The 48,023-nt window shown below is 53.8% G+C and carries 42 protein-coding genes (1 of these 42 cut by a window edge); 14 read left to right on the top strand and 28 right to left on the bottom strand.

What is annotated here, in order from left to right; all coding sequences use genetic code 11:
* Nucleotides 1–117 precede the first annotated feature (117 nt).
* Nucleotides 118–684, bottom strand: a complete 567-nt coding sequence (gene gmhB / locus IAE27_RS07375) for a D-glycero-beta-D-manno-heptose 1,7-bisphosphate 7-phosphatase (RefSeq protein ID WP_004107881.1) — start codon at nucleotides 682–684, stop codon at nucleotides 118–120.
* A 188-nt stretch (nucleotides 685–872) separates the two neighbouring features.
* On the opposite strand from gmhB, the gene metN reads away from it, so the two are divergent.
* From metN to IAE27_RS07340, 7 genes are all read left to right on the top strand, one after another.
* Nucleotides 873–1,904 carry a methionine ABC transporter ATP-binding protein MetN gene (metN, locus tag IAE27_RS07370; RefSeq protein WP_004107883.1) on the top strand — a complete coding sequence of 344 codons (1,032 nt, stop codon included), beginning with the start codon at nucleotides 873–875 and terminating at the stop codon, nucleotides 1,902–1,904.
* On the top strand, nucleotides 1,897–2,550 hold the full coding sequence (locus tag IAE27_RS07365) for a methionine ABC transporter permease MetI (RefSeq protein WP_004098792.1): 654 nt from the start codon (nucleotides 1,897–1,899) through the stop codon (nucleotides 2,548–2,550). Before metN ends, IAE27_RS07365 begins: the two co-directional genes overlap by 8 nt.
* Before the next feature lie 39 nt (nucleotides 2,551–2,589).
* Entirely contained in the window at nucleotides 2,590–3,405 is an 816-nt protein-coding gene (gene metQ / locus IAE27_RS07360; RefSeq protein WP_004107886.1) for a methionine ABC transporter substrate-binding lipoprotein MetQ, read from the top strand.
* A gap of 107 nt (nucleotides 3,406–3,512) precedes the next feature.
* Nucleotides 3,513–3,920 (top strand): Rcs stress response system protein RcsF, encoded by a 408-nt coding sequence (rcsF, locus tag IAE27_RS07355; RefSeq protein ID WP_004110735.1) that lies wholly within the window; start codon nucleotides 3,513–3,515, stop codon nucleotides 3,918–3,920.
* Nucleotides 3,917–4,624 carry a tRNA (N6-threonylcarbamoyladenosine(37)-N6)-methyltransferase TrmO gene (gene tsaA / locus IAE27_RS07350; protein ID WP_070555898.1) on the top strand — a complete coding sequence of 236 codons (708 nt, stop codon included), beginning with the start codon at nucleotides 3,917–3,919 and terminating at the stop codon, nucleotides 4,622–4,624. The genes rcsF and tsaA overlap by 4 nt, the downstream gene beginning before the upstream one ends.
* 110 nt (nucleotides 4,625–4,734) lie before the next feature.
* Nucleotides 4,735–6,453, top strand: a complete 1,719-nt coding sequence (gene proS, locus IAE27_RS07345) for a proline--tRNA ligase (RefSeq protein WP_070555896.1) — start codon at nucleotides 4,735–4,737, stop codon at nucleotides 6,451–6,453.
* A 51-nt stretch (nucleotides 6,454–6,504) separates the two neighbouring features.
* Nucleotides 6,505–7,326, top strand: a complete 822-nt coding sequence (locus IAE27_RS07340; RefSeq protein WP_154022183.1) for a YaeF family permuted papain-like enzyme — start codon at nucleotides 6,505–6,507, stop codon at nucleotides 7,324–7,326.
* Here the strand turns inward: IAE27_RS07340 and nlpE are convergent, their stop codons facing one another.
* From nlpE to IAE27_RS07325, 3 genes are read right to left on the bottom strand one after another with little or no spacing between them, the layout of a single operon-like run.
* Nucleotides 7,327–8,049 carry an envelope stress response activation lipoprotein NlpE gene (nlpE, locus tag IAE27_RS07335; RefSeq protein WP_200092184.1) on the bottom strand — a complete coding sequence of 241 codons (723 nt, stop codon included), beginning with the start codon at nucleotides 8,047–8,049 and terminating at the stop codon, nucleotides 7,327–7,329.
* 20 nt (nucleotides 8,050–8,069) lie between these two features.
* Complete coding sequence (arfB, locus tag IAE27_RS07330; protein WP_004107898.1) at nucleotides 8,070–8,483, bottom strand: alternative ribosome rescue aminoacyl-tRNA hydrolase ArfB; 414 nt, start codon at nucleotides 8,481–8,483, stop codon at nucleotides 8,070–8,072.
* The gene (locus IAE27_RS07325) at nucleotides 8,480–9,025 is read right to left on the bottom strand and encodes a YaeQ family protein (RefSeq protein ID WP_070555890.1); all 546 of its coding nucleotides are present in this window, start codon (nucleotides 9,023–9,025) and stop codon (nucleotides 8,480–8,482) included. The genes arfB and IAE27_RS07325 overlap by 4 nt, the downstream gene beginning before the upstream one ends.
* A gap of 196 nt (nucleotides 9,026–9,221) precedes the next feature.
* Here IAE27_RS07325 and IAE27_RS07320 point away from each other — a divergent pair, with 196 nt between their 5' ends.
* Together IAE27_RS07320 and rof are read left to right on the top strand one after the other, a co-directional pair.
* The gene (locus IAE27_RS07320; protein WP_004107902.1) at nucleotides 9,222–9,422 is read left to right on the top strand and encodes a YaeP family protein; all 201 of its coding nucleotides are present in this window, start codon (nucleotides 9,222–9,224) and stop codon (nucleotides 9,420–9,422) included.
* Nucleotides 9,409–9,669 carry a Rho-binding antiterminator gene (gene rof / locus IAE27_RS07315; protein ID WP_004107903.1) on the top strand — a complete coding sequence of 87 codons (261 nt, stop codon included), beginning with the start codon at nucleotides 9,409–9,411 and terminating at the stop codon, nucleotides 9,667–9,669. Before IAE27_RS07320 ends, rof begins: the two co-directional genes overlap by 14 nt.
* 15 nt (nucleotides 9,670–9,684) lie before the next feature.
* Here rof and tilS read toward each other — a convergent pair whose 3' ends face one another.
* The 21 genes from tilS to rpsB all read right to left on the bottom strand — a co-directional run bounded on the left by tilS (nucleotide 9,685) and on the right by rpsB (nucleotide 35,386).
* Complete coding sequence (gene tilS / locus IAE27_RS07310) at nucleotides 9,685–10,992, bottom strand: tRNA lysidine(34) synthetase TilS (RefSeq protein WP_162556145.1); 1,308 nt, start codon at nucleotides 10,990–10,992, stop codon at nucleotides 9,685–9,687.
* Between the two features lie 63 nt (nucleotides 10,993–11,055).
* Entirely contained in the window at nucleotides 11,056–11,445 is a 390-nt protein-coding gene (locus IAE27_RS07305; RefSeq protein WP_004107908.1) for a VOC family protein, read from the bottom strand.
* 62 nt (nucleotides 11,446–11,507) lie between these two features.
* On the bottom strand, nucleotides 11,508–13,646 hold the full coding sequence (locus tag IAE27_RS07300; protein ID WP_154022184.1) for a lysine decarboxylase LdcC: 2,139 nt from the start codon (nucleotides 13,644–13,646) through the stop codon (nucleotides 11,508–11,510).
* Nucleotides 13,647–13,722: 76 nt separating this feature from the next.
* Nucleotides 13,723–15,513: a chitinase gene (locus IAE27_RS07295; protein ID WP_135800282.1), complete on the bottom strand. Its 1,791-nt coding sequence runs from the start codon at nucleotides 15,511–15,513 to the stop codon at nucleotides 13,723–13,725.
* Nucleotides 15,514–15,703: 190 nt separating this feature from the next.
* The gene (accA, locus tag IAE27_RS07290) at nucleotides 15,704–16,663 is read right to left on the bottom strand and encodes an acetyl-CoA carboxylase carboxyl transferase subunit alpha (protein ID WP_004107912.1); all 960 of its coding nucleotides are present in this window, start codon (nucleotides 16,661–16,663) and stop codon (nucleotides 15,704–15,706) included.
* Nucleotides 16,664–16,675: 12 nt separating this feature from the next.
* Complete coding sequence (gene dnaE, locus IAE27_RS07285; protein WP_016807405.1) at nucleotides 16,676–20,158, bottom strand: DNA polymerase III subunit alpha; 3,483 nt, start codon at nucleotides 20,156–20,158, stop codon at nucleotides 16,676–16,678.
* Nucleotides 20,159–20,196: 38 nt separating this feature from the next.
* Entirely contained in the window at nucleotides 20,197–20,793 is a 597-nt protein-coding gene (gene rnhB, locus IAE27_RS07280) for a ribonuclease HII (RefSeq protein ID WP_004107914.1), read from the bottom strand.
* Nucleotides 20,790–21,938: a lipid-A-disaccharide synthase gene (gene lpxB, locus IAE27_RS07275; RefSeq protein WP_070555886.1), complete on the bottom strand. Its 1,149-nt coding sequence runs from the start codon at nucleotides 21,936–21,938 to the stop codon at nucleotides 20,790–20,792. Before lpxB ends, rnhB begins: the two co-directional genes overlap by 4 nt.
* Complete coding sequence (lpxA, locus tag IAE27_RS07270) at nucleotides 21,938–22,726, bottom strand: acyl-ACP--UDP-N-acetylglucosamine O-acyltransferase (protein WP_070555884.1); 789 nt, start codon at nucleotides 22,724–22,726, stop codon at nucleotides 21,938–21,940. Before lpxA ends, lpxB begins: the two co-directional genes overlap by 1 nt.
* Before the next feature lie 3 nt (nucleotides 22,727–22,729).
* A complete protein-coding gene (gene fabZ, locus IAE27_RS07265; RefSeq protein WP_004098761.1) occupies nucleotides 22,730–23,185 on the bottom strand; it encodes a 3-hydroxyacyl-ACP dehydratase FabZ in 456 nt (151 codons plus the stop codon).
* Nucleotides 23,186–23,287: 102 nt separating this feature from the next.
* Complete coding sequence (lpxD, locus tag IAE27_RS07260) at nucleotides 23,288–24,313, bottom strand: UDP-3-O-(3-hydroxymyristoyl)glucosamine N-acyltransferase (RefSeq protein ID WP_004107927.1); 1,026 nt, start codon at nucleotides 24,311–24,313, stop codon at nucleotides 23,288–23,290.
* Between the two features lie 3 nt (nucleotides 24,314–24,316).
* Nucleotides 24,317–24,802, bottom strand: a complete 486-nt coding sequence (gene skp / locus IAE27_RS07255; RefSeq protein ID WP_004098757.1) for a molecular chaperone Skp — start codon at nucleotides 24,800–24,802, stop codon at nucleotides 24,317–24,319.
* 130 nt (nucleotides 24,803–24,932) lie between these two features.
* A complete protein-coding gene (gene bamA / locus IAE27_RS07250; RefSeq protein WP_032728922.1) occupies nucleotides 24,933–27,362 on the bottom strand; it encodes an outer membrane protein assembly factor BamA in 2,430 nt (809 codons plus the stop codon).
* Nucleotides 27,363–27,393: 31 nt separating this feature from the next.
* Nucleotides 27,394–28,746, bottom strand: coding sequence for a sigma E protease regulator RseP (gene rseP / locus IAE27_RS07245; protein ID WP_004107932.1), 1,353 nt, complete (start codon nucleotides 28,744–28,746; stop codon nucleotides 27,394–27,396).
* Nucleotides 28,747–28,757: 11 nt separating this feature from the next.
* Nucleotides 28,758–29,615: a phosphatidate cytidylyltransferase gene (gene cdsA, locus IAE27_RS07240; RefSeq protein WP_004107933.1), complete on the bottom strand. Its 858-nt coding sequence runs from the start codon at nucleotides 29,613–29,615 to the stop codon at nucleotides 28,758–28,760.
* 12 nt (nucleotides 29,616–29,627) lie between these two features.
* Nucleotides 29,628–30,386: a (2E,6E)-farnesyl-diphosphate-specific ditrans,polycis-undecaprenyl-diphosphate synthase gene (ispU, locus tag IAE27_RS07235; protein WP_004107935.1), complete on the bottom strand. Its 759-nt coding sequence runs from the start codon at nucleotides 30,384–30,386 to the stop codon at nucleotides 29,628–29,630.
* 242 nt (nucleotides 30,387–30,628) lie between these two features.
* Nucleotides 30,629–31,828 (bottom strand): 1-deoxy-D-xylulose-5-phosphate reductoisomerase, encoded by a 1,200-nt coding sequence (gene ispC, locus IAE27_RS07230; RefSeq protein WP_105889725.1) that lies wholly within the window; start codon nucleotides 31,826–31,828, stop codon nucleotides 30,629–30,631.
* Nucleotides 31,829–32,053: 225 nt separating this feature from the next.
* The gene (frr, locus tag IAE27_RS07225; RefSeq protein WP_004107940.1) at nucleotides 32,054–32,611 is read right to left on the bottom strand and encodes a ribosome recycling factor; all 558 of its coding nucleotides are present in this window, start codon (nucleotides 32,609–32,611) and stop codon (nucleotides 32,054–32,056) included.
* Nucleotides 32,612–32,817: 206 nt separating this feature from the next.
* Complete coding sequence (pyrH, locus tag IAE27_RS07220; protein ID WP_004098747.1) at nucleotides 32,818–33,543, bottom strand: UMP kinase; 726 nt, start codon at nucleotides 33,541–33,543, stop codon at nucleotides 32,818–32,820.
* Between the two features lie 146 nt (nucleotides 33,544–33,689).
* Complete coding sequence (tsf, locus tag IAE27_RS07215) at nucleotides 33,690–34,541, bottom strand: translation elongation factor Ts (RefSeq protein WP_004098746.1); 852 nt, start codon at nucleotides 34,539–34,541, stop codon at nucleotides 33,690–33,692.
* A gap of 119 nt (nucleotides 34,542–34,660) precedes the next feature.
* Entirely contained in the window at nucleotides 34,661–35,386 is a 726-nt protein-coding gene (rpsB, locus tag IAE27_RS07210) for a 30S ribosomal protein S2 (RefSeq protein ID WP_003856207.1), read from the bottom strand.
* 323 nt (nucleotides 35,387–35,709) lie between these two features.
* On the opposite strand from rpsB, the gene map reads away from it, so the two are divergent.
* The 5 genes from map to IAE27_RS07185 all read left to right on the top strand — a co-directional run bounded on the left by map (nucleotide 35,710) and on the right by IAE27_RS07185 (nucleotide 43,880).
* Nucleotides 35,710–36,504: a type I methionyl aminopeptidase gene (map, locus tag IAE27_RS07205; protein WP_004107944.1), complete on the top strand. Its 795-nt coding sequence runs from the start codon at nucleotides 35,710–35,712 to the stop codon at nucleotides 36,502–36,504.
* A gap of 192 nt (nucleotides 36,505–36,696) precedes the next feature.
* Entirely contained in the window at nucleotides 36,697–39,360 is a 2,664-nt protein-coding gene (gene glnD, locus IAE27_RS07200; RefSeq protein ID WP_017144947.1) for a bifunctional uridylyltransferase/uridylyl-removing protein GlnD, read from the top strand.
* Nucleotides 39,361–39,393: 33 nt separating this feature from the next.
* A complete protein-coding gene (gene dapD / locus IAE27_RS07195) occupies nucleotides 39,394–40,218 on the top strand; it encodes a 2,3,4,5-tetrahydropyridine-2,6-dicarboxylate N-succinyltransferase (protein WP_004107948.1) in 825 nt (274 codons plus the stop codon).
* A gap of 107 nt (nucleotides 40,219–40,325) precedes the next feature.
* The gene (locus IAE27_RS07190; RefSeq protein WP_004098742.1) at nucleotides 40,326–40,715 is read left to right on the top strand and encodes a DUF3461 family protein; all 390 of its coding nucleotides are present in this window, start codon (nucleotides 40,326–40,328) and stop codon (nucleotides 40,713–40,715) included.
* Between the two features lie 186 nt (nucleotides 40,716–40,901).
* The gene (locus IAE27_RS07185; RefSeq protein ID WP_200092181.1) at nucleotides 40,902–43,880 is read left to right on the top strand and encodes a putative mucin/carbohydrate-binding domain-containing protein; all 2,979 of its coding nucleotides are present in this window, start codon (nucleotides 40,902–40,904) and stop codon (nucleotides 43,878–43,880) included.
* Nucleotides 43,881–43,917: 37 nt separating this feature from the next.
* Here the strand turns inward: IAE27_RS07185 and cdaR are convergent, their stop codons facing one another.
* From cdaR to dgt, 3 genes are all read right to left on the bottom strand, one after another.
* Nucleotides 43,918–45,075 (bottom strand): DNA-binding transcriptional regulator CdaR, encoded by a 1,158-nt coding sequence (gene cdaR / locus IAE27_RS07180; protein WP_004098741.1) that lies wholly within the window; start codon nucleotides 45,073–45,075, stop codon nucleotides 43,918–43,920.
* A 190-nt stretch (nucleotides 45,076–45,265) separates the two neighbouring features.
* Entirely contained in the window at nucleotides 45,266–46,705 is a 1,440-nt protein-coding gene (gene degP, locus IAE27_RS07175) for a serine endoprotease DegP (RefSeq protein WP_004107952.1), read from the bottom strand.
* Nucleotides 46,706–46,839: 134 nt separating this feature from the next.
* A protein-coding gene (dgt, locus tag IAE27_RS07170) for a dGTPase (RefSeq protein WP_070555878.1) crosses the window boundary here: on the bottom strand, nucleotides 46,840–48,023 show its 3' portion. It continues 331 nt past the right edge of the window; 1,184 of the gene's 1,515 nt are visible here — the last part of the coding sequence; the start codon falls outside the window, past its right edge; it ends in the stop codon at nucleotides 46,840–46,842.

Here is a 48,023-nt window from a genome sequence, read left to right as displayed (position 1 = left end):
TGTGTGAAGTGATTCACATCTGCCGTGTCAGTGGGAGCGCATTATAGGGAGTTATTTGGCGGTGACAAGCGGTAAAATGCATTTTTATTTCAACCGCTCATCTTTTATACACAACGCCTATTTCTGCCGCTTTTTAATCGCATCCGGCAGGTCTGCCAGGCTGTTTAGCACCCAATCGGCAGCACTTTCCGCTTCTGGAGTGACGGGTTTACCGGTGCGTACCAATACTTTCGTGCCAACTTCCGCCGCTAAGGCCGCCTGCATATCTTCAATTTTATCGCCCACCATATATGACGCCGCCATATCAATGTGCAGGTAGTCGCGCGCCGAGATGAGCATTCCCGGATGCGGTTTACGGCAGTCGCAGGTCTGGCGAAACTCTTCAACGGTTCCCTGCGGATGGTGAGGACAATAATAGATGCCATCCAGGTCAACGCCGCGATCGGCCAGCGACCAGTCCATCCACTCCGTCAGCGTTTCAAACTGCTCTTCAGTAAACTTGCCGCGGGCGATACCGGACTGGTTGGTCACCAGCACCAGCGCATAGCCCATCTCCTTTAATTGACGCATCGCGTCAATGACGCCATCGATAAATTCAAAATTGTCGATTTCATGGACGTATCCGTGATCGACATTAATCGTGCCATCACGGTCAAGAAAAATTGCGGGTACTGACATTGCCACCGGTTTGCTCCTGATAAAGGCTAATTCGCCTAGTATCGCATGTTTCCGGACGCAAGAAAGTGCTCATTATACAGAGTCAGATTGATTTAGACGTCTGGATGCCTTAACATCCATTTCATTGACAGGCATCGCCTGGACACGGCAGAAGAAAATGCCACGGCAAACGGCTAAATGATAATAAATAACTGATGATTAAACTTTCGAATATCACCAAAGTGTTCCAGCAGGGGAACCGCAGCATACAAGCGCTGAACGATGTCAGCCTGCATGTTCCTGCCGGACAAATTTATGGCGTCATCGGCGCTTCCGGCGCGGGTAAAAGTACGTTAATCCGCTGCGTTAACCTGCTTGAACGTCCAACGCAGGGCAGCGTCCAGGTCGACGGCCAGGAGCTGACGGCGCTTTCAGAAAAAGAGCTGACTCGCGCTCGCCGCCAGATTGGCATGATTTTCCAGCACTTTAACCTGCTTGCCTCACGTACCGTGTTCGGTAACGTGGCGTTGCCTCTGGAGCTCGACAATACCTCTAAAGATGAAATCAAGCGTCGGGTGACCGAGCTGCTGGATCTCGTCGGTCTGGGAGATAAACACGATAGCTATCCGGCGAATCTCTCCGGCGGGCAAAAGCAGCGCGTGGCCATCGCCCGTGCGCTGGCGAGCAATCCAAAAGTCCTGCTCTGCGACGAAGCCACCAGCGCGCTGGACCCGGCCACTACGCGTTCGATTCTGGAACTGCTGAAGGATATCAACCGTCGCCTGGGCCTGACGATTTTGCTAATTACCCACGAAATGGACGTCGTTAAACGCATCTGTGATTGCGTTGCCGTTATCAGCAACGGCCAGCTTATTGAGCAGGATACGGTGAGCGAGGTGTTCTCTCATCCCAAAACGCCTCTGGCGCAGCAGTTTATCCAGTCAACGCTGCACCTTGATATCCCGGATGATTATCAGGCCCGCCTTAAACCTGAGGCTCTTGCCGATAGCGTGCCTATGCTGCGCATGGAGTTTACCGGTCATTCCGTAGATGCCCCGCTGCTTTCGGAGACTGCCCGTCGTTTTAATGTGAATAACAATATTATTAGCGCGCAGATGGATTACGCGGGCGGCGTCAAGTTCGGCATCATGCTGACCGAGATGCACGGCTCGCAGGAAGATACCCAGGCCGCGATCGCCTGGTTGCAGGAACATCATGTAAAAGTAGAGGTACTGGGATATGTCTGAACCAATGATCTGGCTGCTGGTTCGCGGCGTATGGGAAACGCTGGCCATGACGTTTGTCTCCGGCTTCTTCGGTTTTGTTCTTGGCCTGCCGGTCGGCGTGCTGCTGTACGTCACCCGTCCCGGGCAAATTGTCGCTAATGCGAAGCTCTACCGCACGCTTTCGGCGGTGGTGAACATTTTCCGTTCGATTCCTTTTATTATCCTGCTGGTGTGGATGATCCCATTCACTCGCGTGATTGTTGGCACGTCGATTGGCCTGCAGGCTGCCATTGTCCCGCTGACGGTTGGCGCCGCGCCGTTTATCGCCCGCATGGTGGAAAACGCCCTGCTGGAGATCCCAACCGGCCTTATCGAAGCATCCCGCGCGATGGGCGCAACGCCGATGCAGATCGTGCGTAAGGTTCTTCTGCCGGAAGCGCTTCCGGGTCTGGTGAATGCGGCAACGATTACCCTTATCACGCTGGTTGGCTATTCCGCCATGGGCGGTGCCGTCGGTGCCGGCGGCCTGGGACAGATTGGCTATCAGTACGGTTATATCGGCTACAATGCAACGGTAATGAATACCGTGCTGGTATTGCTGGTTATTCTGGTTTATTTAATTCAATTCTCTGGCGATCGTATCGTCCGGGCTGTGACTCACAAATAACATCACACACAATACAGAATCTTACAGGAAGGAAATAACATGGCCTTTAATTTCAAAACCTTTGCGGCAGTCGGCGCGTTAATCGGTTCTTTGGCGCTGGTGGGTTGCGGTCAGGACGAAAAGGATCCAAACCACATCAAAGTCGGCGTGATCGTCGGCGCGGAACAGCAGGTTGCTGAGGTTGCGCAGAAAGTAGCAAAAGATAAATACGGCCTCGATGTTGAACTGGTTACCTTCAACGATTACGTGCTGCCTAACGAAGCGCTGAGCAAAGGCGATATTGACGTTAATGCCTTCCAGCATAAACCGTATCTGGACCAGCAGATTAAAGACCGCGGCTACAAGCTGGTTTCCGTCGGCAACTCGTTTGTCTATCCCATTGCCGGTTACTCGAAAAAAATCAAATCGCTGGATGAGCTGCAGCCGGGCTCGCAGGTCGCCATTCCTAACGATCCAACCAACCTTGGCCGATCTCTGCTGCTGCTGCAGCAGGTTGGTCTGATCAAACTGAAAGAAGGCGTTGGTCTGCTGCCAACCTCACTGGATATTATTGAAAACCCGAAAAACCTGAAAATTGTTGAGCTGGAAGCCCCGCAGCTGCCGCGCTCTCTGGATGATGCGCAGATCGCACTGGCGGTTATTAATACCACCTACGCCAGCCAGATTGGCCTGACCCCGGCAAAAGACGGTATTTTTGTCGAAGGTAAAGAGTCTCCGTACGTGAACCTGATTGTCGCTCGCGAAGACAACAAAGATGCGGAAAATGTTAAGAAATTTGTTCAGGCTTACCAGAGTGACGAAGTTTACGAAGCAGCCAACAAAATCTTTAACGGCGGCGCAGTGAAAGGCTGGTAATCTATTCTCAGCGTAATATCATTCAGGACGGGCTTATGCCCGTCTTGTCATTTATGCAAGCACCTGATTCAATAGCGCCCTGTTTTATTATTTATTGAGGAAATACTATGCGTGCTTTACCGGTCTGTTTGTTAGCACTCATGTTAAGCGGTTGTTCCATGCTAAGCAGATCGCCAGTCGAACCTGTGCAAAGTACGGTCACTCAGCCAGCCAAATCGGAACCGGCCAAACCGAAAGCGACGCGCCCGGCCCCGGTAAGAATCTATACCGATGCAACAGAGTTGGTGGGTAAACCTTTCCGCGAACTGGGTGAAGTCACCGGTGAATCATGTCAGGCCTCTAATCAAGACTCTCCGCCCAATATCCCGACGGCTCGCAAACGTATGCAGATTAATGCGGCAAAAATGAAAGCCAACGCTGTGCTGCTGCACCGCTGCGAAGTGACCAGCGGAACCCCGGGCTGCTACCGCCAGGCCGTTTGCCTGGGATCAGCGCTTAACGTTACGGCGCAATGAGTGCTTTTCAGTTTGCGCAGATAGGCGTTATTCGCTCGCCCTATAAAGAAAAATTTGCCGTTCCCCGCCAGCCCGGGCTGGTTAAAAACGGCGGCGGCGAATTACACCTTTTGCCTCCCTATAACCAGGCCGATGCCGTACGCGGCCTGGAAAATTTCAGCCATCTGTGGGTCCTGTTTGTGTTTCATCAGACCATGGAAGGCGGCTGGCGTCCTACCGTCCGCCCTCCCCGCCTCGGCGGTAACGCGCGAATGGGCGTATTCGCTACCCGTTCGACCTTTCGTCCTAATCCAATCGGTATGTCTCTGGTCGAGCTAAAAGGTATTCGCTGCCAGAAAGAACACGTCGTGCTTGAGTTAGGCAGCCTGGACCTGGTAGATGGAACGCCGGTCGTGGATATCAAACCTTACCTGCCCTTTGCCGAAGCACTGCCGGATGCCAGCGCAAGCTATGCTCAGGAGGCTCCAGGGGAGGAAGTAGCGGTGAGTTTCACGCCGGATACAGAAGCGCAAATTTTAACGCTGGAGCGACGCTATCCTCGTCTTAAGTCGTTTATTAGCGAAGTTCTGGCGCAGGATCCGCGACCGGCATACCGCAAAGAAGAGGAGCCGGGAAAAACCTACGCCGTCTGGCTGCTGGATTTTAACGTGCGCTGGCGGGTGATTTCGTCCGGTTTTGAAGTCTTTTCTCTCGAAGCACGCTAATTTTATTCTCCTCTCTTTTGGCATCTTTGCCACACTGGTAAACTAAACCACTTTTTTGTGTCAGGCTGGCCTCCAGCCTGTATCGATCGTCCAAATGGAACCGTAACAACATGCGTACTAGCCAATACCTGCTCTCCACTCTGAAGGAGACACCTGCCGACGCCGAGGTTATCAGCCACCAGCTGATGCTGCGCGCCGGGATGATCCGCAAGCTGGCCTCCGGGTTATACACCTGGCTGCCGACCGGCGTGCGCGTCCTGAAAAAAGTCGAAAACATCGTGCGTGAAGAGATGAACAACGCCGGTGCAATCGAGGTGTTAATGCCGGTAGTTCAGCCCTCTGAGCTGTGGCAAGAGAGTGGTCGTTGGGAACAGTACGGCCCGGAACTGCTGCGTATTGCTGACCGTGGCGAACGTCCGTTCGTACTCGGCCCGACTCATGAAGAAGTCATCACCGACCTGATTCGTAATGAGCTGAGCTCTTACAAACAGCTGCCGCTGAACTTCTATCAGATCCAGACCAAATTCCGTGACGAAGTTCGCCCACGTTTCGGCGTAATGCGTTCCCGTGAATTCCTGATGAAAGATGCTTACTCTTTCCATACCTCTCAGGAATCGCTGCAGGAGACCTACGACGCGATGTACGCCGCGTACAGCAAAATCTTCAGCCGTATGGGGCTGGATTTCCGCGCGGTACAGGCTGACACCGGTTCTATCGGCGGCAGCGCATCTCACGAATTCCAGGTACTGGCGCAGAGCGGTGAAGATGACGTCATTTTCTCTGACTCTTCTGACTACGCGGCCAATATTGAGTTCGCCGAAGCCGTTGCGCCGAAAGAGCCGCGCGCGGCCGCCACGCAGGAAATGACCCTGGTCGATACGCCTGACGCTAAAACCATCGCCGAGCTGGTCGAGCAGTTCAATCTGCCGATTGAAAAAACCGTGAAAACCCTGCTGGTAAAAGCAGTAGAAGATAATGAGTATCCGCTGATAGCCCTGCTGGTTCGCGGCGATCATGAACTGAACGAAGTCAAAGCGGAAAAACTGCCGCAGGTCGCCAGCCCGCTGACCTTCGCAACCGAAGAAGAGATTCGCGCGCTGGTGAAAGCGGGTCCCGGTTCTCTTGGCCCGGTTAATATGCCTGTTCCGGTGATTATTGACCGTACCGTTGCCGCCATGAGCGATTTCGCCGCGGGCGCGAACATTGACGGTAAACACTACTTCGGCATCAACTGGGATCGCGACGTTGCCACTCCTGAAGTGGCAGATATCCGTAACGTAGTGGCCGGTGACCCGAGCCCGGACGGTAAAGGCACGCTGTTGATTAAACGCGGTATCGAAGTGGGCCACATCTTCCAGCTGGGTACCAAGTACTCTGAAGCGATGAAAGCCTCCGTACAGGGCGAAGATGGCCGTAATCAGATCCTGACTATGGGCTGCTACGGTATCGGGGTGACTCGCGTGGTGGCGGCAGCCATTGAGCAGAACTTTGACGAGCGCGGGATCTTGTGGCCGGAAGCTATCGCCCCGTTCCAGGTTGCGATTCTGCCGATGAACATGCACAAATCCTATCGCGTGCAGGAGCTGGCTGAGAAGCTGTATGCTGAGCTAACCGCGCTGGGCATCGAAGTGCTGATGGATGACCGTAAAGAGCGTCCGGGCGTGATGTTCGCCGATATGGAGCTTATCGGAATTCCGCATACCATCGTGCTGGGCGACCGTAACCTCGACAACGACGATATTGAATATAAATATCGCCGCAGCGGCGAGAAACAGCTGATTAAAACCGGCGATATCGTGAATTACCTGGTACAACAAATTAAAGGTTAACGCCAAAAGAGGCTCTGGTTTCAGAGCCTCTTTTTTACAAGGATTGTAATCATGGCTAAACGACGGGCTAATCATGTCCTGCTTTTTCCCGTATCGTTCTTACTTTCTGCCTGCACGGTAGACGTCAGCCGGTCAGAGCCTTCCGCTTCCACTATTAAGCAACCATCGCAGCAATGGGCGATTAAACTTCAGCGCCAGAGCTCGGTGGCTAATAACACGCTGACTGAAATTAACGCACAAGACCTGCTCCCCGGCGATCTCCTTTTCTCTTCCAGCATTGGCGTGACGTCCCTGGGGATTCGTGCTCTTAGCACATCCTCCGTTAGCCATGTCGCTATCTATATCGGTGATAACCAGGTTGCAGAGGCAACCGGCGCTGGGGTGCAGGTTGTGCCTCTCCAGCAAGCGATGCAGCACAGCGATAAGCTGTTTGCCCTAAGAGCGCCTGACCTCACGCCGCAACAGGCCGCTGGCATTAAAAATTTCGCCTATAAAAACAGAAACAGCGCCTATAACTATCGCGGCATTATTGAATTTGTGCCCTTTATGGTCACCAAACAGCTATGCACCCTGAATCCCTTCTCAAAAGATTTCCGCCAGCAGTGCGTGAACGGTCTGGCCAAAGCCCAACTGAGCGATGCAGCATCCGGGGACAAAAAAATGTGGTTTTGTTCGGAGTTTGTCAGCGATGCCTTCGCGAAGGCCGGACACCCGCTGACCCTGGCTCAACCGGGCTGGATTAGCCCATCAGACTTGCTTCATATGCGTGAGGGGGATGTGGTAAACTTTAAGCCCGAAACACAATTGCAGTATATCGGGCATCTTAAATTGGGAATTTATATCAAGACAAGCCGCCTCGTAGGACTCAATTAATTAACGAGAATTGCAGTCTTCTTTTTGATAAAACTTGCCGGGTGAATCCACCGCCAGAACTTTAACCGGCGCTCCCGAATCCGGATTCGCTTCCAGCGTAAAGTGCCCCTCAACCACCAGCAGCACCGGTCGAGTATCCGTACCGCGCGCAGCGGCATAATCACGCTCGAGCTGAGCATTATTGGCGACAGCCACTCGCTTGCCGGTCGCGCAATCGGTAAATGTCGCCGCATCCGCCATATAGAAGTACATTCCGCGCATCGCCATTGGCGTGATGGGCAGACTGTCTTTGACTGATTCAAGCGTATAGTTCAGCGTCGACTCGATGGGATTACCGTCGCGATCGAGCATTTCCAGCTTATCGCCCTTCGCCCGATAATAAGACTTCTCGCCTTTGCTGTCGGTCAGCACCAGCTTATCAGCCGTGCGCGCCCAGGTACCATATGAAGCAAAAGAGGAAGGTTCGCGGCTAACGCCCTGATATCGTTCATTCATCACCCAGGTGCCGTCTTTCTCAAGAAAGAGCGAGGTTTCAATCCCTTCGCAGTCGGCGCACGGCAGCACGCCGCGCCAGCTCTGCTGCATCGGTTTTATCTCTTCCATCGGCGCCGGCTGTAACGTTTCCATTTCCGTACGATGGTTACAGCCGAACAGGGCAAAGAGCGAACAGGCCGCCACGACTGAAAATACGATTTTCTTCACTGTAAATTCCTTATCATCCATTCCACCGGTTCGCCATATTCTTACTGGCGAACCTTTCCACGCAGCGCTTTAACTGAGGATTTTTGCGCCTTTGAAGCCAGTCGGCGCTCTTTTGAGGCCCTGGTTGGTCGCGTCTCCCGGCGGCTCTTCTGCACGGCGGTTAATTCTTGTATTAGGGCAACCAGACGCGCAATTGCCGCTTCACGATTCATTTCCTGGCTGCGATATTCCTGAGCCTTAATGATAACCACACCCTCGGCAGAAATTAAGTGGTGGCTGGCGGTAAGCAGACGTTCCTTATAATAGTCAGGCAGGCTCGAGGCTTTAATATCAAAGCGCAAATGAATAGCCGTTGAGGACTTATTCACGTGCTGACCGCCCGCGCCCTGCGCGCGTATGCCGGAAAGTGAAATCTCGTCCTCCGCAATCGCGACGCTGCGGCTAATCGTAATCATGCGGGTATTTGCCAGGCCGTTAAATGAATTTCCAGATTATTCTTAGCGTCAGATAACCAGATAGCGCCGTCCTGGATGGTCGCCTGCAGCGACATCGTCCGATCGGCAAAAGCGCTGAGCTGCGCCAGCTGAGTATCATCCAAATACCACACCGTCAGCTTCGAAAACTGAGCCATTTTATTCTGGTTTTGCTGCCACCAGATTTCTGCCGCCCGACTATTATAGGCGAACAGCACCACCTGCTGGGCCCGCGAGCAGGCTTTTTTAATTCGCCGCTCGTCCGGTAGCCCCAGTTCAATCCACAGATCCACGCCCAGATGATCGTTAAGCAGCCAGAGTTCCGCTTCATCGTCGGAAGATAAACCGCGGGTAAACTGCAGACGCTCGTCGGCGTATTTAATCCACGCCAGCAGGCGCAGCATCATGCGTTCCTGGGTTTCTGACGGATGCTGGGCAAGCGTCAAACTGGCATCCAGAAACTGGTTGCGGTCCAGGTCGGCTACGTTCACCGTCGCTTTATAAATCGTCGCTTTCAGCGCCATGACTCTACTCCTGATAAAAATGGCGTACATTGTAGCGAAACTGACGGCAAAAGGCTGTCAGCAATCGACGGATCGCCTCTCATCCTGCTGATATTGCTTAAATGACTATGGTATAGTCACCTTGCTAAACAGAGTTTATCTTCGTAGGCTTAAACTTACATCCCACGGTTAAGTCAGAATGCTGACAGGAGGGCATGTGGAAAAATATTGTGAGTTAATACGCAAGCGGTATGCGGAAATAGCCAGCGGGGACCTTGGGTATATCCCGGATGCGCTAGGTTGCGTGTTGAAAGTATTGAATGAGGTTGCGGCGGATCAGGCCCTTGCTGAGTCAGTCAGGGAAAAGGCCGCATATGCGGCGGCAAACTTACTGGTGAGCGATTATGTCAATGAATGATACTTATCAACCCATCAATTGCGATGATTATGACAACCTCGAACTTGCCTGTCAGCACCATCTGGTCCTGGCGCTGGAGCTCAAAGATGGCGAACAGCTGCAAGCGAAGGCCAACGATCTTATCTCGCGCAAAAATATCGAGTATCTGGTCGTAGAGCTCGCCGGGAACGTCCGCGAACTGCGCCTGGATAAAATCGCCAGCTTCAGTCATCCGCAAATCGGTACGGTAGTCGTTAGCGAGTCCTGAATCAAAACGGGTGGCCTAGCCGCCCGTTTTCCTCCATCTCATCTGGAAGCCTTCACTTTCCTGAACTTTCCCATCGACGGTAATAAACAGACCATCGGCGGCGGCAATAAGCGTTTCGCCATAGAACAGTAGCGGAGTCGTATCGCGCCGCCAGGGCGCAACGCCCAGCTCCTGCCAGATTTTTTTCAGCTTGCGACCACCGTTGCGACCCACGATATGCAGATTACCGCTGGCACGAAAGCGAACAGTAACGGCTTCTCCCTCGCGCGGCCCGCGTAACGGCCCGCCGGACAGTAAACTCAGCTCGCCGAGACCGTCAGGTAACGGCAGCGGGCTGGCAGTATCGCGCCACTCCAGCATTGTCTCACTCTGGCCTGGAATATATCTCACCCAGTACAGACGCTGCTGGTAGCGGCGAACGGTAAACGGGCCAAGGCGCAAACAGGGAAACGCATCCTCGCGCGCCATCGCCACTTCACGCCAGATACGCTCCGGCACCTCGCGCGAAGGCATTGGTGCATTGAGCCCAGCCAGCCAGCGGCGCAGCAGCGCGGCCCGCCGAGGTGCGCTCATAGTCGTCAACGGAGCGATAGTTAACGAACTGTCCTCAGCAACCAGCGTTGCCAGCTCGGCGGCCAGCATTTCATCCAGCAGCTGTTCCTGTTCGCCGCACAGGCTGGCGCTGCGCGCCACGGCCTCGGCAAAGTGCGGCCAGCGTGCATGAAGCAGCGGGAGAATCCGCAGGCGGAGAAAGTTGCGATCGTAAGCGTCATCCTGGTTGCTTTCGTCTTCAATCCAGCTGAGCTGACGGGCCATCGCCCACTGATGGAGGGAGTCACGGCTTTCGTGAAGCAGCGGGCGCAGCAGTTTCGTCCCGGCAAAATCGGACTCGCCGGCCATCGCCGAGAGCCCGGTAGGGCCGCTTCCCCGCTTAAGGGCTAACAGGAAGGTTTCGCACTGGTCGTCAAGATGCTGCGCGGTCACCAGCGCTTCGCCGGGCGCCAGCGCCGAACGAAATGCCTGGTAGCGCGCCTGCCGCGCATGAGCCTCAATTCCCAACCCCTCATCGGCGAGCGCGACCCGCTCTACCAGAAGCGGCACCTGCCACTGCTGGCACATTTGCTGGCAGTGCGCCACCCAGTCGTCGGCGTTGGCGCTGAGCCCGTGGTGAATATGTATCGCCCTCAGGCGAACGGTGGGATCCTGCTCGCGCCAGAGCACCAGGCGATATAAAAGCACGCTCGAATCCAGCCCGCCGCTAAAGGCCACTAAAAAATGGCGGTGCGGCTGAAGCGTGTGCGCAATGTCCGGGATCATCATCATGAGAGTACTAACTGAGGAAAGCGTGTTCGGCACGTTACCCGCCAGAACACGCGCTGACAAGAATTACTGCTGATAAATCTCCAGCGGCAGCCCGTCGGGATCGTTAAAAAAGGTGAAACGCTTACCGGTAAAAGGGTCGATACGAACCCCTTCACAAGGCACACCGTGCGCCTCAAGATGAGCCACAGCAGCATCGACATCATCGACGCTAAACGCCAGATGGCGTAACCCGCAGGCTTCGGGGCGACTCGGACGCGAGGGAGGAAACGGGAATGAAAACAGTTCAATGACATATTCACCATTCAGCGCCAGATCGCCTTTCCAGGAATCACGCTCTGCGCGATAAAATTCCCCCTGCAGGGTAAACCCCAGGATGTCGCAGTAAAACGCTTTACTCTTCGCATAATCCGTCGCAATGATAGCGATATGGTGAACCCGTTTTAAACCCAGCATGGAACCACTCCTCCTGTTGAAGCCAACAACGTTACTCGCTCAGTTCATTATTGCGCAAGCGCTTAGTCATTTTTTAAGACTCGAACCCAGTACACCCCATCTTCATCGCGTTTCGCGCCGTGGATATCGGTTTCGAAGCCCGGATAGTGGCGGCCAATAGAGCACAGCATGAGCAGGAAATTGAGCACCGCGCGGCTCTCTTCGGCGATCATCTCACCGGGCATCAACAGCGGCACGCCGGGCGGGTACGGTAGGATCATATTCGCTGAAATACGCCCGACCAGATTTTCCAGTTCGATAGTTTCCACTTCACCTTTGATCTGCCGCTGCCAGGCCTGATGCGGCGTCATTTTCATCTCCGGCAGGACGTCAAAGGCGCTAAGCATCAGCTGCGAGAGCTGGTGCTGGCGAATCAGACGATGAATACCCTGCGCCAGATCCTGAATGCGCATATTGCGGTAAAAATCCGGATCTTCAGCGTACAGATCCGGCAGCATATTTTTCACTCGCAAATTGAGATCGTAAGAGCGTTTGAACTCAGTCAATCCGCGCAACAGTCCCATCGCTCGGGTTTTATCTATACCAATACTAAAAAGGAACAGCAGGTTGTACGGGCCCGTTTTCTCGACGACCACGCCGCGCTCATCAAGGAATTTCGCCACCAGCGCCGCCGGTATACCTTCATTATCCATATTACCCTGCTCATCCATGCCGGGCGTCAGAATCGTCACTTTCACCGGATCGAGGTACATATGGTCGCTATCGGCATCCTGAAAACCGTGCCACTGTTCACCGGGCGAAACCGGCCAGCACTGCGCTTCACCAATCTCTTCCGGCTGCCAGATATCAAAGAACCAACCGTCAGACTCCTCGCGTAATCGCTGCACCTCTTTACGAAAATCCAGCGCCCGCTCAATCGAACGCTGGATCAGTCGCCTGCCGGAATTACCCCGCAGCATGGCTGCCGCCGTTTCAATAGAGGCAACGATCGGGTAGCTCGGTGAGGTCGAGGTATGCATCATAAAGGCTTCATTGAAGGTATCTTCATCGTAGCTGCCTTTAATATGAATCAGCGAAGCCTGCGATAGCGCCGCCAGCATTTTATGCGTCGACTGCGTTTCAAAGATCACTTTGCCCGTGATGCGATCGCCGCTCATCCCGCTTTTCCCGTGATAGATCGGATGGAAATGAGTGTAGGGTACCCAGGCGGAGTCAAAGTGGATTGACGGCACGTCGAGGGTCTCTTTGATCCAGGTCGTGTTATACAGCAGCCCGTCATAGGTGGAGTTAGTGATCACCGCATGAACCGGCCACCCGGCGCCGCCGGTGGCGTTGACTTTTTGTTGAATACTATCGCGGGTAAATTCACGCTTGGGTATGCCGCCGAGGATCCCTAGCGCGTTGCGCGTCGGTTTCAGCCATAGCGGCACCACATCGCTCATCATCAGTAAATGGGCCAACGATTTATGACAGTTGCGATCGATAAGCAGGGTGCTGCCCGCCGGGGCAGAATACATACCAACAATTTTATTCGACGTCGAGGTTCCGTTGGTGACCATATAGCTCTGCTCGGCGCCGAAGGCGCGGGCAATATACTCCTCGGCCTCCAGATGCGGGCCGCTATGATCGAGCAGCGACCCCAGCTCCGTCACGGAAATAGAGACGTCGGCCTTTAAGGTATTACCGCCAAAGAAATCATAAAACAGACAACCCACCGGGCTTTTTTGATAGGCCGATCCGCCCATATGTCCAGGCGTACAGAAGGTATATTTTCCCTCCTGCACGTAGTTAAACAGCGCCCGGGTAAACGGCGGGGTGATGTTGTCGAGGTATTCTAGGGTGTATTGACCGATGCGGGTAGCGATCTCTTCCGAAAGCCCCAGCGCATATTCAAAGAACCATAGCGTCATACGCAGGTCCTGACTGCTGACGTCCATCGTCGAATGGGCGTTGATAAAGGCGTACAGCGGCAGATACTCATTTAAGCGATTGATATCGCTGCACAGATCCACGCTGTACTCATCCCAATCGAAAATGACTCCGCAGATCCGCGGATTATGCTCAATAAACTGCAAAAGGTCGGCGCTATTTTGCGGCCAGATGGTCTGGAAACCTTGCCGTTGCAGGGCAGCTTCCAGTTCTTTCATCGGTTCGTCTTTATAATAGACGCCGTGGGGACCCATGATCGCAATAATATTCACGCTTTCCTCCAGGAATTGACCTAAGGAAAGCATAATAGCACCCCGCCAGCGCTTAGCGCTGACGGATTTATCTCTATTACAACGCCTTCCACGCATCGCCCCAGGCAATGCCGGCGCCAGGCTCATAGTAAGTCGGCGCCACGTTGCACCATGCTCCTTCCGGAAGCGGTTTACACTGATACAGCGCGCCGTGGTTATTGACGATATCGCCCTCTTTCCATGTCTGGGTACTGCTCCAGGAAGGATAGCTAATGGTATTGCTATCTTTGCCATCCGTCGTTTCGTCTGCAGCAGCGGCTTTGGCCTTGACGTTCAGAGTGTAAGTTGCCGTACTGGACAACGAACCGTCGCTTACCGTCAGGCTAACCACATACTGGGCATCGCGATCTTTTTCCGGTGCGGTGAAGGTAATTACGGCTTTATCCTGTCCGCTAAGGGTCTGGCCGTCCTGAGACATCCAGGTGTAGCTTAGCTTGTCGCCGTTCGCATCGGTAGAACCTTCCGCGCTCAGAGAAACCCTGGCACCAGCTTCAATTGCGCCAATCGGGCCGGCGATGCGAGCCACCGGCGCCACGTTCGTCTCCTGCGCAGGTGTGGTATGGTCAGGCTTGACCGGCGTAATATCCTCGGACTGGCCGTTGTCATCAACGATATTGACGTTGAAGTGGCTCTGCACACACTTCGCATAGTCGCCCTCTTTAAAAGCGGTATACGGCGTCTGATAGCCCACCAACTGGCAGGCGTTAGTCTTGCCGTCAGCGGTGTCCGGACTCCATCCCCAATCCTCTTCCCAGTAAATCGGCAATGCGCCCGCGCCGCCTTCATCGAACTGCTTCATATTCTTACAGCCGAGAACTTCGTCGTCGGCAATCGGCACTTTGAGGTAGTTTGCGAACTCTTTGTAGTAAGCAATACGGTTAAGAGACTGCGCGTTCTCTTCCGCTCCGCCGCACTCAACGCCGCCGTTGATAATCTGAATGGTTACCCCAAAGCCTTCGACCAGGCCATTTGCTTTATCATGATCGTTTGGAACCCAGGTTCCGTCGATGACGTGCAGCATAGAGGGCTTCGGCGGCTGCGGATAAACGAAGAAAAAGACGGCGCTCGCCAGGTTCATCCAGGTATCCGCCACCAGCTCCGGTTTATCCAGCAGCGGACGAACGTCGCCATCGTACATTGCATCGGAGAACGGACCATAGTTGTAGTTATAGGACAGCTGTTTCGCTCCGCGGCCGAAGTAGCTCAGGTAGTCGCCGTCTTTATCTTTACCGCATGGCCAGGTCTGCCCCTGCCAGATAGAGGGATCGCATTCGCCGTTATAGCCGCCCTTCTGACCTTCAACCCAGCCAACCTCACGCAGATAAACCAGCGCCTGACGCCATTCGGGAATATCACGCCAGCTTTCATGGCCGCCGGTCTCCTGAGCAAAGTGGGCAAACATGGTTGCCAGCGATTTACGGCAGATGGCATCGCTGTCGCGTCCGTCGGTATAGGTTCCGCACACGGCAGGGAATTTACCAATAGCTTTCAGAAAATTAGAGTAGGTATATTCTGCGGCGCGCATCGGGAACAGATATTCCCAATCCTGTTCTGAAAGGATGCTTTCAACACGCTTAACGTTCGCCGGGTTGCTCGCCAGGCCCGGTGCGATTTTCTCCACTTCGCTGTTAGGCAGGGTTTGAATTGATGATTTAACCGACTCCATCAGCGGAAAGTCGGTTAAGGCTTTTTCTTTAGCGGCCAGGTCGCTCGCCTTCATGGTTGTCGCTTCCGTTGCGCCCAGCAGCGGTGCAGCCTGTGCGGCCCCCAGGCTTAACATGATCCCTGCGGCCACGGCGCTTATCGCGACGGTTTTGTGCAATGCCATAGAACTTCTCCTTTATCCTTGTTAACGGCCTGCCGGGTTGCAATACCAGGCAGTCGCTACTGTTTTAAGGGAGAGCGGCATCATCGGCTAATCACATTAGCTCTTGTTCTTCTCACGTCATCTCAATAAACAACACATAAAAAAAGGGCCGGAAAATCCGACCCTTAGCGTTGAAAAATGAGATCAATAATCAGGCGTAACCGTAGCTCATCAGGCGTTGGTAGCGGCGATTCAGCAGTTCTTCCTCACCAAGCACGTCGAGATCAGCCAGATCGGCCAACAGCTGTTCTTTCAGTGAGGCTGCCATCGCTTCCGGATTACGATGCGCGCCGCCCAGCGGTTCAGGAATGATGGAGTCAATGAGCTTCAGCTCTTTCAGACGCGGAGCAACAATTCCCATTGCCTCAGCGGCCAGCGGCGCTTTGTCAGCGCTTTTCCATAGAATGGACGCACAGCCTTCCGGGGAGATAACGGAATAGGTGCTGTACTGCAGCATATTCACTTTATCACCGACGCCAATCGCCAGCGCGCCGCCGGAGCCGCCTTCACCGATAACGGTGCAGATAACCGGCACGCTCAGACGGGACATTTCACGCAGGTTGCGAGCAATCGCTTCAGACTGGCCGCGTTCTTCCGCCCCGACGCCTGGATAAGCACCAGGGGTGTCGATGAAGGTGATAATCGGCATTTTAAAGCGCTCTGCCATTTCCATCAGACGCAGCGCTTTACGATAGCCTTCCGGCGCCGGCATACCGAAGTTGCGGCGAATTTTCTCTTTGGTTTCTCGCCCTTTCTGGTGGCCGATAATCATCACCGGACGCCCGTCCAGACGCGCAATCCCGCCAACGATAGCTTTATCATCGGCGTAGGCGCGATCGCCGGCCAGTTCGTCGAATTCGTCGAAAGCCAGGCGGACATAATCCAGGGTGTATGGGCGACGTGGATGACGGGCCAGCTGGGCAACCTGCCATGCACCAAGATCGGCGAAGATCTTGCGCGTCAGCTCTACGCTCTTTTCACGCAGGCGATGCACTTCTTCATCGATATTAATATCCAGTTTCTCATCCTGACGGCTAACCGCAGTCAGAGAATCGATTTTCGCTTCCAGCTCTGCAATCGGCTGTTCAAAATCAAGGAAATTCAGACTCATAGTATTCCTGTATTAGTCAAACTCCAGTTCCACCTGCTCCGAGCCGATAAGGCCACGCAGATCGTTAAGTAAACGATCGCTCGGAGAGACGCGCCATGTTGCGCCAAAACGCAACCGCGCGCGTGCATCCGCCCTCTGATAATAGAGGTGTACTGGAATAGTTCCCGAACGGTGGGGTTCCAGAGACTGACGGAGTCGGTTTAAAAGCTGGTCATCAATTTGCCTGTCCGTCAGCGAGATAGCAAGCCCGCGAGCATATTTTTCCCGGGCTTCGTCAATGTCCATGACTTCACGAGCGGTCATTTTAAGCCCCCCGCTGAAGTCATCAAAGCTGACCTGTCCGCTGACGATAAGTATGCGGTCTTTTTCCAGCAGCTGCTGGTATTTATCCAGAGCGTCGGTGAATAGCATCACCTCCAGACGCCCGGAACGGTCATCCAGCGTACAGATGCCGATACGATTGCCGCGCTTGGTGACCATGACCCGCGCGGCAATAACGAGCCCCGCCGCCGTGGTCACTTTACCACGATCGGTCGGATGCATGTCTTTGAGTCGTACGCCGCCAACGTAGCGTTCGATCTCTTTCAAATACTGGTTAATCGGGTGCCCGGTCAGGTACAGCCCCAGGGTCTCCCTTTCGCCATCCAGCACCACCTGTTCCGGCCACGGCTGGCAGCTGGCGTAGGACTGCTCGATTTGCTCCGGCTCTTCCGCCAGCACGCCGAACATGTCCGCCTGACCGATAGCTTCGGCTTTCGCGTGCTGATCGGCAGCCTTCAGCGCGTCGCCCAGCGAATTCATTAACGCCGCGCGATGCGGCCCGAGGCGGTCAAAGGCCCCGGACATGATCAGTTTTTCCAGCACCCGACGGTTGAGTTTTTTAATATCCGTACGCGCGCAGAGATCGAACAGTTCGCGGAAATAGCCGCCCTGATTACGGGCTTCAATGATCGCTTCAATCGGACCTTCGCCGACGCCTTTAATCGCGCCGATACCATAAACGATTTCGCCATCGTCGTTAACGTGGAAATGGTACAGGCCGGAGTTAATATCCGGCGGCAGAATCTTCAGCCCCATCCGCCAGCACTCATCCACGAGGCCGACGACTTTTTCGGTGTTATCCATATCCGCGGTCATCACCGCCGCCATAAATTCAGCCGGATAGTGCGCCTTCAGCCACAGCGTCTGATAGGACACTAAAGCATAAGCGGCAGAGTGCGATTTGTTAAAGCCATAACCGGCGAATTTCTCCACCAGGTCAAAGATCTTCATCGCCAGCTCGCCGTCAACGCCATTTTTCTTCGCACCTTCTTCGAAGACAGAACGCTGCTTGGCCATCTCTTCCGGTTTTTTCTTACCCATCGCACGACGCAGCATATCCGCGCCGCCGAGGGTATAGCCGGAAAGCTCCTGGGCGATCTGCATGACCTGTTCCTGGTACAGGATAATGCCATAGGTTGGCTCCAGTACCGGTTTCAGACATTCATGCTGCCACTGTACGTCCGGATACGATATCTCTTCACGGCCGTGTTTACGGTCGATAAAGTTATCCACCATCCCCGACTGCAGCGGCCCCGGACGGAACAGGGCCACCAGGGCGATCATATCTTCGAAGCAGTCGGGCTGCAGACGCTTAATCAGATCCTTCATGCCGCGCGATTCAAGCTGGAAGACGGCGGTGGTTTCCGAGCGCTGCAGCATATCGAAGCTTTTTTTATCGTCGAGCGGAATAGCGGCGATATCCAGCGGCCCCTCGCCGTTCTTCTCGCGGCGGGCGTTGATCATCTCCAGCGCCCAGTTAATGATGGTGAGCGTACGCAAACCGAGGAAGTCGAACTTTACCAGCCCGGCATATTCGACATCGTTTTTATCAAACTGGGTAACCGGATGCTGGCCCGCTTCATCGCAGTATAGCGGGGCAAAATCGGTAATTTTGGTGGGTGCGATCACCACCCCGCCCGCGTGTTTACCGGCGTTACGGGTGACCCCTTCGAGCTTACGCGCCATGTCGATCAGCGCTTTAACCTCTTCATCCGCCTCGTAAATTTCCGGCAGCTGCGGTTCGGCTTCAAACGCTTTCGCCAGCGTCATCCCCGGGTCTGGCGGCACCAGCTTGGAAATACGATCCACAAAACCGTACGGGTGACCAAGCACGCGGCCAACGTCGCGGATTACCGCCTTCGCCGCCATGGTACCAAAGGTAATAATCTGCGAAACCGCATCGCGGCCGTACATGTCCGCAACGTGCTCAATCACCTGGTCGCGTTTCTCCATGCAGAAGTCAACGTCGAAGTCGGGCATGGAGACACGTTCCGGGTTAAGGAAACGTTCGAACAGCAGGTCGAATTCCAGCGGATCGAGGTCGGTAATTTTCAGCGCATAGGCCACCAGCGACCCGGCGCCGGAACCACGGCCGGGCCCGACCGGCACGCCGTTATCCTTGGACCACTGGATAAACTCCATCACGATCAGGAAGTAGCCCGGGAACCCCATCTGGTTAATCACCTGCAGCTCAATATCCAGACGCTCATCATATTCAGGACGGCGTTTTGCCCGCTCATCCGGGTCGGGGAACAGGAATGCCAGACGCTCTTCCAGACCCTCTTTAGATTTCTTAATCAGATAATCTTCGGTGGTCATATCCCCGGTCGGGAACTGCGGCAGGAAGTATTCACCAAGGCGCACGGTCACGTTACAGCGTTTGGCGATCTCAACGCTGTTTTCCAGCGCTTCGGGTATATCGGAAAAGAGCTCGCACATCTCTTCTTCGCTGCGCATATACTGCTGCGGCGAATAGTTGCGCGGACGCTTTGGATCGTCGAGGGTAAAGCCGTCGTGGATGGCCACGCGGATTTCATGAGCATCGAAGTCGCCCGGCTCAAGGAAGCGAACGTCGTTGGTTGCCACCACCGGTAAGCCGCGAGTTTCCGCCAGCTTCACCGCCGCATGCAGATAAGACTCTTCATCCTGGCGGCCGGTGCGAATGAGCTCAAGGAAATAGCAATCAGGGAAATGCTGCGCATAAAAATCAACGCACTGATCCACCAGTGCCATATTGCCGCGCAGCAGACTACGGCCCACGTCGCCCATACGCCCGCCAGAGAGCAGAATTAAGCCTTCTTTTAATTCGATCAGCCAGTCGCGATCGATAATCGGGCCCGCTGCGCCATAGCCGCGCTGATAGGCTTTGGAGATCAGCAGCGTCAGGTTTTGATAGCCAGTATTATTCGCAGCCAATACCGTAAGCTGGCTCAGTTCATCGCCGAGCAGATCGCTCTGGACGTGGAAATCGGCCCCGACTATGGGTTTAATTCCGGCGCCGTGTCCCGTTCCGTAGAACTTCACCAGCCCGCAGAGGTTGGTAAAATCAGTGATCGCCAGCGCAGGCATGCCGAGCGCGGCCGCCTTTTTTACTAACGGTCCGGTTTTCGCCAGACCATCGATCATGGAATAGTCGCTGTGCACCCGCAGGTGTACGAAACGTGGTTCAGCCATCTTCAGATTCCGCGTTACTTTAGTGCTTGCGTGTCAGTTCAGGACGCCAGGCCCAGCGCGCGTTTCACCGGGCCAAAACTGCGCCGGTATTGCTCGATAACGCCATGTTCCAGCAGCTTTTGCAGATGAAAAGCGGTGGGATAACCTTTATGTTGTGCAAAGCCGTACTGTGGAAATTGCCGATCCAGCGCGGCCATTTCCGCATCGCGCGTCACTTTCGCCAGAATCGATGCGGCGCTGATTTCCGCCACCCGGCTATCGCCTTTGACAACCGCCAGCGAAGGTACGGGCAGCGGCGGACAGCGGTTACCATCAATAAGAACAAATTCCGGGGAGACGCGCAAACCCGCGACGGCGCGCTGCATGGCCAGCATGGTCGCGTGTAAAATATTCAGTTCATCGATTTCATGTGGCTCCGCCCGACCCAGGCTCCAGCACAGCGCTTTTTCTTTGATCTCGTCAAATAGCGCCAGGCGCCGTTTTTCGCTGAGCTTTTTCGAGTCATTAAGACCCACAATCGGTCTGGCCGGATCGAGTATCACCGCAGCCGTCACCACCGCGCCAACCAGCGGACCGCGTCCGACTTCATCGACTCCCGCAACCAGATGGGTATGCGGATACACGAATTCCATCATTTTGCTAACTCCAGAACTGCATCCGCCGCCTGCTCATCAGCGTTGCAGCGGATCTGCTGATGCAGCGCGCGGAAGGTTTCATGCATATCGTGGCTGGTTTTACCGTCGGCCAGCAGCGGCTTCAGCGCCTCCGCCAGCGCCTGCGGTCGGCATTCATCCTGCAGCAGCTCTTTAACCAGTTCACGCCCGGCCAGTAAGTTCGGTAACGACACGTAGTCGGTCTTCACCAGCCGTTTCGCCAGCCAGAAGGTAAAGGGCTTCATCCGATAACCAACTACCATCGGGCACTTAGCCAGCATACACTCCAGCGCAGCCGTGCCGGAGGCCAGCAGCGCAGCATCGCTGGCGATCATTGCATCGCGCGCCCGCCCATCCAGTAGGTGTACGGCCAGCTCCGGCGCCGTTTCCGCCTTGATGCGCTCAAACTGTTCCCGCCGCTTCGCGTTGACCAGCGGAACGACCACTTCCAGATCGGGATAATATTCTCGCAGGATTTGCGCCGTTTTCAGGAAGTCGGCGCTGAGCATCTCGACTTCTGCCCCACGGCTACCCGGCAGCAGCGCCAGGCAGTGTACGTCACGCGCGATCCCCAGACGGTCGCGCGCCGCGTCTTTGTCCGGGTCCAGCGGCATCGCATCCGCCATCGTGTGGCCGATAAACCGGCAGGGAACGTTAAATTTGTCATAAAACGCTTTTTCGAAAGGCAGGAATGCCAGAACCAGATCGGTGGATCTGCCAATTTTGAAAACGCGTTTTTGCCGCCATGCCCAAACCGATGGGCTGACGTAATGGATCGTTTTGATACCCTGCTTCTTCAGATTACCTTCGAGGGTGATATTGAAGTCAGGCGCATCAATACCGACGAACACGTCTGGTTTAAGCTCGGTAAAACGTCGGGTGAGATCGGCGCGAATGTGCAGCAGTCGACGCAGGCGTCCCAGCACTTCAACAATGCCCATCACCGCCAGCTCTTCCATCTCGTACCAGGCCTCGCAGCCTTCCGCCTGCATTAACGGCCCGGCAACGCCTACAAAACGAGCCTCAGGCATACGGGCTTTGAGCGCGCGAATAAGACCGGCACCAAGAATATCGCCGGAGGTTTCTCCGGCGACCAGGGCAATCGTCAGGGGACGTGATTCAGCCATTAACGAATCAGGCCGCGCGTGGAGCGAGCAAAGAAGTCGGTAAATGTCTGCACTTCAGGATACTGTGCCGCCAGTTCGGCGATCTCGGCTTTCGCTTCATCCAGCGTTTTACCGCTGCGGTACAGTAGCTTATAGGCGTTACGAATCGCAGTGATCGCCTCACGGCTGAAGCCGCGACGCTTCAACCCTTCGATGTTAACGCCAAACGGCGTTGCGTGGTTGCCCTGAGCAATAACGAATGGCGGAACGTCTTGCGCTACGCCGGAGCAGCCGCCCACCATCACGTGCGCGCCAATAATGCAGAACTGATGCACGGCAGTCATGCCGCCGATGATAACAAAATCATCCAGCGAAACATGACCTGCGAGGGTGGCGTTATTAGCCAGAATACAGCGGTCGCCAAGCGTACAATCATGCGCCACGTGGGCGTTGATCATCAGCAGGTTATCGCTGCCCACCTTCGTTAATCCACCGCCCTGTACTGTGCCACGATGAATGGTGACGCTTTCGCGGATGCGGTTGCGATCGCCAATTTCCACGCGGGTCGGTTCGCCAGCATATTTCAGATCCTGGTTAACTTCACCGATGGAAGCGAACTGATAGATCTCGTTGTCGCGGCCAATTTTTGTATGACCGTTGATGACAACGTGAGATTTCAGTACGGTGCCTTCGCCGATTTCGACGTTAGCGCCAACAATACAAAACGGGCCAATGTGGACGTTAGCGCCAATAACGGCGCCTTCTTCTACAATGGCGGTAGGATGAATAAAGGCGGTTTTATCAATCACGTATCAGGCCTCCCGGCTACGGGCACACATCATCGTTGCTTCGCAAACCACTTTCCCGTCCACCGTCGCAACGCCTTTGAAACGAGTCAGGCCGCGACGGGTTTTCTCAAAAGTGACTTCCATAATCATCTGATCGCCAGGCACGACCGGACGTTTGAAACGCGCTTCGTCAATCCCGGCAAAATAATACAGCTCGCCCGGTTCCAGTTTTCCAACGCTTTTGAATGCCAGAATGCCGGTAGCCTGGGCCATCGCTTCCAGAATCAGTACGCCCGGTAAAATCGGCTTACCAGGGAAATGCCCCTGGAAAAACGGCTCATTTACAGAAACATTTTTTACTGCGCGTAGAAAACGACCTTCTTCAAAATCCAGCACGCGATCGACCAGCAGGAACGGGTAACGGTGAGGCAGCAGTTCCAGAATCTCTTCAATGTGCAGAGTATGAGTGTCAGTAGTCAAAATACTCTTCCTGTCTAAATATACTAAAAGGCAATAATAACACGGCCTGCGGCAATCTCATGAATGCAACAGGCCGAAAATTTAAATGTGGCTGGAGAAGCACTAATCTTGTTGATTAACCTTGCGCTCAATGGCTTTGAGACGCTTGCTCATATCATCAATATTCAGTACCAGCGCAGCGGTCTTGCGCCAGACCTTATTCGGCTGCAGCGGGATACCTGAAGAGTAAACGCCTGGCTCGGTGATCGGTCGCATAACCATCCCCATTCCCGTGACGGTGACTTTATCGCAGATTTCCATGTGGCCGTTGATCACGCTGGCTCCGCCGATCATGCAGTAGCGGCCAATCTTGAGGCTGCCCGCCATAATCACACCACCAGCAACTGCGGTGTTGTCGCCAATTACCACGTTGTGCGCAATCTGACACTGGTTATCAATAATCACGCCGTTACCAATGACGGTGTCGTCCAGCGCACCGCGATCGATGGTCGTACAAGCGCCTATCTCCACGCGATCGCCGATAATGACGCGACCCAGCTGCGGTATTTTAACCCAGTTGCCGCGATCGTTCGCGTAGCCGAAGCCATCTGCGCCAATCACCGTGCTGGACTGAATCAGGCAATTCTCGCCGATCTCAATGTCGTGGTAAACGGTGACGTTGGCCCATAAACGCGAGCCGGCACCTATTTTCGTATTTTTCCCAACGAAGCAACCGGCGCCGATAACCACGTTATCACCGAGGATAACACCCGACTCGATAACGGCATTCGGGCCAATCGCTACGTGAGTACCCAGCTTCGCCGTGGCATCGATGACCGCGCTCGGCGCGATATCCTGCGCCGGCTGCGGCGTGGTATCAAGAATTTGAGCCATGCGCGCGTAGGTCAGGTAGGGATTACGCACTACCAGCGCGGCGCTGTGGGCAAAAGGCAAATCATCCTGCGTCATCACGACGGCAGATGCCTGGCAAGCGGCCAGGTGTTCACGGTACTTAGGATTTACCATGAAAGTAATATGGCCCGCTTTCGCGGACTGCATGGACGCAACGCCGGTGATGACGATATCGCCATCACCGTGTAATTCTGCATCCAACTGCTGGGCTAAATCAGCCAGTCGAATTGAAGGCATTACTTATTTAACCTGTTTCAGCACATCAGCGGTGATGTCTTTTACATCGCTGCTGTTGTATGCAACGGCATTAGAGTCAACAACCAGATCGATGCTCTGATCTTTAGCGACGCTCTGCACAGCGCTCTGGATACGAGTCACCAGCTTGCCGCGCTCTTCGTTAGAACGACGTGCACGATCCTGTTCAAAAGACTGCGCTTTCTGGGAGAAGGTCTGGCGCTGAGCCATCACGTCTTTTTCCAGTTTGGTACGGTCAGAGCCCGCTTTCATGGACTGCAGACGCTGCATTTTAGACTGCAGGTCGCCTTCCATACGCTGCAGCTCGCTCGCGCGGCCTTTAAACTCGTTTTCCAGCGTGTTAGAAACGCCTGTTTTCTGGGCAACCTGCTGGAACAGGCTGTTCATGTTAACCATTGCAATTTTATCTGCCGCCTGAGCGGAAGTTACCATTGCTAAACCCAGACCTGCAGCTAATAACCACTTTTTCACAATTAACTCCTTACCATCCCATGAGTACCCAGGGGTACCGTTATTTGCGTGGCCAGGCGATAACCTCAGTTATCGCCAATAGTCAGCGCTATACTGCAACTGCACTTACATTCCATTGTAGCCAACACAATTACCAGGTTTTACCGATGTTAAACTGGAACTGTTCAGCTTTGTCTCCATCGTACTTTTTAAACGGCTGAGCGTAGGAGAATACCAACGGTCCTAACGGCGACATCCACTGCACCGCGATACCCGCAGACATACGGATATTGCTCGGATCGCTATAGTCCGGGTAACCGCCATAAGCGCTTGAATCCCAATTCGTATCCCACACGGTACCCATATCCCAGAAGAAGGAAGTACGGACCGAGTTGGCATATTTATCGCTGATAAACGGCGTTGGGGTAATCAGCTCAAGGCTAGCCACCGCCATGGCGTTACCGCCCACCGCATCATCAGATTTACACGGTGCAGACTCGCTGCTCTTACATTCGTTATCGTAGCTGTCATCATCGTCATGACGGCTGCTGGCCGGGAAATACACTGCCTTCGGACCGATAGTGTTGGACTGGAAGCCACGCACGGTGCTTGAACCACCGGCATAGAAGTTCTCATAGAACGGCATCTCTTTGCCGCCCAGACCATCACCATAACCAAAGCGGGTTCGACCCAACATGACCCATTTATGATCGTCATCGATCGGGACATAAGTCGCGGTATCCAGCGTCGCTTTGTAGTATTCGTTATCCGAACCCGGAATCGTCACTTTACCGTTCAGGTTGACGCGTGAACCTTCGGTCGGGAAGAAGCCCCGGTCGAGCTTGTTATACGTCCAGCCGTAGTTGAAGGTGAAGTCGTCAGCACTGAACGAGTTTCTGTCGTTCGTGTTGTCCGGATACTGTCCCATCGAATTCAGGTAACGCCACATGGATACTTGAGGCTGCATATTGGACAGCTTGTTATGCACATAGCCAAGGCCCGCGCGCAGCGTGTTGTACTCGTTGACCGGGAAGCCCAGCGTAATATCTGTACCATAGCTCTTGTTGGTATAGTCAGACAGATCCGCATCGTTAGCATCGAAGTCGTTATAGAAGACACGACCGCCGAGGCTGACGCCATCCACGGTAAAGTACGGGTTCGTCACCGACAGTTCAGTATAGGTCTGGTAATCGTTTTTGGTGCCGTTAATTCCCACAGAATAGCCGGTACCGAGCCAGTTATCCTGCTGAACGCCGGCCTGGAAGCTTACGCCGCTTTCCGTACCGTAACCCACGCCAAAGTTAAAGCTACCGGTATTGCGTTCTTTAACTTTATAGACCACGTCAACCTGATCCGGGCTGCCCGGCACGCGCTGCGTATCGGTATCAACCGTTTCAAAGTAGCCCAGACGATTCAGACGATCTTTCCCCTGGTCGACCAGGTCGCTGCCCAGCCAGGCACCTTCCATCTGACGCATTTCGCGACGCAGAACGGCATCTTTCGAGGTATCGTTGCCTTCGAAGCGAATTTTACGCACGTAGTAGCGGTTACCCGCATCGACGTTTACGTGCAGCTTCACGGTCTTATCACTATCGTTGATTTCCGGCTGGGACTGAACGCGCGGATAGGCGTAGCCGTAGCGACCAAGGAGTTTCTTAATGTCATTCTCCATTTTGGTCACTTTGGTGCCGTTATACAGCTCGCCCGGCTCGACTTTAGTCAGCGCTTCAATTTCTGCCGAATGCCCTGCCAGGTCTCCCGTCACCTGCACGCCAGAAAGCTTGTACTGATCGCCTTCGGTAATGTTGATGGTGATGTAGATCCCTTTTTTATCCGGAGTCAGGCTAACCTGCGTGGAGTCAATGTTGAAACGAGCATAGCCGCGATCCAGATAGTAGCTGCGCAGCGTTTCGAGATCTCCCGCCAGCTTCTGTTTCTGATATTTGCGATCGCCGACCACGTTCCACCACGGCACTTCATCGCGCAGCTGGAAGGTAGAAATCAGTTCATCGGTGCTGAATGCATGATTGCCGACGATATTGATCTGCTGGATTTTCGCTGAGACGCCTTCCTGGAATACCAGTTTCAGGTCGACACGGTTACGCGGCAGCGGCGTCACGACAGCTTTAACGCTGGCGCTATACTTACCGACGCTATAGTAGAAATCCTCCAGCCCCTTTTCGATATCAGCAAGCGTGGTGCGATCGAGAGATTCCCCTACGCGTACGCCGGATGCCTCAAGGTTTTGCTTGAGCATGTCATCTTTAACCGACTTGTTGCCGGAGAAAGTGATGCTGGCAATCGTTGGACGCTCTTTCACCTGCACCAGCAGGGTATCACCATCGCGCAGAACGCGAACGTCCTCAAAGTTGCCGGTGGCAAACAGGGCGCGGATGGTATTACTGATATCATCATCGGTTACGGTATCGCCAGGACGCACTGGCATACTGAGGAGGGCCGCACCAACAGCGACACGCTGAAGGCCTTCGAAATGAATGTCCTTCACCACGAACCCGTCAGCACCGTATACGGTTGCGCTGCTAAACAGCAGCGACGCTATGAGCAACTTTTTCATCGCCATCGTTATTATGCGTTCTTCCTAACAAACTCTCTTACAACCGAGAGAAATCATTGAAAAGTGCAAGCCCCATTAACAGCACCAGCAATATTGAGCCAATGCGATAACTAAAGTCTTGAACTCGCTCGGATACCGGTCCGCCTTTCAGCTTTTCAATCGCCAAAAACAGCAGATGTCCCCCGTCAAGAACGGGAAGCGGGAACAGGTTGATTATTCCGAGGTTCACGCTGATGAGCGCAAGAAACATCAGATAATAAATCAGCCCAAACTCCGCTGACATCCCAGCCCCCTGGGCGATAGAAATCGGCCCGCTGAGGTTGTTCAGTTTGACATCACCGGTTATCAATTTGCCCAGCATCTTGACCGTTAACGACATCAGCTGCCAGGTTTTATCCGTGGCTTCAGCGATGGCGGCAAACGGCCCGTACTGACGCACTGTCTTATATTCATCAGGCAGCGGGATGACCTTAGGTACGACCCCTGCAAACCCCTCAGCTTTACCTTTGGTAGACTTCGTATCCGGCGTCAAGGTTACCGACAGGGGGCTACCCTGCCGCTCGATGTCCAGAACTAACGCCTTACCCGGATTATCACGCACCAGATTAACAAACGTCATCCACTGCGTTAACGGTTGACCATCGACTTTAACGATCCTGTCGCCCGCTTGCAAACCCGCCTTCTGCGCCGCCGAGTTAGATTGTACTTCAGCCAGGACGGTATCAATCTGCGCGCTGCGGGGCTGAATGCCTAACGAAGCAACCGGATCTTGTTTATCCGGCTCAAACGCCCAACGCTGCAGATCGAGGATTTTATCCTGGCGTTGATTGGTCCCGAAAGGGGCGACGGTAACTATTGTTTGCCGATCGCCAATCTTTGCCACCAGCGCCATACGTACTGCATCCCAATCAGGCGTTTCGATGCCATCTATCGCTTTAAGTTCCATTCCTTTTGCAATTTGTGCTTGCGCGGCAATAGAGTCAGGAGCGATATCGGCAACGACCGGTCGCACGCCGGGGACACCGATGATAAAGACCAGCCACCAGGCAAAAATGGCAAAAAGGAAGTTGGCAATCGGCCCTGCGGCAATTACCGCGGCACGCTGACCCACGGTTTTGTTGTTAAACGCGCAGTGGCGCATCTCGGGCGCCACCGGCTCAACGCGCTCATCGAGCATTTTGACATAACCGCCCAATGGGATAAGGGCGATAATAAATTCCGTTCCCTGCTTATCAAAACGGCGCCACAGCGCTTTGCCAAAGCCAATAGAAAAACGCTCAACGCGGATACCGCAGCGGCGAGCTACCCAGAAATGGCCAAACTCATGGACGGTGATCAGCACGCCCAGCGCAATAATAAAAGCAGCCAAATTCCAGAGAACGCTCAGCATAAAACCTTCCGTCAAATCGTCCTGAAAACCAACAAGAGTAGACAAGCAAACACGGGTACCGCAGCCGTCAGGCTATCGATACGATCGAGGATACCGCCGTGTCCGGGAATCAGATTTCCGCTATCTTTGATGCCAGCTTCGCGTTTAAACATGCTTTCGGTCAGATCGCCCAGTACCGAGGCCAGGGCCGCCACAACCGAACACACCAGCAGGACCGTCGGCGTCACGTCCAGATGGGCCCACCAGCCGTAAGCCCAGGAGATAACCGCAGCCGTTAACAGCCCGCCGAAAAAACCCTGCCAGGTTTTACCCGGAGAAACCTTCGGCGCCAGCTTATGCTTACCGAACATTTTCCCGAACATATAGGCGCCGGAATCCGCGCCCCAGACCAGAATCATCACGTAAAGTAACCACAGCGCACCGCTGTAATGATCGTCGGCGTAATGCCACGCTCGCAGCGCCAGCATGCCCCAAAAAAACGGGACAATGGTCAGGATGCCGAATATCAGACGGAGCGTTTTTGAATTGCGCCAGAAGGCCGCAGAAGCGGGGTAAGTCAGAACCAGAAGCAGCGCGACTATCCACCAGCCGAATGATGCCCACAGCGCTCCCTCAACCAGCGGTTGATGAACGTCATAATGGTATTCCGGCATCAGGAATAGCATCAGCGCCAGCAGCAGACCGCAAAGCACCGACAGCCAGACTCGCTGCGTCGTTGAAGTGAAACCGCTAAATTGCCCCCACTCCCACGCGGCGAGCATACAGACCACCAGCGTGACGATGGCAAAGCCCGCAGGCGGCAATAGAAAAAGCGCCGCAATAACGACGGGGATTAAGACGAAAGCAGAAATCAGGCGATACTTCAGCAAAAGTGACCCCCATCAGGCATTGCTGCCACCCGGCTCAGTGCCGCCGAAACGACGCTCTCGATTAACAAAGGCATGGAGTGCACCTTCAAAGTCCTGTTCAGCGAAATCGGGCCAAAGAACATCCGTAAAGTAAAGTTCGGCATAGGCAATTTGCCAAATCAAAAAGTTACTAATGCGGTGCTCTCCCCCGGTCCTAATAACTAAATCTACGGGAGCCAGTTCATGCATGCATACCTGCTGGCTCAGCATCTCTTCCGTGATTTGTTCGGGCTGGAGTAACCCGTCTTGTACCTGTTTGGCCAGATGACGAACGCCCTGAACGATATCCCAGCGGCCGCCGTAATTGGCGGCAATGTTCAGAGTCAAACCGGTGTTGTTCTCAGTAAGCGCTTCCGCTTTGCGAATACGTTCCTGTAAACGCGCATTGAATCGCGTGGTCTCGCCGATGATACGCAGGCGCACATTGTGCCTGTGCAGACTTTTTACTTCGCTATCCAGTGCCCAGACAAACAGCTCCATCAGCGCGCTGACTTCCTGCGCCGGGCGATTCCAGTTTTCACTGCTGAACGCGTATAACGTCAACGCTTCAATACCATTATTAGCCGCGAATGAGACGGCGCGACGAACAGACTTCGCGCCGGCTTTATGGCCAAAGGCGCGGATTTTTCCTTGCCGTTTAGCCCAGCGACCGTTGCCGTCCATAATAATGGCGACATGACGACAGCCATGCGCAGGCAACATTTCGCTGACAGTTTGATTAGCAGACAACATAACGCGTTTTAAGTCCATAATAAGGATTAGCTAAGCTACTAAACACGGGCCACCGGTCAGCGCTGGATACGCATTTTTATCCGGTGCCGGAGCTACGGCCAATCGCAGAGAACAACCAAAAGCTTTACGCAAAAAAGCCGTGTCTTGCCACGGCCACCGTAATCTTTCACACCAAAATGCAACGATCGGATGGCGCAGACTATATCACCGAAGCCATGCGCCCACAAATATCACAACGAGTATCAGAATTTGCGCTGCGCCGCTAGTAGCCGACCTGCGCTTGCCCGGGCCATAGCGTCAATAGCCAGTACTTCATCAATACTTTGCGGTTCATTTAGCGTCTGTTGATCCAAGACCAACTGATTGATTGCCGCAATATCGGTAAAGCGAATATCACCGTTGAGGAATGCCGCGACCGAGACTTCGTTTGCCGCATTCAGCGCGGTTGTCGCCGCCTGCCCCACATCAAACGCGTCCATTGCCAGCTTCAGACAGGGATAACGCGCATAGTCCGGCGCGGAGAAACTCAGGTTGCTCAGCTGACAAAAATCCAACGGTTTTGCTCCTGAGTTGAGACGCTTTGGCCAGCCCATCGTATGGGCAATCGGCGTCCGCATATCCGGCTCGCCGAGCTGCGCCAGCACGCTGCCATCCTGATAGCGCACCATCGAATGAATCACCGATTGCGGATGAATCAGAACTTCCATCTGCTGCGCAGATGCATTAAACAACCAGCGGGCTTCGATATACTCCAGCCCCTTGTTCATCATGGTGGCGGAGTCGACAGAAATCTTGCGCCCCATGGACCAGTTTGGATGCTTACATGCCCGATCGGGGGTCATCGCCGCCAGTTCCGAAATCGCCGTTTCGCGGAAAGGACCACCGGAGCCCGTTAGCAGAATCGACGACACGCCGTTTTGGGTTAAATCAGCGTACCCCAGATCCTGTTGAACTGTTTCCGGCATACTCTGAAAAATCGCATTGTGCTCGCTATCTACCGGTAACAAACGCGCTCCGTATCTCTGCACGGCCTCCATAAACAGACGGCCGCAGGTCACCAGCGACTCTTTGTTCGCCAGCAGCACCGTTTTACTCGCGCGAATAGCTGAAAGCGTCGGTACCAGGCCCGCTGCGCCGACAATCGCCGCCATGACCTGGTCAACATCGTCGAGCGCTGCCACTTCCGCGGCAGCCTGCTGGCCGCTCATGACCTCAGTCCGGCTACCCTGCTCGCGCAGTTTTGACCGCAGCAGTTCAGCGCTGCGCGCATCATCCATTACCGCGTAACGAGGGGAGAATTCCAGACATTGTTCAACCATACGGTCGACATTTTTCCCGGCGACCAGCGCAGTGACAGAAAAACTATCTGGATTATGGCGCACCACGTCCAGCGTGCTGCAGCCGATAGAACCGGTCGAACCGAGAACGGTTAATTGCTTCATGAGGCGTCCAGAAAAGGTAGACAGGATTAAAAGCAAAACGCCGCCAGCAAACCCTTGTGCATCAATGATCGGATGGCAGAGCGGAGGCGCAGCGCCTTTGACATGGTGCCAAAGGCTACAAGGCCAGCCGTCTGAACGCAATCCCGAAAATTGAGCGTACGGTCTTCTGTACGGCGTTTCAGATTTTACGCAGGTCGATGGTCAGACCCGCGTGTCGGCAGAGAATCAGAACTGCATCAGTTCCGCTTCTTTATCCGCCAGCGCCGCATCAACTTTTTTGATAGCAGCATCAGTCATTTTCTGCACATCTTCCTGAGAACGGCGATCGTCATCTTCGCTGATCTCTTTCTCTTTCAGCAGTGCTTTTACTTTGTCGTTGGCATCGCGACGAACGTTACGTACGGCAACGCGCGCCTGCTCAGCTTCACCACGCACGATTTTGGTCAGATCTTTACGACGTTCTTCGGTCAGCGGTGGCAGCGGAACGCGGATATCGCTTCCCGCGGAGCTTGGGTTCAGACCGAGGTCGGAAGCCATAATCGCTTTTTCAACGGCCGGGCTCATGGAGCGATCGAAAACGTTGATCTTCAGCGTGCGGGAGTCTTCTACCGTTACGCTAGCCAGCTGGCGCAGCGGGGTTGGCGTGCCGTAGTATTCCACGATAATGCCATCCAGCAGGCTGGGAGAAGCACGACCCGTGCGTATTTTGCTGATTTGGGTTTTGAACGCTTCGACGCATTTCTCCATGCGTACTTCAGCATCTTTTCTGATATCGCTAATCACGTTACGAATCCTTGAAAACTTGTCTCAGACAGACCAGACGGTCGCCCACTGCAAAAGTGAGCTAAGTATAGTCATGTTTATGCTCAGCGTCCTTCAGGCTGAGGAATCAGCCGCAGCATTCCGTCCACCGAGCATGTTGAAAACCATCGGGTCAAAAACCCGAAAAAGTAAGGCCGAATATTACCCGTATTTGGCGCCGACGGGAATTACTCCGTAATTAATGTGCCTTCTTTTTCGCCCATCACCACGCGACGCAGCGCGCCAGGCTTATTCATATTGAATACGCGAATCGGCAATTTGTGGTCGCGGGCCAGGGTAAAGGCAGCAAGATCCATCACTTTCAGCTCTTTATCCAGCACTTCGCTGTAGGTCAGCTGATCGTACATGGTTGCAGAAGGATCCTTGGCCGGATCGGCGGTAAAGACACCGTCGACTTTGGTCGCTTTCAGCACCACATCGGCTTCAATTTCAATACCGCGCAGGCAGGCAGCGGAATCGGTAGTAAAGAATGGGTTACCGGTACCCGCGGAAAGAATCACTACGCGGTTGTTACGCAGCAGGCTAATTGCTTCTGCCCAGCTGTAGTTATCACACACGCCGTTCAGCGGAATCGCTGACATCAGGCGGGCGTTCACATAGGCGCGATGAAGTGCATCACGCATTGCAAGGCCGTTCATGACCGTTGCCAGCATGCCCATGTGGTCGCCCACAACGCGGTTCATACCTGCTTTCGCCAGACCAGCACCACGGAAAAGGTTACCGCCACCAATCACTACGCCAACCTGAATACCCAGCTCAACCAGTTCTTTAATTTCCTGAGCCATGCGGTCAAGTATGCTCGCATCAATACCGAAGCCTTCTGAACCTTGCAGAGCTTCGCCACTTAACTTAAGCAGAATACGTTTGTAGACGGGTTTTGCATTGGTAGCCATGTTTCTTTCCTGAGACTGTCAACGAATGAGATGAGTTAATTCCGGCGACATTGTACGTCGCTTTTCAGCGTGCCCACTATAGCGGTTGGCTGAATTTACACATTAGGCGCAAAAAGAAGCCGCCCTCAGGCGGCTCCTTTTGAAAATTAAGACTGCTTGGACATCGCAGCAACTTCTGCTGCAAAGTCAGTCTCAACTTTCTCAATGCCTTCGCCCACTTCAAAGCGGATGAAGCCAGTCACGTCAGCGTTATGCTCTTTCAGCAGCTGAGCAACAGATTTGCTCGGGTCCATAACGAACGGCTGACCGGTCAGAGAAACTTCGCCGGTGAATTTCTTCATGCGGCCTTCAACCATTTTCTCTGCGATTTCTTTCGGCTTGCCAGACTGCATGGCGATATCCAGCTGAACCTGGTACTCTTTTTCTACCACTTCAGCGGAAACGTCTTCCGGCTTAACGAATTCAGGCTTGCTTGCAGCGATGTGCATAGCCAGCTGTTTAACCAGCTCTTCGCTCGCGCCTTTAGCAGCAACCAGAACACCGATACGCGCACCGTGCTGGTAAGAACCCAGTACTTCGCCTTCCAGGGAAGACACGCGACGGATGTTGATGTTCTCACCGATTTTAGCAACCAGCGCAACGCGTTCTTCTTCGAACTGTGCTTTCAGAACTTCAACGTCGGTGATTTTGCCAGCAACTGCAGCATCCAGAACTTTGTTAGCAAATGCCTGGAAGCCACCATCTTTAGCAACGAAGTCAGTCTGGCAGTTAACTTCCAGAATGATGCCGTAGGTGCCGTCGATTTTGGTAATGATGACGCCGTCAGCTGCAACGTTGCCTGCTTTTTTCGCTGCTTTAATAGCACCGGATTTACGCATGTTTTCGATTGCCAGCTCGATGTCGCCGTTCGCTTCAGTCAGCGCTTTTTTGCAATCCATCATGCCTGCGCCAGTACGCTCGCGCAGCTCTTTTACCAGGGATGCGGTAATTTCAGCCATTCTTTAATCCTCGGGAGATGTGATCTGCCCGGTTCCAGGAACCAGACAGATTTGAAAGTGAAAAAGGGGCCGCTAAGAGGCCCCTATTTATACACGGTACTAAATAAGGGTATGCCTTATTATTCAGCTTCTACGAAGCTTTCTTCCGCCTGAGAAGCCAGATCCTGAGAACGGCCTTCACGAACGGTAGCAGCAACAGCGCTCAGGTACAGGCTAACTGCACGGATTGCGTCGTCGTTACCCGGGATAACGAAGTCAACGCCGTCCGGATCGGAGTTAGTATCAACGATAGCAAATACCGGAATACCCAGGTTGTTTGCTTCTTTGATTGCGATGTGCTCGTGGTCAGCGTCGATAACGAACAGCGCGTCCGGCAGGCCGCCCATGTCTTTGATACCGCCCAGGCTGTTTTCCAGCTTGTCCAGCTCACGAGTGCGCATCAGCGCTTCTTTCTTGGTCAACTTGTCGAAAGTACCGTCCTGGGACTGAGTTTCCAGGTCTTTCAGACGTTTGATAGACTGACGAACGGTTTTCCAGTTAGTCAGCATACCGCCCAGCCAGCGATGGTTCACGAAGAACTGGTCGCAGCTGTTAGCAGCGTCTTTTACCGCTTCGCTTGCAGCGCGCTTAGTACCAACGAAAAGGATTTTACCTTTGCGAGAAGAGATCTTGTTCAGTTCAGCCAGCGCTTCGTTGAACATCGGTACAGTTTTCTCAAGGTTGATGATGTGAACTTTGTTACGCGCGCCGAAGATGAAAGGCTTCATTTTCGGGTTCCAGTAACGGGTCTGGTGACCAAAGTGAACACCAGCCTTGAGCATGTCGCGCATGGAAACAGTTGCCATGTTTAAAACCTCTATAGATAAAAGTTGGGGTTATGCCTCCACGTATCCCATATTACCGACCCCAAAGGGCACCCCGGAATATGTGCCGATACGTGTGTGTTGTTACACAAAGTGAGATTTGTCGCTTCAGTCCATCTTGTGTATCTGAGAATGGAACAGAAGTCCGGCGCGCTTTATATCACAAAACAGGACCGGACACCAACTGTTGTTGACGTCGCGTGCTGTTAATGATTCTCAATTTGGCAGCAGGACGCACGGACTGTTAACATTGCTCAGACATAATCTATTATTGTCGAAAAAATCGACACTGCTGGACACAATCCATGGCTATTTCTATCAAGACATCTGAAGACATCGAAAAAATGCGCGTTGCCGGCCGCCTGGCCGCTGAAGTGCTGGAAATGATCGAGCCCTACGTGAAACCGGGCGTCAGCACCGGCGAACTGGACCGCATCTGCAACGATTACATCGTTAACGAGCAAAAAGCCGTTTCTGCCTGCCTGGGCTATCACGGTTTTCCCAAATCCGTCTGCATCTCTATTAATGAAGTGGTGTGCCACGGGATCCCGGACGACGGCAAGCTGCTGAAAGATGGCGATATCGTCAACATTGACGTCACCGTCATTAAAGATGATTTCCACGGCGATACGTCAAAGATGTTTATCGTCGGCAAGCCGACAATTCTTGGCGAGCGCCTGTGCCGCATTACCCAGGAAAGCCTCTATCTGGCCCTCAAAATGGTCAAACCGGGAATCAATCTGCGCACCATCGGCGCAGCTATTCAGAAATACGTTGAAGCCGAAGGTTTCTCCGTGGTGCGCGAGTATTGCGGACACGGTATCGGCCGCGGTTTTCATGAAGAGCCGCAGGTGTTGCACTACGATTCTCCGGAAACCAACGTGGTGCTCAAGCCAGGCATGACCTTTACCATTGAGCCGATGGTCAACGCCGGCAAAAAAGAGATCCGCAGCATGAAAGACGGCTGGACGGTAAAAACCAAAGACCGGAGCTTGTCTGCGCAGTATGAGCATACTATTGTGGTGACAGACAACGGCTGTGAAATACTGACGTTACGCAAGGATGACACCATCCCGGCGATAATCTCGCACAACGATTGATGAAAAGCCGGCGCCAGCCGGCTTTTTTATGACGAGCACCCTGTGGGCCGCCGCAAGCGACGTTAAAAATCGCTCCCGGCGATTTTTTATGACGGGCATCCTTGCCCGTCACCCTAAGGGCCGCCGCAAGCGACGTTAAAAATCGCTCCCGGCGATTTTTTATGGGCGATAGTTTTTTCTTATGGTGGCGCGATGAGCAACTCTTTATCTGATACTGTCTCCCCTTCCCTGGCCGGACAGCCCGCTAATCCGGGCCGCTGGCCGCAGAGTGATTTCAACTGCGCGGCTATCAAGACGCATATCGACGCTTTCCAGCGCTGGCTGGGCGAGGCTTTTGACCAGGGCATCGTCGCAGAGAAGTTGATTGAGGCGCGGACCGAATTTATCGATCAGCTGCTCCAGCGACTGTGGATTGAGTACGGTTTCGGGTCAATTAACGACATCGCGCTGGTCGCCGTCGGCGGTTACGGTCGCGGCGAACTCCACCCGCTGTCAGATATCGATCTGCTTATCCTGAGTCGTAAAAAGCTGCCTGATGAGCAGGCCCAGAAGGTCGGCGAGCTGCTGACGCTGCTGTGGGATATTAAACTGGAAGTTGGCCACAGCGTGCGCACCCTCGAAGAGTGCCTGCTTGAGGGGCTATCAGACCTCAGCGTCGCCACCAACTTGATCGAATCGCGTCTGCTTATAGGCGACGTCGCGCTGTTCCTTGAACTGCAAAAACACATCTTCAGCGACGGCTTCTGGCCATCGGAAAAATTCTTTGCGGCAAAAGTTGAAGAACAGAATGTCCGCCATCAGCGCTATCACGGAACCAGCTATAACCTGGAGCCGGATGTGAAAAGCAGCCCCGGCGGCCTGCGCGATATTCATACTCTGCAGTGGATCGCGCGCCGCCATTTCGGCGCCACCTCGCTTGATGAAATGGTCGGTTTCGGCTTCCTGACCGAAGCCGAGCGCAACGAGCTTAATGAATGCCTGCATCAGCTGTGGCGGATTCGTTTTGCGCTTCATCTTGAGCTCAACCGCTACGATAACCGCCTGCTGTTCGACAGGCAATTCAGCGTCGCCCGTCGCCTGCGCTATGAAGGCGAAGGCAACCAGCCGATCGAACATATGATGAAGGATTTCTTCCGCGTCACTCGTCGGGTCAGCGAGCTGAACCAAATGCTGATCCAGCTGTTTGAAGAAGCGATTCTGGCGCTCACCGAAGATGAGAAACCGCGGCCGATTGATGATGATTTTCAGCTGCGCGGCACGCTTATCGATCTGCGCGACGACACGCTGTTCATCCGCGAACCGCAGGCGATTCTGCGCATGTTCTTTATGATGGTGCGCAACAGCAGCATCACCGGTATCTACTCCACCACGCTTCGCCATCTGCGCCACGCCCGGCGCCATCTGACGCAACCGCTTTGCTATATTCCCGAAGCGCGGACCCTGTTCCTCAGTATGCTGCGCCATCAGGGCGCGGTTAGCCGGGGACTGCTGCCGATGCACCGCCATAGCGTGCTGTGGGCCTATATGCCGCAATGGTCGCATATTGTTGGTCAGATGCAGTTTGACCTGTTTCACGCCTATACCGTCGATGAACACACTATCCGCGTACTGCTCAAGCTGGAGAGCTTCGCCAAAGAAGAGATCCGCAGCCGTCACCCGCTGTGCGTTGAGCTGTGGCCGCGCCTGACGCATCCGGAGCTGATCTTTATCGCCGCCCTCTTCCACGATATCGCCAAAGGGCGCGGCGGCGACCATTCAATTCTCGGCGCGCAGGATGTGTTGAAATTCGCCGAGCTCCACGGTCTTAACTCTCGCGAAACCCAACTGGTCGCCTGGCTGGTGCGCCATCATCTGCTGATGTCGGTCACCGCCCAGCGCCGCGATATCCAGGATCCGGAAGTGATCAAGCAGTTTGCCGAAGAGGTACAGACGGAGAATCGTCTGCACTATCTGGTCTGCCTGACCGTTGCCGATATCTGCGCCACCAACGAAAACCTGTGGAATAGCTGGAAGCAAAGCCTGCTGCGCGAGCTCTATTTCGCCACCGAAAAGCAGCTGCGCCGGGGAATGCAAAATACGCCGGATATGCGCGAGCGGGTGCGTCATCACCAGCTACAGGCGCTGGCGCTGCTGCGAATGGAAAATATTAATGAACAGGCGCTGCATCAAATATGGAACCGCTGCCGCGCGAACTACTTCGTGCGCCATACGCCAAACCAGCTCGCCTGGCATGCGCGCAATCTGCTGCAGCACGATCTCAGTAAGCCGATGATCCTGCTCAGTTCCCACGCCTCGCGCGGCGGCACCGAGATTTTTATCTGGAGTCCGGACCGCCCTTATCTCTTTGCCGCCGTTTGCGGCGAGCTGGATCGACGTAATCTTAGCGTTCACGATGCGCAGATCTTTACTACCCGCGACGGTATGGCGATGGATACCTTTATTGTTCTTGAGCCGGACGGAAGTCCGCTTTCCGCCGACAGGCACGAAATGATCCGCGTGGGCCTGGAACAGACCATCACCCAGCGCAGCTGGCAGCCGCCGGCTCCCCGCCGTCAGGCGGCAAAACTGAGGCATTTCTCCGTCCCAACGGAGGTTAATTTCCTGCCGACGCATACCGACCGCAAATCTTTTCTGGAACTGATTGCTCTCGATCAGCCGGGTCTGTTAGCGCGCGTTGGTCAGGTGTTTGCCGACCTCGGAATTTCGCTCCACGGCGCGCGAATTACGACAATTGGTGAGCGAGTAGAAGATTTATTTATAATCGCCACCGCAGACCGGCGTGCCCTTAATAATGAGCTGCAGCAAGAAGTGCAACAACGGTTGACAGAGGCCCTCAATCCAAACGATAAAGGGTAACGTATTTTTTTAAGTAAATGGAAAGAGTAAACAATGCAGCAATTACAGAACGTTATTGAGTCCGCCTTTGAGCGTCGCGCCGACATCACGCCGGCAAACGTGGATACCGTAACCCGCGAAGCGGTTAACCAGGTGATTTCTCTGCTTGATTCCGGCGCGCTGCGTGTCGCTGAAAAAGTCGACGGCCAGTGGGTCACCCATCAATGGCTGAAGAAAGCGGTTCTGCTCTCTTTCCGTATTAACGATAACCAGGTTATCGATGGTGCGGAGAGCCGCTACTTCGATAAAGTCCCAATGAAGTTCGCGGATTATGATGAAGCGCGCTTTCAGAAAGAAGGCTTCCGCGTCGTTCCGCCAGCGGCCGTTCGCCAGGGGGCGTTTATCGCTCGCAACACGGTTCTGATGCCGTCCTATGTGAACATCGGCGCATACGTTGACGAAGGTACCATGGTTGATACCTGGGCGACCGTCGGCTCCTGCGCGCAGATCGGTAAAAACGTTCACCTGTCCGGCGGCGTCGGCATCGGCGGCGTGCTGGAGCCGCTGCAGGCTAACCCTACTATTATCGAAGATAACTGCTTTATCGGCGCGCGTTCTGAAGTGGTTGAAGGCGTGATCGTTGAAGAGGGTTCCGTAATCTCCATGGGCGTCTATCTCGGCCAGAGCACCAAAATTTACGATCGCGAAACCGGTGAAGTGTTCTACGGCCGCGTGCCGGCAGGCTCCGTTGTCGTCTCCGGCAACCTGCCGTCGAAAGATGGCAAGTACAGCCTGTACTGCGCGGTCATCGTGAAGAAAGTTGATGCCAAAACCCGCGGCAAGGTCGGAATCAACGAACTTCTGCGTACTATCGACTAAGCAGTATAAAAAGCGGGAGGCATCCCGCTTTTTTTATATATTGAGCTGGCGAAGATGGATTTTTTCGTTAATTATTCAAAGATTACGATGATATCAAAGGTACCGTTATGTACGATAATCTGAAAAGTCTTGGTATTACCAATCCTGATGAAATCGATCGCTATAGCCTGCGGCAGGAAGCCAATAACGATATTCTGAAAATCTACTTTCAGAAGGACAAAGGCGAGTTCTTCGCCAAGAGCGTCAAGTTTAAATATCCGCGTCAGCGTAAAACCGTGGTCGCCGACGGCGTGGGCCAGGGCTATAAAGAAGTTCAGGAGATTAGCCCTAACCTACGCTATATCATCGACGAGCTGGATCAAATCTGTCAGCGCGATCGCACTGAAATCGATCTGAAACGTAAGATCCTTGATGACCTCCGCCATCTGGAAAGCGTTGTCACGAATAAGATCAGCGAAATTGAATCCGATCTGGAAAAACTGACGCGAAATAAATAGGCCTGATACGGGCCAGAGTCTGGCCCTATTTCCCCTCTCTTCTCTCACTCATACCTCATCTGCGAACTCAGCGAGTCTCAGATTTTCGTCTCTCATCTCATTTCATATCACTTTGTTATCCACATGAATTACATAATAAAATAAGTACATATATGTTCATTTTCCACCTAAAAAGGAGGTCATACTATGACTCAGGAAATTGAACAAACATGTTATACCCTGCAATCTGCGCCCTGGCTGGATAGAGCAGGTTTTCAAAAAGGACGCAAACACGATCATCAGGCGCTGGGCTTTATTCTGCCCGCCAATACGGTGCTGCAAGTTCGCCAGCCAGATATTAGTAATGGCAATGCGACGCTGCGTCTGCTCTGCAATGATACCGCGGTAGAGAGCACCTGCACGCTGGCCACAGGCTGGAAAACAGTCAGCGCAGCCGTCGATACCGTCCCTTTTGTCGATACTCTGTTTACTGACCAGCCCTGCGAGTTCACTATCGTCTATCAGCAACCTGCGGCAACTAAACCCCTACCGAGCTGGAAAGCGGGCCAAGCCGAGGATGAATTTTTCCTCAGTTGGGAGAAAAATAAATCGTCATTCGCGCTGGTTGATTTAGATGTTATCACCCTGCTGCTGCCCTATGCCGACCGCGATAACGCAATGAAAGCAGGCTTACCGGCACTGCACCGCTTTTATACCCACCTTTTCAAATGCTATAACGAGTGGGCAGGTCTGAGCGATACACCGGATGCGCCGTGGAATAAAAATGTCGCCAACCGCTACTTTGTGCGGGCCGATAAACATGGCACTGGTTTGGCTTATTATGGCTCAGGGTGGTGCGCACAAAACTCTGCAACCATTGGCGAAGGCTGGCTGGATAACGTCGCCACGCAGTGGGTTATCCTGCACGAAATTGGCCACGGCTATCAGGGCAAATTTATGCAGGACACCACCCTGGCCGTCAGTGAAGTGTGGAACAATATTTATGCCTCGTTCTACCAGCAGCTCACGCTAAGCCAGGATAATCATCTCTATGTTGATGGCTGGCTCTATAGCTATGGCCAGCAAGCCGTGCAGGAAGTGCAGCTGATGAACTATATTCAAGACCAGACGCCGGTCGCCAGCTGGGGTCTGCGCCCACGTCTGCAATTCCTGATGCTGATGCTGCTCAAAGCAGGAACTACAGCCTTCCGCGCCTTCAACCAGAACTATCGTGAACTGGCCAATGGGGATAACTTCCGGCCATCGGATCATCAACTCATCGATATGCTGGCAACCGCCATTGCTACCGCCGCGGGGTATGATGTCACTCCGTTTATCGAGCTATGTGGCTTCACGCTGGAAAATATCACCAAGGAAAATATCGCCGCGCTGGCGGCAATACCGCTCTATCCACTATATCTTCTACTTCCGCAGAGCGAATGGGATATCGCACGCCAGCAGTTGGGGCTGGACTCCTTCGTCTGGCTGGTGGATAACAGCGAACTGGCGACCTTAAGCAAAACGGGTACGCTATCCCTGTCGTTCAATATCGATCAGCCGGAACAGATTTACGGTCGGACACTGACTATCAAGGACAATTGCGGCACACGTTATTCACTGATAGTCGATGATGAAACCTTGACCCTAACTGACATTCCCGTTGGCATTTACCAGATCGATCCACCGAAGGGCCGTTCTCAGAAATATCGTCCGGACAGAAGCTATATCATCGTAAAAGAAGGTGCCAATGCCGCTTCCATTAATTACGTCCGGCAAAACGATACCAGAGCACGTAACGTGAGAATGGACTTTTTAGGTCTTGGCGATGCGCCATTTGCACGCCTTGATGTCGATAACGAAAAGCAGCAGCTTATTCTGGATATTATCAGCGCCACGCCGCATAGCTACTATCCCGATAAGCTCTATGCTAGCGTATGCGTCCTTTCCGCCAGCGGAGAAAAGGTATTTGAGCGCAAAATGAACGGCACAAACTGCGCCACCGGTAAGGAGATTATTCCCTTCGGCCCTCACTATCACCTATATATTACTCACGTCGAGCCGGGACGACTGAAAGCCTCCCCGGGATATTTAACGCTGGTCGCAGGTGAGAAATTCCAGCTGATGCGCATTGATGATAATGGGCTTTATAACTTTATCCTCGACAATAATCCGGCGGAAGACTTGCAGGTTATTTTCGAGCACAACGCTCAGACGATACGTAGCCAGCCTTCACTGCTGGCGCAGGAAGAGAGCGTAAGTAAAAACGATCTCTGGCTGCTGCTCTCTCGTATGGAAGAGCCTCAGCGCAGCAAATTGCTCAAAGAGTATGCCGACGTCCTGCCCCAGGATAATAGCGAACCGGGCGAACTGACGGGCAAAAGCGTTACCCTCAATCTCAGAGGGCAAGGCAATAAAGATTTTTGCCAGATCGTTATCGATAATCAGCAGCACGCAATGACGGTCGCCACGCGCACCGGCGCGCCGCACCCGTATTATGTTTCCCATACCTATGCCAGCATTACGGTAACCGGAGCAGACGAAACGGTGGTTTATCACCGCAGCTATGCCGGAGCGACCAACAGCCTGGCAAACAGCGAGACTATCGCGCTCGCTGAAAACATGATCATTGAGGTTTTCCATGATGAGCCATTCCGCTCCAGCGCCTGCAATGATACGACTCATCGCGCAGTTACGCTGAAGCAACACAACCGCTGGCGGGTAGTGAAGGATGGGCTGACGACCTGTTCGCTTATACCCGAAGAGCAGGATGAGGAAACCCCTGATGCTGAGGAGGGGGCAACAGAGCTTTACGGCGATCTCTTCATCTGGCAGCTGCTCGGCGAAAATAATACCCGTTTCGCGACGATGGAGATGGATATTGGCGGCGGCGCGCTGACCTTTACCGCCAGCCCTGGGGTGCCGAATAAGCAATTTACGACGACCTATGCCACGGTAAATGTCTACAATACGCGCGGCTCGGTGGTTTATCGCCAGTCCATTAAAGGCTCATCGCAGCTTGGCGATTATATAGATACGGCAATACTCGATGAGGGCTATATCATCGAAGTCTTTCATGCCGAAGCCGGAGATCGCTCCGTCATCATCAATCCGTTAAATGGTCATTCCTGGGCACAGCCTAATACCGTCTCATGGCAAGTCACGGCCCGCGGACTGCAGCACCTGTAATCCGCCATTCCCACTCCCGCCTGCGGCGGGAGTGTTTTTAACGCTGCTCATCCAGCTGGAGCGCAATATACAGCAGCAGACGATCGTCAAAATTTCCCAAATCCAGCCCCGTCAGTTCAGAAATACGGTTCAAGCGATATTCCAGCGTATTACGATGGATAAATAGCGCTTTGGAGGTCGCCAACGGCTGCACGTTATGACGAAACCAGGCCTGTAAAGTACGGCGCAGCAGGCCGTTGTTATCCATCGCCTTCAGGCGAACCAGCGGGCGCGCCAGCTCATTGGCCTGCCAGCCACCGCGCAGGCTATCCAGCAGGACCGGCAGCATCAAATCCTGGTAGAAATAGCTACGGCTTTCGGGCATCCGCTGCTTGCCGACCATCATCGTGGTTCGGGCGGTGCGGTACGAGCGAGCAATGCTGCCCGGCCCGGTAAAGAAATTGCCCAGCGCCACGCGAAAACGCAGCTGACCATTCTCTTTCATCCGGCTAATTAGCTGCTCAACGCGTTTGCAGTGATCTTCTGCATCCCAGCGCCCAAAGGCATTCAGCGCGGGCTTCAGCACCACCATCTCGGTCAGCGAGACAATGGCCACCAGATTATTACGATCCGGCGTGGTCAGCGCGGTTTGCAGCTGCTGCAGTTCCGCCATCGCGCTATCGACGCCCAGCTGGCCGCTATCCACTTCAATCATCGCCACGACGCGCGGTTGATTGAGATCGATCCCCAGACGCTGCGCCCACTCAGTCAGCGCCGGCGTGTTCTCTTCCGCCTGAATCAGGTTCATGACCAGCTCTTCACGCAAACGGCTATCCTGGGCCAGGAGATGCATCAGCCGCGATTGTTCCAGCATCATCTCGGCGGTCATACAAACCAGTTCCCCGTATTTGCGCAGCGACTCCGGTTCTCCGGTCAGACCGATTACGCCAACGATCTCCCCTTCCAGACGCAGCGGCAGATTGATCCCCTGACGCACGCCGTGCAGGTGGCGGGCAACGGCATCATCAATGTCGACAACCCGTCCCTGAGAAAGCACCAGCAGCGCCCCTTCGTGCAATTCACCAATTCGCTCGCGGTCACCGCTGCCGATAATGCGCCCTCGGGCATCCATCACGTTAATATTGGTATCAATGATGCGCATCGTGCGCGCCACGATATCCTGCGCCATTTTGGTATCAAGATGCCAGCCAGCCATGTAACCCTCCCGTGAGCAGGCTACCAGCATAGAAGAGTTGGCAAAACGCCGCATTGTGCATTTGCCCAAAGCCAGGGAGAGAAGTATGGAGTTGTGGAAGATGTCACAGAACCAAAAATGGAACCCTCAGCAGAAAGAAAAAGCCCCTTCCCTCCGCAAGGAGAGAAGGGGCTTTGCAGACGGCGACGAATTACTGCATCAGCAGATAAATAGTCGCATCGCCGCGCTGAATGTTCAGCGCCAGAACAGAGGGCTTGGCATCAAAGATTTTGCGCAGGTCGGCAATATTTTTCACCGGTTGCTGGTTAGCGCCAACGATGATATCGCCTTTTTTCAGGCCAATCTGCGCCGCCGGAGTGCCCGCTTTCACGTTGCTCACCACGACGCCTTTGTCCTGGCCTTTGTTGCTCATTTCCGCACCTTCAATACCGTTGAAGATCGTGCTGGAATCAACCTGATTCTGGTTGCTCTGCTGCAGCTCAACGGTCACCGTCACCGGCTTACCGTCGCGCAGCAGGCCAAGCTCGACTTTGCTGCCGATCGGCATGGTACCCACCTGGGCACGCAGAGCGGCGAAGCTGCTGATCGATTTACCGTTCAGCGTGGTAATCACATCGCCGGCTTTAATGCCCGCCTTAGCGGCGGCCGAGTTTGGCATGACCTGGCTGACGAACGCGCCGCGCTGCGCATCAACTTTCATTGCTTTCGCCAGCTCGGAATTCAGCTCGGTACCCATGATACCCAGCTCACCGCGCTTCACCTGGCCAAACTTAACCATCTGATCGGTAAGGTTTTTCACCATGTTGCTCGGAATAGCGAAGCCGATACCAATGTTGCCGCCGTCCGGCGCCAGAATCGCGGTGTTGATACCGATCAGCTCGCCATTCAGGTTAACCAGCGCGCCGCCGGAGTTACCGCGGTTAATGGCCGCATCGGTCTGGATAAAGTTCTCATAGTTTTCAACGTTCAGGCCGCTACGACCTAACGCGGAGACGATCCCCGAGGTCACGGTTTCGCCCAGACCAAACGGGTTACCGATCGCTACGGTGTAATCGCCGACGCGCAGAGCGTCAGAGTCCGCCAGTTTAATCGCGCTCAGGTTTTTCGGATCCTGAATTTGAATCAGCGCAATATCAGAACGCGGGTCTTTGCCGACGACTTTCGCGTCGAACTTACGGCCATCGCTCAGCTGAACTTTAATGGTTGTCGCGTTATCCACGACGTGGTTGTTGGTGACGACATAGCCTTTAGCGGCATCAATGATGACCCCGGAACCGAGGGCCATAAATTTCTGCTGCTGTCCGCCGTTGCCGCCCGGCGCGCCGCCTTGTCCGCCGCCCTGACAGAACGGAGAGCTCTGGAACGGCGAACCATCCTGGCAGAATGGTGAATTATCGCCAAAGAACTGCTGGAAGTTTCGCGGCATCCGCGGCGTATTAACGGTGGTGCTCCCCTCAACGTTAATGCTCACGACCGACGGCATCACTTTTTCCAGCATCGGCGCCAGGCTTGGCATCTGCTGCGCATTAGTTGCCGAAGAAGCTGTTTCCGCCGCGCTCGCAGAGAGAGGGGACAACGCCAGACCTAAACTCAGAGCCAGGGCACTCATTGCTAACGTGGTTTTTTTCATATGTTTCAATCTCGATTTCAGATAACGAATAGTTGCTGTGTAGGTGACTATCAGAGTCATTTTATAGCGCGAAGTTCCGGAATGAAGTTTTGGTAAAAGTAAAAATTTATTGTCCGTCTTTACAAAACTCAGCCTTATTCTACGGCCATCAGGCGACGATATTCATCCCATGCATACAAGTCGGTCATTCCGCTGATATAGTCCTGAATGAGACGACAGCGATAATAATATTCCATCACCGGAAATTCCGGATTACTGCGTGAAATCTTATTTACGGCCTCGACGTAAGCCAGCCGATGGCGAGTCGAAAGTTTCTGGAACAGACGCGAAGCAATCGGTAAACTCCGCACCCGCTCTTTTTCCACCAGCAGACTAAACTCATCGAGCGATAATTTTAGCAACGGCTGGTATATATCTAACAAACCACTAATCACTCGATAACCTTGCAGTTCCAGCTGCTCAACGTCAGGATGGCTAAACACATGTTTTACCGCAACATTTTTGTATAGCTCAAGCAGCTGACTGCAATCACTATCGTCTTCAAGTAGCGCGTGATTAAAATCGCCGCTGAAAATCTTCTCCAGGTTATCAATAAACCGACGCGCCGCGTACGGTACCAGCCTATTGAGCGTATTCACCCGTAAATACATAAAAAACTGATCTTCAGTGCTGCGACTCAGAGAATTCGCACGCGATTTCTCCCAGGCGTTTTCGACAACTTGATTAAACAAGGAGCCTTTTTCGTGAACCCCCCAGGCGTCATAGAGATGCTGATAAAGCTGCTCTACGCTGAAGATGCGTTTTTCTACCGCATCCTCAAGGTCGGCAACGCAATATGAGATATCATCCGCGGCTTCCATAATCCACGTTAATGGGAATCGATTGTAAGGAGCCAGATCCAGTTCTTTACGCAACCTCGCAACATAGCCTTCTTCGGCTAAATAATAACCAGGTTTCTTCATTAAATAATTGTGGCTGGCCGGCGGTTCCCCGCGCCACCATGCCGGACGGGTATATTTTAAAATACAGCCCACCTGCGCCCAGGTCAGATTCATTCGCATCAGCGTATGCACTAATCGAATGCCCTGCGCATTTCCCTCAAACCAGCACAAATCCTGGCGAACCTTACGGCGAAGCTCATTCAGTTGGCTATCGCCTTCCTGCAGGCGCAACGCCGCAACCACGCAGCGATCGTCGGTTAACGGCTGGCTGGCCGCATCGCCGGGAAAAAGCCGCTGGCTGAACCAATCGTTAATTGCCGCCTCGCCAAAATGGCCAAATGGCGGATTGCCGATATCGTGCATCAGGCAGGCCATTT

The sequence above is a fragment of the Klebsiella sp. S69 genome (genome assembly GCF_016516145.1).
Lineage (GTDB): Bacteria > Pseudomonadota > Gammaproteobacteria > Enterobacterales > Enterobacteriaceae > Klebsiella > Klebsiella oxytoca.
Note: the sequence above shows the minus strand (reverse complement) of the source record. Positions and strands in the feature narration are given on the sequence as shown.

Coding starts and splice junctions, on each gene's coding strand:
- lpxD (WP_004107927.1), bottom strand. CDS start 24,313: ATGCCTTCAATTCGACTGGCTGATTTAGCCCAGCAGTTGGATGCAGAA.
- rseP (WP_004107932.1), bottom strand. CDS start 28,746: ATGCTGAGCGTTCTCTGGAATTTGGCTGCTTTTATTATTGCGCTGGGC.
- dnaE (WP_016807405.1), bottom strand. CDS start 20,158: ATGGCTGAACCACGTTTCGTACACCTGCGGGTGCACAGCGACTATTCC.
- IAE27_RS07185 (WP_200092181.1), top strand. CDS start 40,902: ATGACTCAGGAAATTGAACAAACATGTTATACCCTGCAATCTGCGCCC.
- tsf (WP_004098746.1), bottom strand. CDS start 34,541: ATGGCTGAAATTACCGCATCCCTGGTAAAAGAGCTGCGCGAGCGTACT.
- IAE27_RS07340 (WP_154022183.1), top strand. CDS start 6,505: ATGGCTAAACGACGGGCTAATCATGTCCTGCTTTTTCCCGTATCGTTC.
- tsaA (WP_070555898.1), top strand. CDS start 3,917: ATGAGTGCTTTTCAGTTTGCGCAGATAGGCGTTATTCGCTCGCCCTAT.
- IAE27_RS07190 (WP_004098742.1), top strand. CDS start 40,326: ATGTACGATAATCTGAAAAGTCTTGGTATTACCAATCCTGATGAAATC.
- ispC (WP_105889725.1), bottom strand. CDS start 31,828: ATGAAGCAATTAACCGTTCTCGGTTCGACCGGTTCTATCGGCTGCAGC.
- metN (WP_004107883.1), top strand. CDS start 873: ATGATTAAACTTTCGAATATCACCAAAGTGTTCCAGCAGGGGAACCGC.
- IAE27_RS07365 (WP_004098792.1), top strand. CDS start 1,897: ATGTCTGAACCAATGATCTGGCTGCTGGTTCGCGGCGTATGGGAAACG.
- IAE27_RS07305 (WP_004107908.1), bottom strand. CDS start 11,445: ATGCTGGGTTTAAAACGGGTTCACCATATCGCTATCATTGCGACGGAT.
- degP (WP_004107952.1), bottom strand. CDS start 46,705: ATGAAAAAAACCACGTTAGCAATGAGTGCCCTGGCTCTGAGTTTAGGT.
- arfB (WP_004107898.1), bottom strand. CDS start 8,483: ATGATTACGATTAGCCGCAGCGTCGCGATTGCGGAGGACGAGATTTCA.
- rof (WP_004107903.1), top strand. CDS start 9,409: ATGTCAATGAATGATACTTATCAACCCATCAATTGCGATGATTATGAC.
- cdaR (WP_004098741.1), bottom strand. CDS start 45,075: ATGGCTGGCTGGCATCTTGATACCAAAATGGCGCAGGATATCGTGGCG.
- accA (WP_004107912.1), bottom strand. CDS start 16,663: ATGAGTCTGAATTTCCTTGATTTTGAACAGCCGATTGCAGAGCTGGAA.
- pyrH (WP_004098747.1), bottom strand. CDS start 33,543: ATGGCTACCAATGCAAAACCCGTCTACAAACGTATTCTGCTTAAGTTA.
- metQ (WP_004107886.1), top strand. CDS start 2,590: ATGGCCTTTAATTTCAAAACCTTTGCGGCAGTCGGCGCGTTAATCGGT.
- nlpE (WP_200092184.1), bottom strand. CDS start 8,049: ATGGATGATAAGGAATTTACAGTGAAGAAAATCGTATTTTCAGTCGTG.
- rpsB (WP_003856207.1), bottom strand. CDS start 35,386: ATGGCAACTGTTTCCATGCGCGACATGCTCAAGGCTGGTGTTCACTTT.
- map (WP_004107944.1), top strand. CDS start 35,710: ATGGCTATTTCTATCAAGACATCTGAAGACATCGAAAAAATGCGCGTT.
- rcsF (WP_004110735.1), top strand. CDS start 3,513: ATGCGTGCTTTACCGGTCTGTTTGTTAGCACTCATGTTAAGCGGTTGT.
- bamA (WP_032728922.1), bottom strand. CDS start 27,362: ATGGCGATGAAAAAGTTGCTCATAGCGTCGCTGCTGTTTAGCAGCGCA.
- rnhB (WP_004107914.1), bottom strand. CDS start 20,793: ATGATGGAATTCGTGTATCCGCATACCCATCTGGTTGCGGGAGTCGAT.
- IAE27_RS07295 (WP_135800282.1), bottom strand. CDS start 15,513: ATGGCATTGCACAAAACCGTCGCGATAAGCGCCGTGGCCGCAGGGATC.
- IAE27_RS07325 (WP_070555890.1), bottom strand. CDS start 9,025: ATGGCGCTGAAAGCGACGATTTATAAAGCGACGGTGAACGTAGCCGAC.
- lpxB (WP_070555886.1), bottom strand. CDS start 21,938: ATGGCTGAATCACGTCCCCTGACGATTGCCCTGGTCGCCGGAGAAACC.
- tilS (WP_162556145.1), bottom strand. CDS start 10,992: ATGATGATGATCCCGGACATTGCGCACACGCTTCAGCCGCACCGCCAT.
- dapD (WP_004107948.1), top strand. CDS start 39,394: ATGCAGCAATTACAGAACGTTATTGAGTCCGCCTTTGAGCGTCGCGCC.
- ispU (WP_004107935.1), bottom strand. CDS start 30,386: ATGTTGTCTGCTAATCAAACTGTCAGCGAAATGTTGCCTGCGCATGGC.
- glnD (WP_017144947.1), top strand. CDS start 36,697: ATGAGCAACTCTTTATCTGATACTGTCTCCCCTTCCCTGGCCGGACAG.
- proS (WP_070555896.1), top strand. CDS start 4,735: ATGCGTACTAGCCAATACCTGCTCTCCACTCTGAAGGAGACACCTGCC.